Below are 49,067 nucleotides of genomic sequence, written 5' to 3'. Positions count from 1 at the left end.
CAAGCACTTCTGCCACTCATCACCGCCTGCAACGTTGCCCGTTGCCGGCAGCGAGTGCGTACTCTACGGATTCCCACGGGACCGCGCAAGACCCTCGGGAAGAAATATGTCACGGCGACCCGCTGGCCCGGTCGAGCAGCGAGAGAATCGAGCGGTATGGGATGCCGCCGTGCTGGCTCAGGCCGATCTCGCAGGTGCGCGAGTTCGAGTAGCCGGCACTACACTCGGCCACCTGCTCAGCCAGCCCCGCCAGCGCGGAGGCATTGAGCTCCGGGGTCGTGAAGCCCTTCACCAGCGAAGCCACAGCAGGTGATCTCCGCCGGCACCACCACCTCCCGGGCACAGGCCCGCGCCAGCCCGACGAACTTGTCGGCGAGTCCCATGCGGGTGCTCGAGCAGGTCACATGCACGGCGACCCGCTCGTCCAGGGGCGTGACGGCGAGCCGGGGCAGCAGATGGTCATGGGCGAAGGCGACCGGCTCCAGCATCTCGAGTCGCTCGTCCAGGTACTCCCGCACCTGCAGGGTGCAGGGGCTGGTGTCACAGAGCACCGGATAGCGTCCGTTCTGGCTCGCCACCAGCAGTTCGCGGTTGAGTTCGCGCCCCTTGTGGGCCGCCTCCTCGAACTGCCCCTTGGACTGGAAGGCCATGCCGCAGCACAGGTGACCAATCATCTCCGGGAGGACCACCTCGTAGCCGGCCTTGTCGAGCAACGCCAGGGTGATCTCCATCACCGAGCGTGCCTCGGCTTTGTCGTCATGGGCCGTGCCGAAGATGCGGGTAGCACAGGAGGGCAGATAGACCACCTTGTCCCGCGAGGCATCGCCCGACGACACATGCTCCAGCACCCGGATCGGCGCCGACCTGGGCAGGGCCGGGCTCCACTGGGGCAACCGGTCACCGCTCAGGCGGCGCGCCCCAGCGCTGGCCTTGCCCATCAGGCCGGTGCCGAGCAGGGCCCGCGCCACCCCTGCCGCGTTCAATCCACCTCGGGCCAGGCGGGTCGCGCCCGAGAAGTGGCGGCCGATGCGCCGCGCGATTTCGGCCTTGTCCAGGGCCCGCTCGTGACGCATCGCGCGCACCAGGTCACCGGTATTGATGCCCACCGGGCACTGGGTAGCGCAGAGGCCATCGGCGGCGCAGGTCTCGTCGCCCGCGTAGCGATACTCCTCGCGCAGGGCGGTCAGGCGCGTCGCATCCTCCCCAGTGATCGCCTCGCCCAGCGTCTCGAGCCTCGCCAGCTCACGGGCGATGACGATGCGCTGACGCGGGGTGAGCGTCAGCTCCTTCGACGGGCAGACCGCCTCGCAGAAGCCGCACTCGATGCACTTGTCGACGATCTCGTCGGCCGCCGGCAGGGGCTTGAGGTTTTCCAGGTGCAGCGTCGGGTTGCGGCTGAGAATCACCTCGGGGTTGAGCAGGTTCCCGGGGTCGAAGAGCGCCTTGATCGCCCACATCAACGCATAGGCCTCGGGCCCCCACTCCAGCTCCACATAGGGCGCCATGTTGCGTCCGGTGCCATGCTCGGCCTTGAGCGACCCGCCGTACTCCACGCCGACCAGCCGTGCCACCTCGTCCATCAGCGCCTGGTAGCGCTCCACCTCGCCGGGCTTCTCGAAGCCCTGGGGAAAGACGAAGTGCAGGTTCCCCTCCAGGGCGTGGCCGAAGAGGATGGCGTCCCGGTAGCCGTGGCGGTGGAAGGTCTCGGTGAGCGCCAGCACGCCCTCGTCGAGGCGCTCGATGGGGAAGGCCACGTCCTCGATGATCACCGTGGTGCCGGTCTCGCGAACGGCCCCCACCGCCGGGAAGAGCCCCTTGCGGATCTTCCAGTAGAGGGCATAGGTATCGGCGTCACGGGTAAAGGTGACCGGCTCCAGGGTCTGGATGCCCTCGAGGACCCGCTGCACCGCCTGCATGCGCGCCTCGAGCTCGGCGGCATCGTTGCCGCGCACGTCGATCAGCAGCGCCGCCGCCCCCTCGGGCAGCCGTCCGAGCGCGTCGGGCATGCCCGGCTGGTCCTGCACCGAGCACAGCGCGGCGCGGTCCATCAGCTCCACCGCGGAGACCGGGGCCTGCTTGAGCGCGATGGTCGCGCGGCAGGTCGTGCCCATGTCGGGGAAGAAGGCCAGGGCCGCGGCCTTCAGGGGCTCGTCGACCACGCTGTCGTAGGTGATGGCGCTGATGAAACCGAGGGTGCCCTCGGAGCCGATCATCAGGTGCTTGAGGATCTCGATGCCGTCCGTGAAGTCGACCAGGCTGTTGAGGGCGTAGCCGGTGGTGTTCTTGAGCCGGTACTTGTGGCGGATCTTCTCGGCCAGCGCCGCGTTGCCTTGCGTCTGTTCCGCGAGGCGCTCGAGGCCGACCAGAAGCTCGCCGTGGGAGGCCCGGAAGGCGCTGACGCTCTCGGGGTCGGCGGTGTCGAGCAGGCTGCCATCGGCCAGGATCACGCGGATGTCGCGCACCGTGCGGTAGCTGTTCTGGGCGGTGCCGCAGCACATCCCCGAGGCGTTGTTGGCGGCGATGCCGCCGACCATGCAGCTGGCGATCGAGGCCGGGTCGGGCCCGATCTTGCGCCCGTACGGGGCCAGCAGCTGGTTGGCCCGGGCCCCGATAACCCCGGGCTGCAGGCGGATCGCCCGGCCCTCGTCCAGGATTTCATGAGCTCTCCAGCCGCGGCTGAACTGGATCAGTACCGAGTCGGTCACCGCCTGGCCGGAGAGCGAGGTGCCGGCGGCGCGAAAGGTCACCGGCAGCCGGCGCGCCCGGCACTCGGCCAGCGTCCACTGCAGCTCCGCCTCGCTCTCGGGGCGCACCACCAGCCCCGGAATCAACCGGTAGAAGCTGGCATCGGTGCCGTAGGCCAGGGTGCGCAGCGGATCGTCGATCAGCCGCTCGGCGGGAATCGATGCCGAAAGCGCCGCCTTGAGTTCGCACCAGGCGCTCGACGCCGTCATGCCTTGCCTCCCGCCTCTCCCGCCGCGCCGCCGGCATGGCGCACCAGCACCACCAGCTCGCGGGGCCCATGCACGCCGTAGGCCAGGGTCTGCTCGATGTCGGCCGTCTTGCTGGGCCCGGAGATCAGCAGGGCGTTGGTGGGCATGCCGCCGGCCCAGTCGTGGGCCTCGACGACATCGAAGAAGGTGTCCTCGATGGTGTCGGCATCCAGCACGGCGACGTGCAGCGGCGGCACCAGGCTCAGCCGGCGCGGCTCGTCGGGCGTCGGCCAGAGCCACAGGCTGCCGGTCTCGGCGATGGCCCCTCGCGCCGAGGTCAGGCCGGCATCGACCCGGTCGAACTGCTCGCGCTGCCAGGACTCGATGGCACGATCGACGTCGACCAGCTCCACCTCGGCATCGGCCAGGGCGTGGCGCGCCTCGGCGGCCACCGGGTGCTCCTTGCCCAGCGCCAGGCGTCGCACGCCCTTGTCGGCGAGCACCTTCGCCAGGGTGTCGGTCCAGGTATCCCGGGGGGCATGGATCACCTCGCCGTGCACCGAGACGATCCAGCGCTCGAAGCGGGCCAGGCGCTCTTCCTGGCTCCAGCCTCTATGGGTCACCACGGCGAAGTCGCTCTCGGGGGCGCTCAGGGGGCCGTCGGTGCGCTCGCGCAGGCGCTTGAGAATGGCGTCGCGGGCACGCATCAGCGCTCCTCCCCATGGGTCTTGTTCGCCTGATGACGCTTGACCAGCGCATGCAGGGTGGTGCCCGCCGGCCTGGGCGCGGTGCGGTAGTCGGTCCAGGACCCCAGCTTCGCCGGCATCAGCGCCTTCAACTTGCCGGCCACCGCCGTGCCGGCACGCCAGACGGCGGGATGGGTGGCCAGCCACTGGAAACCCTTCCAGGCCGCGGCCTCCTTGCGGGTGCGCTTGACGCCGGCGCCGGGTACGTTGCCGCGCCCCTCGCCCACCGACTCGCGGCGCAGCCGCACCAGCAGGTCGGGGATCGGGATCTTCACCGGGCAGACCTCGCCGCAGGCACCGCACAGGCTCGAGGCGGTGGGCAGGTCCTTGGTCTCGTCCAGGCCCATCAGGTGGGGCGAGAGGATGCTGCCGATCGGCCCGGGGTAGGTGGTGCCGTAGGTATGGCCACCCACCCGCGTATAGACGGGGCAGTGGTTCATGCAGGCGCCGCAACGGATGCAGCGCAGGGTGTCGAGCAGCTCGTCGTCCTGATAGATGCTGGAGCGACCGCTGTCGACCAGCACCAGGTGGACCTCCTTGGGCCCATCATGCTCACCGTCCTTGCGCGGCGAGCTGATCATGTTGAAGTAGGTGGTGACGTGCTGACCGGTGGCCGAGCGGGTCAGCAGGGCATAGAGGGGCGGCACGTCACGCAGCTGCTCGACGACCTTCTCGATACCGGTCACGGCGATGTGGACCGGCGGCACCGTGGTGGTCATGCGGCCGTTGCCCTCGTTCTCCACCAGGCACAGGGTGCCGGTCTCGGCCACCGCGAAGTTCACGCCCGAGATGCCGACGTCCGCCGCCATGAAGCGCTCGCGCAGCTGGGAGCGGGCCGCCGCGGTCATGTAGTCGACGTCGCGGGTGCGCTCGGTGCCGGTCTTGTCATGCAGGATCTCGGAGATCTCGTCGGTATTGAGATGGATCGCCGGCATGATGATATGCGAGGGCGTCTGCTCGTTGAGCTGCACCAGGTACTCGCCGAGGTCGGATTCCAGCGCCTCGATGCCGGCTTCCTCCAGGTGCGCATTGAGGTGCATCTCCTCGGTGACCATCGACTTGCCCTTGACCACCGAGCTGGCGTCGTGGGACTCGCAGATCTCGCGGATGATCCGGCACGCCTGATCACCGTCCTCGGCCCAGTGCACCCGGATGCCGTTGGCCTCGCAGTTGGCCTCCAGCTGCTCGAGCAGGTCGGGCAGCTTGGCGAGCGCCCTGAGGCGAATGTTGGCGCCCAGCTCGCGCAGGGTCTCCAGGTCCCAGTCGCCGAAGCTGTCGCGGCGCTTGGTCATCAGACCATCCATCGCCTTGCGGAAGTTGGCGCGGATCTGCGGATTGCCCAGGGCATCGTGGGCCTGGCGGTGAAACTCCCGAGGACTATACGTTTGAACGCCTTGGGGTTGAACATCGTGGCTCTGTACGCTCATGAGGTCCTCCGCCACAGGTAGCTGGCGATATGCTCGCCCTCGACCGGCGTCTTCTGGTGAGCGAAGCGGCCGCCGATGTTCATCAGGCAGCCGCAGTCGGAGGTCACGAAGCGCTGGGCGCCGGCCTCCTCGATGGCCGCGGTCTTGTCCTCCACCATGGCGGCGGAGACCTCGGGATGACGCACCGCGAAGGTGCCGCCGAAGCCGCAGCACTCGGCGCCGCGCGCCTGCTCCACCAGCTCGACCTTGCCGAGCTGGGCCAGCAGCGCCGGTCCGGTCTCGGCCAGCCCCATCTCGCGCCGGGCACTGCAGGAGGTGTGCATGGCGACCTTCTCCGGCGCGCCGCGATCCTCGAGCTTGAGGTGGCAGACATGGACCAGGAATTCGGTCAGCTCGTGGATCCGTCCTGCCACTTCATTGGCCCGCTCCTCGAGGTCGCTGCCGGCAAAGAGCTGGGGGTAGTGGGTGCGCATCATGCCGCCGCAGGAGCCGGAGGGCACCACGATCGGCCAGGGCTCGGGGAAGAGGTCGAGCTGAGCCGCCGCCACCGCGCGAGCCTCCTGCTGGTAGCCCGAGGTGTAGGCCGGCTGCCCGCAGCAGGTCTGGTCCTCGGGAAAGAGCACCTCGATGCCCTCCCGCTCGAGCAGGCGGATAGCGTCCAGGCCGGCCTCCGGATACAAGAGGTCGACGAGGCAGGTCCCGAAGAAGTAGACCTTCTCCGGCTTCGGCGGATAGAGCTTGACTGGCGTCATGGGCAGGATCCTGGACAGTGCAGGGGCACGGCAGCGTTGCGCTGAAAGCATTGGCTCGGGCTACGGTAAATTGGTAAAGCCAATTGACACGAAGACGTTGCCGCACATTAGGAGGCGGAACCTGCAGTGTCAAACGCACGCTGCCCGCTTCCCAGCCCCGCCCGCCTATACTTTAGTCTATTGCCTTCAACGCTCTTTCCAACACCTTGATGTCAATGGATAAATCAAAGCAATCCGGGGCAGCGGCGGCGAGTCGTTGACGCGGCGTTTGGTAATACCAATTTGATGGCGATACCATGCCGACTTTCGCCACGTGTTCCGGAGCCACCGCCATGGCCTATCAACCCGTCCGACAGCCGCGCCTCGCCGACGTCATCACCGAGCGCCTCGAGGCGCTGATCCTCGAGGGCAGCCTGAAGCCCGGCCAGCGCCTGCCGCCGGAGCGCGAACTGGCCGAGCGTTTCGGCGTCTCGCGCCCCTCGCTGCGCGAGGCCATCCAGAAGCTGTCGGCCCGCGGCCTGCTGACCAGCCGCCAGGGCGGCGGCACCTTCATCAGCGAGGAGCTCAATAGCGGCTACAGCGACCCGCTGCTGGAGATGCTCTCGCGACACGGGGAATTCCACCTCGACCTGCTCGAGTTCCGCGATGCCATGGAGGGCCTCTCCGCCTACTACGCGGCCCTGCGCTCCACGCCTACCGACAAGGCGCTGCTGATCACGCGCTTCGAGGAGCTCGAGGCCTGCTTCAAGGGCCGTGACCCGGCGCTCGAGGCCCGCGCCGACGCGGCCTTCCACATGGCCATTGCCGAATCGGCCCACAACGTGCTGCTGCTGCATTCCATCCGTGGCATCTTCCACCTGCTGGAGATGAGCATCGTCGACAACCTGGCCCACCTGTTCGAGAAACCCGATTCGCGGCCGAAGCTGATGGCCCAGCACCGTGCCCTGCTCGATGCCATCCTCGAGGGCCGGGCCGAGGACGCCCGCACCCGCGCCCACGAGCACCTGGTCTTCGTGGAAGAGGGGCTGCTCGAGGTCGAGCGCGCCGAGACCCGGGCCCAGCGCGCCCTGCGCCGCGCCCAGGTCATGCCCACGACCTCCCGCTGAGGCCGGCCATGCCGATGCCCTCCCGCCGCCGGGTCCGCCAGCTGCTCTGGCTGCTGGTGCCCCTCGGACTGGTGCTCGCCATGTGGCAGGTCGCCCAGCTGGCCCGCGACCAGGCCCTCCAGGGGCTACGCCAGGATGCCGAGAACGAGCTGCGCCTCTCGGCGGCGAGCCTGGTCGGCCACCTCTCTCGCCACGACTACCTGCCCGCCCTGCTCGCCTCGCGGGAGATGGTCAGGCGCTTTTTGGCCTCCCCGGAGAGCCAGGACCCCATGCCGCTCAACCGGCTGCTGGACCGTTTCCGGGCCACCGCCGGGGTCTCCGATATCTACCTCATCGACCGCCACGGCGACACCCTGGCCGCCAGCAACTGGCACCGTCCCGACACCTTCATCGGCCAGAACTACGCCTTCCGCAGCTATTTCCAGGATGCCATTGCCGGCCGCCCCGGGCGCTTCTATGGCCTGGGCGTGCAGTCTCGGGAGCGCGGCTACTACTTCTCGGCCCCGGTGTGGCTCGACGACACCGAACCGGACGCCAGCCCCGATGGCGTCATGGTGGTGAAGGTGCTGCTCGATGCCGTGGAGGCGAGCTGGGGCGAGCAGGATGCCGAGCTGCTGGTCACCGACAAGGACGACATCATCTTCATGGCCAGCCGCCCGGAGCTGCGCATGAGGGCCCTGCAGCCGCTCTCCGACGACGAGCGGGAGGCGCTGCTGGACACCCGCCGCTATGCCGACGAGCCGCTGGCCCCCGCCGGCATCGAGATCACCGAGACCCCGGGCGAGCACAGCCAGCGCGTCGGCTTCCAGCGCGGCCCGCTGGCCGAGGACGACTACCTGGGCCTGTCGCGCCCCATGCCGGCGTTCGGCTGGGAGATGCATATCCTTAGATCGCTGGCCCCGGTGATTCAGGCCCAGTGGCTCGCCGCCTTGCTGGCCGGCGGCCTCTACGGCGTGGTGATCCTGGCCGGCGGCATCGGCTGGCAGCGCCTGCGGCTGCGCCGCGAGCGCGAACAGTTCGCCGAGCGGGAGCGGCGCACCCTGGCCCGGGCCCGCGACGAGCTGGAGCGCAACGTGCAGCGCCGCACCCGCGACCTGGTCGAGACCAACCGGCGCCTCTCCGGCGAGATCGAGGAGCGCCGCCGCGCCGAGGAACGGCTGCGCGAGACCCGCGACGAGCTGGTCCAGGCCGCCAAGCTCGCCGTGCTCGGCCAGCTCGCCGCCGGCATCAATCACGAGCTCAACCAGCCGCTGGCGGCGATTCGCGCCTATGCCGAGAATGCCGCCGAGTTCCTGGCCCGCAGCCGCACCGCGGCGGCGAGCGGCAACCTGGCGCAGATCATCGAACTCACCGACCGCATGGCCGAGATCAGTGCCCAGCTGCGCCAGTTCTCGCGCAAGAGTGGCGACAGGCCCACCAGCGTCTCGGTCCCCGCCTGCTTCGACTACGCCCTGCGGCTCTTCCAGACGCGGCTGCGCGACGCCGGGGTCACCGTCGAGCGCGTCTGGCCCGAGGAGCAGACCTGGGTGCGCGCCGACCTGGTGCGCCTGGAGCAGGTGCTGGTCAACCTGATCGGCAACGCGCTGCAGGCCATGGCCCAGACCGCGGCGCCGCGATTGCAGCTGAGCATCGCGCCCGACGGCGACGAGGTGCGGATCCGGGTCATCGACAACGGCCCCGGCATCACCGAGGCACACCTGGGACGGATCTTCGAGCCCTTCTACACCACCAAGTCGCCGGGCAGCGGCCTGGGGCTGGGGCTGTCGATCTCGGCGCGCATCATCGACGACCTGGGCGGCCGGCTGGCGGCTGACAACGCCCCTGGCGGCGGCGCCCGCTTCACCATTACCCTGCCCCGCGACCCCGGTCCCGAGGCGACCGGCGACACCAGGCCCGAGGAGCACGACACCCATGCATGAGCCGGCGACCCTTCCGGTGATGATCATCGACGACGAGGCGCACCTGCGCATCACCGCCGGCCAGACCCTGGAACTCGCGGGTTACGAGCCCCGCGCCTTCGAGAGCGCCGAGGCCGCCCTGGCGGCCCTGACGCCGGACTTCCCAGGGGTGATCGTCAGCGACATCCGCATGCCCGGCATGGACGGCATGGCCCTGCTGCGCGAGGTGCGCGGCCGCGACCCCGACCTGCCGGTGATCCTGATCACCGGCCATGGCGACATCTCCACTGCCGTGGAGGCGATGCGCGAGGGCGCCTGGGACTTCCTGGAGAAGCCTTTCGCCGGTGAACGCCTGGTGGAGATGGTGCACCGCGGCATCGACAAGCGCCGCCTGAGCCTCGAGAACCGCGAGCTCAAGGCCGAGCTCGAGGCCCAGCAATCGGCACCGGGCCCGCGCCTGGTGGGCCGTGCGCCGGCCATCCATCGCCTCGCCTCCATGGTCCAGCGCATCAGCCAGGTGGAGACCGACGTGCTGCTGTTCGGCGAGACCGGGGCCGGCAAGGACCTGGTGGCACGGGCCATCCACGAGCGCAGCCGCCGCGGCGGCCACCCCTTCGTGGCCATCAATTGCGGCGCCGTCCCCGAGAGCATCATCGAGTCGGAGCTGTTCGGCCACGAGAAGGGCGCCTTCACCGGGGCCGTGGAGCGGCGCATCGGCAAGTTCGAGCATGCCCAGGGGGGCACGGTATTCCTCGACGAGATCGAGTCGATGCCGCTGTCGCTGCAGGTCAAGCTGCTGCGGGTACTCCAGGAACGCTCCATCGAGCGGTTGGGCGCCAACGTGCCGGTGCCCCTGAACCTGCGCGTGATCGCCGCCACCAAGGTCGACCTCAAGGCCGCAGCCGAGGCGGGACGCTTCCGCGAGGATCTCTACTACCGGCTCGAGGTGGTCACCCTGCCGATCCCCCCGCTGCGCGAGCGGCGCGAGGACATCCCGCTGCTGTTCCAGCACTTCGCCGTGGTGGCCGCCAACCGCAGTGGCCTGGAGGCGCCGCCGCTGGATGCCGGCGGCATCTCGGCGCTGCTCGCCCACGACTGGCCGGGCAACGTGCGCGAGCTGCGTAACCTGGCCGAGCGCTACGTGCTGCTCGGCGCCACCTGCGACTACCGCCTGGACGCCCTTCTCGAGGGGGTGGACAGCGACAGCGGCGACCTGGCCCTGCCCCAGCAGGTGGAGCTGTTCGAGAAGAGCCTGATCGACCAGGCCCTGGCCCGCCATCGCGGCCGCGTCAGTGAAGCCTGCGAGCAGCTCGGGCTGCCGCGCAAGACCCTCTACGACAAGCTCAGGAAGTACGGCCTCAAGGCCGAAGACTACCGCCAGAGCGAGGCGCCCTGACGGAGCACCTCGCGCAGCGGCCCCCAGGGGGGAAGCCAGGGGGCCAGGCTCGCCGCCGCCATCAGCATCATCAGGGAGTTGCCCGGCTCGCGCCAGTCGAACGGCTTGAGGGCGGTGCCGAAGGAGCGCTTGAGACGCGCCCCAGTGAGGTCGACGCTGTAGAGCTCGTCAAGCAGCAGGTGGATCCCGAAGCCCAGCGCCAGGCCGGCGCCGTGGGCCCAGGCCATCCAGGCGCCCTGCGAGAGCCATTGATAACTGGCCACCGTGGTCGCCAGCCCGCACAACAGCGCAGCCAGCAGCGAATGCCAGATACCGCGATGCACCGAGAAATGCTTGAACACGGCACTCAGCCCATAGCGAACGCCGATATACAGCCCGCCACAGGCGACGATGAGGGCCCCGGGGCTGAGCCATTCCTGCAACAGCAGGGCGCCCACCACCACCGACAGCACGGCGAGCAAGGTGAAGATCAGGCGGATGGCATGGGAGTTGTCGGCGTCGATATCCGGCAGAATCCCGCCGAAAGCGATCAACACGGCCAGGGAGGCGGCGTCGCTGGCGGATAGCTGGGTAGCCTGCCAGCCACCCAGACCAAGCAATGCGCCACCGGCTACGGCGACGCCAAGATGGGTACGAAAATCGGCCATGTGCAGAGACTCAAAAATACTGGATGAACATCCAGATTATGCGCAACATGGCCAGAAAAAACAACTAGTTGCCAACTGGCGACAGGCTCAGCCGGCCAGGTATTCGTCCTTGAGTCTGACGTAGTTGCCTGCGGTGTAGGGAAAGAAGGCCCGCTCCTGCTCCTTGAGCGGGCGCAGCGCCTTGGCCGGGTTGCCGGCGTAGACGTGGCCGCCCTCCAGGCGCTTGCCCGGCGTCACCACGGCACCGGCGGCGATGATCACCTCGTCCTCGACCACGGCGCCGTCCATGACGATGGCGCCCATGCCCACCAGGATGCGGTTGCCCAGGGTGCACCCGTGGAGGATCGCCTTGTGGCCGATGGTCACCTCCTCGCCGATGGTCAGCGGGAACCCCTCGGGGTTGAAGTCGCTGGCGTGGGTGATGTGCAGCACGCTGCCGTCCTGCACGCTGGTGCGCGCGCCGATGCGGATGCGATGCATGTCGCCGCGGATCACCGCCATGGGCCACACCGAACAATCGTCGCCCAGCACCACGTCGCCCAGCACCATGCAGGCCGGGTCGATATAGACCCGCGCGCCCAGCTGTGGCTCAAGGCCCTTCCAGGGCCGCAGGCTCGTTGCCTCGCTCATTGTTCACCTCTTCTTGTCAGGTCAGGTCTTGCCAGGTCAGGTCAGGCGTCTCAGATCAGTCCGGCCAACAATACTACCAGCGTCAGCGGGATCGACACCCAGCGCAGCAGCGCGCGCCAGGCACGAAAGCCGTTGGGGCCGGCATCCAACGCGCGCAGGGTGGTCGCCTCGGGCATCACCCAGGCGGCGAAGATGGCGATCAAGAGCCCGCCCAGCGGCAGGAAGATCTCCGGCGGAATGGTGCTGACCAGCTCGAAGGGATTCATGCCGAACAACACCCGAGTCTCGGCCAGGCTCGAGAAGGAGAACACCGAGAGCATCCCCAGCCCCCAGACCGCCAGCCCCACCACGGCCGCCGCCGCCCCGCGCCGCAGGCCCCAGCCCTGCAGGGTGGCGACCATGGGCTCGGCCAGGTTGATCGAGGAGGTCCAGGTGGCCAGCAGCAGCAGCAGGAAGAACAGCGACAGCCACAGCGGGCCCCCGGGCAGTTCGGCGAAGGCCACCGGCAGGGTCACGAACATCAACCCCGGCCCCTCGCCGGGATCCATGCCCTGGGCGAACACCACCGAGAAGATGGCGATCCCGGCCAGCAGGGCCACCGTCACGTCGAGCACCGCCACCGAGACGGCGGCCCGGGGCAGGCTCTGGTGGTCGGGCATGTAGGCGCCATAGGCCATCAGCGCACAGGCGCCCACCGCCAGGGTGAAGAAGGCGTGGCCCATGGCCTGCAGCATCACCATGGGCGTCACCGCCGAGAGGTCGGGCAGGAACAGCCAGGCCAGCGCCGGACCGAAGCCGTCGGTGGTGGCCGCGTAGCCCGCCAGCACCAGCAGCAACAGGTAGAGCATCGGCATCAGCAGGTTGTTGAGCTTCTCCAGCCCCTTGGCCACCCCGGCGGCGACCACCAGCATGGTCATCATCAGGAAGAGGGTATGGTTGAAGGTCATGCGCCCGGGGTCGGCGAGGAAGGCATCGAAGTCGGCGCCGATCTCCGTCGCGCTGCGCCCCACGAAGTCACCATTGACCGCGGCCACCAGAAATTCGATGGACCAGCCCGAGACCACCGAGTAGAAGGAGAGGATGCAGAACACCGTGAAGGCGCCGAACAGTCCCAGCCAGCGCCAGTGGGGGCTCGCCCCGGCCTGGCCGGCCAGATGGCCCAGCGACTGCATGGGGCTGCGGCGCCCGGCGCGGCCGATCAGGATCTCGGCCATCATCACCGGCAGCCCCAGCAGCACCACGAAGGCCACGTAGAGCAGCAGGAAGGCGGCACCGCCGTTCTCGCCAGCGATGTAGGGAAAGCGCCAGATGTTGCCGAGCCCCACCGCTGCCCCGGTCACCGCCAGGATGAAGGCGCGCCGCGTGCTCCAGCGCTCCAGCGTCTCGTTCATGGGTCCACTCCGCGAGCCTGAAAAGGGCGCAAGCCTAGCACATTGAAACCCGCCGCGGCCGCCCGCATCTAAGACCCATTCCCCTATTCCGACCCGAGGTATACATGTCCCGCAATCCGCTGCTCGACCCCCACGAACTGCCCCCCTTCGATGCCATCCGGCCCGACCACGTGGTGCCGGCCATCGAAGCGCTGCTGGCGGAAAACCGCACGGCCATCGAGGAACTCGTGGCGCGCGCCGAGACCGCTGCCCCGGGCTGGGACAGCCTGGCCGCCCCGCTGGAGGCCCTCAACGACCGCCTGGCGCGGGCCTGGTCGCCGGTCTCCCACCTCAATGGCACCATGAACAACCCCGAGCTACGCGAGGCCTACCAGGCCTGCCTGGGCCGGCTCTCCGACTACAGCACCTGGATCGGCCAGCACGAGGGGCTGTTCCAGGCCTGGCAGGCGCTGCGCAACGGTCCCGCCTGGGAGACCCTCGACGAGGGCCAGCGTCGCACCGTGGAGAATGCGCTGCGCGACTTCCGCCTGGCCGGCGTGGACCTGCCCGCCGAGAAGAAGCAGCGCTATGGCGAGATCAAGTCGCGCCTCTCCGAGCTCTCCAACACCTTCTCCAACCAGTTGCTGGACGCCACCCAGGCCTGGCACCTGGACCTCGCCGACGAGACCCGCCTCGCCGGCCTGCCCGAGAGCGCGCTGGCCAGCCTGCGGGCCAATGCCGAGGCCAAGGGCCTGGCCGGCTACCGCATCACCCTGGACTTTCCCAGCTTCTTCCCGGTGATGACCTACGCCGAGGACCGCGAGTTGCGTCGCGAGATCTACACCGCCTTCGTCACCCGCGCCTCCGACCAGGGCCCCAACGCCGGCGAGTACGACAACGCCCCGGTGATGGAGGAAATCCTCGCGCTGCGCTACGAGCTGGCCGAACTGCTGGGCTTCAGCGACTACGCCGACTACTCCCTGTCGACCAAGATGGCCGAATCGCCCGACCAGGTAGTCACCTTCCTCGAGGACCTGGCCGCGCGCGCCGTGCCCCAGGCCCAGGAGGAGTATGCGGAACTCGCGGCCTATGCCCGCGACGAGCTGGGCATGGAGGTGCTCGCGCCCTGGGACGTGGGCTTCGCCAGCGAGAAGCTGCGCGAGGCGCGCCATGCCATCTCCGACGAGCAGCTGCGCCCCTATTTTCCCGCCCCGCAGGTGGTCGACGGCCTGTTCCGGGTGGTCGAGCGTCTCTACGGCGTCACCTTCGCGGAGGACGCGACGGCCCCGCACTACCACCCCGACGTGCGCTACTTCCGGATCCTCGAGCACGGCGCCCCCATCGCCGGCTTCTACCTCGACCTCTATGCCCGCGAGGGCAAGCGCGGCGGCGCCTGGATGGACGAGTGCCGGGTCCGCCGCCTGGAAGGCGACGCGGTGCAGCTACCGGTGGCCTACCTGACCTGCAACTTCACCCGCCCGGTGGGGGACGCCCCGGCGCTGCTGACCCACGACGAGGTCACCACCCTCTTCCACGAGTTTGGCCACGGCCTGCACCACATGCTGACCCGCCAGACCGTCGCCGACATCTCCGGCATCAACGGCGTGGCCTGGGACGCGGTGGAGCTGCCCAGCCAGTTCATGGAGAACTTCTGCTGGGAACGCGAGGGGCTCGACCTGATCGCCGGCCACGTGGAGACCGGCGAGCCGCTGCCCGAGGCGCTCTTCGAGAGGCTGCTGGCGGCCAAGAATTTCCAGTCCGCCATGGGCATGGTGCGCCAGCTGGAGTTCTCGCTGTTCGACTTCCGCCTGCACCGCGAGCTCGCCGCCCCGAGGGCCGCCGACATCCAGGCGCTGCTCGAGGCGGTGCGCGATGCCGTCGCCGTGGTCCCGCGGGCCGACTTCAACCGCTTCCAAAACGGCTTCGGCCACGTCTTCGCCGGCGGCTATGCGGCAGGCTACTACAGCTACAAGTGGGCCGAGGTGCTCTCCGCGGATGCCTGGAGTGCCTTCGAGGAAGCCGGCATCTTCGACCCCGAGACCGGCCGGCGCTTCCGCACCGAGATCCTCGAGCGCGGCGGCTCCCGCGACGCCGCCGAGCTGTTCCGCGCCTTCCGCGGCCGCGAGCCCAGCGTCGAGCCGCTGCTGCGCCACAGTGGCATCCGTGCCGCCTGAGAAGGTTTTGCCGCCGGGTCCCTCGGCGGCCCATCGTGGAATCGTGGAGATGACATGACCGTAACCAAACGCTTTATCGCCGGGGCCATCTGCCCGCGCTGCGCCGAGATGGACCGTATCCGCGCCTGGGAGCAGAACGGCATCCGCTACCGCGACTGCGTCAGCTGTGACTTCTTCGAGCAGTTGCCCATCGAGGACGAGGCCCTGCCGGAGCTCGAGACCCGGGTCAATCGCGAACGCGAGGAGCAGGCTCGCAGCGACCTGCAGACCGTGAAGATCCTCGACCCGAAAGGGCACTGACGCCCATGGGCCAGGGAACGGCCGTCACCCTGCTGCCGCAGCGCCGCCTGCTCGAGCTGCTGGGGCTCGCGGCGGCGGCGGCGCTGCTGGTCGCCCGGCTGGACCTCGCCACCCTGGCCGCCGGGCTGGGACTCTTCCTGTGGGGCATGACCCACCTGGAGGAGGCCATCAAGCGCCTCTCCGGCGGTACCCTGGACCGCTGGCTGCACGCCGCCACCCGCCGCACCTCGCGGGCCATCGCTGTGGGCGCCCTGGCGACCGCGCTGGTCCAGTCCAGCTCGCTGGTGACCCTGCTGGCCATGTCCTTCGTGGGCGCCGGCCTGGTGGCCCTGCCCGCCGGCATCGCGCTGCTGTTCGGGGCCAACCTCGGCACCACCACCGGCGCCTGGCTGATCGCCGGGTTCGGCCTCAAGGCCGACCTCGCCCAGTATGCGATGCCGCTGCTGGCGCTAGGGTTGCTGGGCTCGCGGCTGCTGCAGGGCAGTCGCGCCGGCATCGCCGGTCTGCTGCTCGGCGTGGGCCTGCTGTTGCTGGGCATCGACTTCATGAAGCTGGGCTTCGAGACCTGGCAGGATGACCTCTCCCTGGACGGCCTGGCTGGCGAGCGCCTCTGGCACTGGCCGCTGCTGGTGCTGTTCGGCGTCATGGCCACCGTGGTCATGCAGTCCAGCCACGCCACCCTGCTGATCATCCTCACGGCGCTGGCCTCCGGCCAGCTGCCCTACCTGCCGGCCCTGGCCATCGCCATCGGCGCCAACATCGGCACCACCGTGACCGCGGTGATCGGTGCCTTCGGCGCCAGCACGGCCGGCCGGCGGCTGGCCGGGGCCCACGTGATCTTCAACCTGGTCACGGCGGCCGTGGCCCTGGCCCTGCTGCTGCCGCTGGCCGCGCTGGTGGACCGGCTCGCCGCACTGGTGGACCTGGCGGCCACCGCCTGGCCGCTCAAGCTGGCGCTCTTCCATACTCTCTTCAACGGCCTGGGCATCCTGCTGATGCTGCCCTGGATCCCGCGGCTGGCCGGCGGCCTGGAGCGGCTCTTCCCCGAGCCGGCGAGAGTCTCCCCGGCCCAGGCGCGCTACCTGGAGACCAACGCCCTGCAGCACGCCGACACGGCCCTCGCGGCCATCGAGCAGGAGTGCCGACGGCTCGACCGGCGCACCTACCACCTGCTCGCCTCGGCCATCCTGGTGCCCAGCGCCGAGGCGATCGGCCACCCGCCCAGCCGGGCCGTGATCGAGGCGCCCATCGTCCCCGAGGAGTGGCCGCTGGTGAACGTGCGCTACCACGAGCAGATCAAGCCGCTGATGGCGGAGATCCTCGACTTCTACTCGCGCATCGACACGCCCCTCACCGCGGCCCAGGAGGCACGCCTGGAGACCCTCTATGCCCGCACCCTGCGCCTGGTCGAGGCGGTGCGCTTCGGCGAGGTGCTGCAGCGCAGCCTGCTGCGCCACGCCGCACCGGGGAGCCCCCTTCGCGAGGCCCACGATGACCTGCGCATGGCCCTCGCCGAGGGCCTCAACCGCCTGGCCAACGCCCCGGGAGCCCGCGACATCGAGGCGCCCCTGGAAGAGGTCCGTCGCCACTGGCAGCACGAGCTGGCCGAACGGTTGCGCCAGCATCGCCTCGATCCCTGGCTGGCCTCCTCGCTGATGAACGACCTCCACCAGGCCAGCCGACTGACGGCCGCCCTGACCTCGCCGCACGACGCCGACGCCTGACGGCGCGCCTGGCGCGAGGCGCCGTGCGGGAATCCGCACACCACCAGCCCCGTCCCGTGCGGGATCCCGGCCCCACCCCGCCATCCCCACCTCGACCAAGGTCGAATGAACTTCTTGCAACCATATGAAATACCGGATATTTCAATAAGCAGGCATGGCCATTGCTTTGTGATAGGCGTTGATGCCACCCCGCCCTGGCTCACGGCAGGTCCCACAGCCGATGACCACACTGGGGGGAGATGGCATGCAGCCCCGGGGCAAGACGGCCCGGGCAAATGACAAGAGCACAACCGCATACAGGAGATACGCCATGCGCAACGCAACCTCACGGATCCTCGCCGGCACTCTGGCCGGCTCCCTGCTGGTCGCCGCCTCGGCCTCGGCCCAGACGGACCGCAGCGACTGGCCCGAAAGCTTCACCGTGGGCACCGCCAGCCAGGGCGGCACCTACTTCGTCTACGGCTCCGGCTGGGCCAACCTGATCGCCGACGAGCTGGGCCTCTCCGGCGGCGGCGAGGTCACCGGCGGCCCGACCCAGAACATGGCACTGGTGCATGGCGGCGACGTCGCCCTCGGCCTGACCACCATGGGACCGGCCGCCGAGGCCCTGGCCGGCGAGAGCCCGCTCGCCCCGGGCTTGCCCATGGACAACGTCTGTGCGCTGTTCCCGATGTACGAGACCCCCTTCTCGATCACGGCGCTGGAGGGCAGCGGCATCGAGTCGATCTCCGACATCCCGGACGGCGCCCGCATCGGCTTCGGCCCGGCGGCCTCCACCTCCGACACCTACTTCCCGGCCATGCTCGAGACCCTGGGCGTGGACTTCGACCGCCGCAACGGTGGCTGGTCCGACCTGGGCGGCCAGCTGCAGGACGGCCTGATCGACGTCATCGCCTTCGCCGCCGGCATCCCGATCCCCGCCGTCAGCCAGCTCGAGGTGCAGACCGACGTCAACATCATCGAGTTCACCGAGGAGGAGCAGCAGACGGTGCTCGAGAGCTTCCCGGTCTCCGAGTTCCAGATCCCGGCCAGCACCTACCAGACCCTCGAGGAGGATGCCCGCGCCGTTTCCATGTGGAACTTCACCATCGCCGGCTGTGACCTGCCAGAGGACTTCGTCTATGATGTCACCAAGCTGAGCATGGAAAACAACGACCGCATGCGCAACGTCCACCGCAGCGCCGCCACCAGCATCCCGGAGAACATCAAGTACAACAAGGTACTGCCGTTCCACCCGGGTGCCGTGCGCTGGTACGAGGAGAACGGCTACGAGATCCCGGACGACCTGAAGCTCTGATCCGTTGACCCGACCGCCTCCCGCCACGGCCACAGTGGGCCCGGCGGGGGGCCGTTTCCGTGCCCCTCCGACAACCCCTCTAGGGTGCTTTCCATGTCCCATACCCCCGAATCCCGTGACGACACGCCGCATGACGACGTCGTCGAGACGGTCAACGCCGAGGGCGTCGACGACGCCGCCGTGGAGTCCAACCGGCGACTCTATACCGGCGGGCAGTGGCTGCTCTTCGGTGCCCTGGCCATCGTCTATTCCAGCTTTCACCTGATCTCGCTGAACGTCTATCCGCTGGAGACCTGGTCGTTTCGCATCGTGCACATCGCCGGTGCCCTGGTTCTCGGCTTCGGCCTCTACGCCGGCACCCGCTTCGCCGACGAGACCCATCGTCGCTCCCCCGTCTGGTTCGCCTGGGTGAGCTACGCCATGCTCATCCCCGCCCTCTACGCCCTGGTGCGGGTGGTGATGATGTACCAGGCGATGAGTGGTGGCGCCATGCGCATCGCCCCGCAGATCGAGGCCTGGCACTTCGGTTATCCGCTGATACTGGCCACCGCGGCCGGCATCCTGCTCTCCTGGAGCTATCGTCAGTTCCGCGACCGCCTCTCACCGGCCGACCTGGTGCTGATGGTCTGCGCCCTGGCCGTGGCCGGCTACCTGCTGGTGATGTTCAACAGCCCGCTGCGCGCCTCCACCGGCACCTCCTTCGCGCCCATGGGCATCTCCTACGCGGCCATCGCCGGCTCGCTGCTGATCCTCGAGCTGACCCGCCGCGTCGCCGGCCTGGCGCTGGTGGTGATCTCCGCCATCTTCCTGCTCTACGTCTTCGCTGGCCCCTACCTGCCGGGCTTCCTGGGCTATCCCGGGCTCTCGGTGGGCCGCTTCTTCAGCCAGGTCTACACCGACGCCGGCATCCTCGGGCCGACCACCGCCGTCTCCTCGACCTACATCATCCTGTTCATCATCTTCGCCGCCTTCCTGCAGGCCTCGAAGGTGGGCGACTACTTCGTCAACTTCGCCTTCGCCGCCGCCGGCCGGGCCCGCGGCGGCCCCGCCAAGGTATCGATCTTCGCCTCCGGCCTGATGGGCATGATCAACGGCACCAGCGCCGGCAACGTGGTCTCCACCGGCTCGCTGACCATCCCGCTGATGAAGAAGGTGGGCTATCCGGCCCGCAGTGCCGGCGCCATCGAGGCTGCAGCCTCCACCGGCGGGCAGATCATGCCGCCGATCATGGGCGCGGGCGCCTTCATCATGGCCGAGATCACCGGCATCCCCTACACCGATATCGCCGTGGCGGCGCTGATTCCCGCCATCCTCTACTTCGCCTCGATCTACTTCATGGTGGACTTCGAGGCGGCCCGCACGGGCATGCGCGGCATGCGCAAGGACGAGATCCCGCTGTTCTCGAAGCTGGTCAAGCAAGTCTACCTGTTCGCACCGATCATCATCCTGATCGCCGCGCTGTTCATGGGCTACTCGGTGATCCGCGCCGGCACCCTGGCCACCGCCTCGGCGGCCGTGGTGAGCTGGTTCTCGCCCCACAAGATGGGCATCCCCGCCATCCTCAGGGCCCTGCAGCTGGCCGGCACCATGGCCATTCAGATCATCGCCGTGTGCGCCTGCGCCGGTCTGATCGTCGGCGTGATCTCGCTGACCGGGGTCGGCGCGCGCTTCTCCTCGCTGCTGCTCGGCCTGGCCGGGGTCAGCCAGCTGCTGGCGCTGTTCTTCGCCATGTGCATCTCGATCCTGCTGGGCATGGGCATGCCGACGACCGCCGCCTACGCGGTGGCCGCCTCGGTGGTCGCCCCGGGCCTGATCAACATCGGTATCCAGCCGCTGGTGGCGCACTTCTTCGTGTTCTACTTTGCGGTGGTCTCGGCGATCACCCCGCCGGTGGCCCTGGCCTCCTATGCGGCGGCGGGTATCTCGGGCGACAACGCCATGGGCACCTCGGTGGCCTCGTTCAAGATCGGCCTGGCGGCCTTCATCGTGCCCTTCATGTTCTTCTACAGCCCCGCCATGCTGATGGAGGGCAGCTGGATGCAGATCCTGCGCGTGGGCGTGACCGCCACCCTGGGCATCGTGCTGCTGTCGGCCACCGTCCAGGCCTGGTTCTTCGGGCCGGTCAAGACCTGGCAGCGCCTGGTGATGCTGCTCGGGGCGCTGTTCATGATCTACGGCGGCATCTATTCCGACATCGCGGGCCTCGCCATCGGCGCGCTGATGTTCATGATGCAGCGCGGCCGCCATGGCGGAAGGGGCAAGGCCGTTCCCGCCGGCTGAGCGCGACGCCTCCCCTGGAACGCAACGGGCCCCGTCATTGGCGGGGCCCGTTGCGTTGCGGCGAAGGCCGCGTCAACCGGTGATGTTGTCGAGGATACGCAGGCAGGGGGTCGACTGATTCAGCGTATAGAAATGCAGGCCCGGGGCGCCGCCATCGAGCAACCGCTGGCAGAGCCGCGAGATCACCTCCTCGCCGAAGGCACCGATGGCCTCGCTGTCGTCGCCATAGCTCTCGAGCTGCTTGCGGATCCAGCGCGGGATCTCGGCCCCGCAGGCATCCGAGAAGCGCGCCAGCTTGGTGTAGTTGGTGATCGGCATGATGCCCGGCACGATGGGCGCCTCGACACCCAGGGCACGAGCCCGCTCGACGAAGTGGAAGTAGGCCTCGGCGCTGAAGAAGTACTGGGTGATGGCGATGTCGGCCCCGGCCTTCATCTTGCGGGCGAAGTTCGACAGGTCCTGCTCGAGGTTCGACGCCTGGGGATGGGACTCCGGGTAGGCGGCCACGGCGATCTCGAAGTGGTCGCCGGTCTCCTCGCGGATGAACTCGACCAGCTCGTTGGCGTAGCGCAGCTGGCCGATGCCGCCCCCGCCCATGCCGGAGGGCAGGTCGCCGCGCAGGGCCACCAGGCTGTCGATCCCCTCCTCCCGGTAGCGCGAGAGCAGCTCGCGCAGCGCGCCCTTGTCGCTGCCGATGCAGGAAAGGTGTGGCGCGGTGGTGAAACCGGACTCGCGCACCATCCGCACGGTGTTCAGGGTGCGGTCCTGGGTGGAGCCCCCGGCACCGTAGGTGACCGAGAAGAAGCGCGGCGCGCGGCTGGCCAGGGCATCGCGAACGCCGACCAGCTTCTCGCGCCCGGCGTCGGTGTTGGGCGGAAAGAACTCGAAGCTGATCCCCAGCGGGTGTTCCTGCGTGCTCATCGGCTTACCTCATGAAAATGATGCATATTGCGGCTATTCTGACGGCTGGCTGTGCTGCCGACCAATGAAAGATACGCGACGCCACATCAATCCTGTTCATGCAGAAGCGGTCCCACGGCCGCCAGGACCCAAGGAAGGACATGACCCCGATCGACCCCGGCACCCTGATGGGCCCGCTCTGGACCCTGCTCGCCTATATCGGCCTGGGCTGGCTGGCCGCCCGCCGGCTGTCGGTGGACCCGCGTCCCGTCGCCACTCTGCTGATCTACCTGGTCGCCCCGCTGACCTTCTTCCGCGGGCTGGTCCAGGGCGGCCCCACGCCCGGCTACCTGCTGCTCACCGCGGCGCTCTTCACGGTGGCCAGCCTGATCGCCGTGGTCGTCCACCGGCTGGCAAGGCGGGGCTTCGCCCCACCGGAGAGCGCCCTGCTGGCCTTCTCCTCCGGCACCGGCAACACCGGCTACTTCGGCCTGCCGGTGGCCCTGGTGCTGCTGCCGCCCCAGGGGGTGACGCTGTATCTCTTCGGCGTGCTGGGGGTGACCCTCTACGAGTTCACGGTGGGCTTCTACTTGAGCGCCCGGGGGCAGTTTTCGGTGCGCCAGAGCCTGGTCAAGATCGCCCGGCTGCCGCTGATCTACGCCTTCCTCGCCGCCCTGCTGGTAAGCGGCTTAGGGCTCGGGGTGCCAGACGCGGTGATGCAGGGGCTGGCCGCCTTCCCGGCGACCTACACCCTGCTCGGCATGATGATCATCGGCATGACCCTGGGACGGGTCAGCGTACGGGAGTTCGATCTGCGTTTCATTGGCGCCTGCGTGGCGATCCGCTATGGCCTCTGGCCACTGCTGTCGCTGGCCGGGGTGCTGGGCCTGCAGGCACTCATCCCGCTCTCGGGCGAACTCGCCCTGGCGCTGCTGCTGATCGGCGTGGTGCCCATGGCCGCCAACGTGGTGGTGGTGGCCATGGAGCTCGGCATCGCCCCGGAGAAGGGCGCCCTGGCGGTGCTGATCACCACCCTGGCCGCGCCGCTGCTGATCCCGCTCTACCTGACGCTGATGATGCAACTGGCCGGGCTGTGACTGAGCTCTCCTGATCACGCACAGCGAGAGGCGCCGGGGGCAGGCCGAAGAGGAGGTCCTACGCCAGGGGTGAGGAGGATCCCTCCGAACGGGCTGGCCATGGATGGCCAGCACTGGCCCTGCAAGCGGAGCAGGATGCGAGAGCGAAGCAGGGCGTCGGTAGCTTACAGGGAGGTATTCACAGCGCCTCCTCGATGGTCCGGCACCCCGGGGCTTACCGCCGGATCAGCCTTGAGCGATCGATCTATTTGCGATAGCCCTGCCCAGCAACATAGCGTTAGTAACGATAGGCATCCGGCTTGTAGGGGCCGTCGACGGCGACGCCGGTGTAGTCGGCCTGCTCCTCGGTCAGGCGCGTGACCACCCCGCCGAAGCCCTGCACCATGTAGCGGGCCACCTCCTCGTCGAGGTGGCGCGGCAGCACCGTCACGCCGAGGGCGTCACGCCGATCGCCCTCGGGCAGCTCGGCGAAGCGGCCATCGAAGAGGTGGATCTGCGCCAGCACCTGGTTGGCGAAGGAGCCATCCATCACCCGGGAGGGGTGGCCGGTGGCGTTACCCAGATTCACCAAGCGACCCTCGGAGAGCAGGATCAGGTAGTCGCGACTGTCGGGGTCGAAGCTTCCCGGTTTGCTGTCCCGGTAGATCTGGTGCACCTGGGGCTTCACCTCCTCCCAGTGCCAGTGACGACGCATGTAGGCGGTATCGATCTCGCTGTCGAAGTGGCCGATGTTGCAGACCACCGCACCCGGCTTGAGCGCCTGGAGCATGGCGGCATCGCAGGCATGGATGTTACCGGTGGCGGTCACCACCAGGTCGACCCGCGCGAGCAGCTCACCGTCGAGGCTCTCCAGGCCGCGGTTGAGGCCCGCCCGGTAGGGCGAGACCACCTCGAAGCCGTCCATGCAGGCCTGCATGGCGCAGATCGGGTCGATCTCCACGATGCGCACGATCATGCCTTCCTGGCGCAGCGAGGCGGCCGAACCCTTGCCCACGTCGCCATAGCCCACCACCAGTGCCTGCTTGCCGGCCAGCAGATGGTCGGTGGCACGCTTGATGGCATCGTTGAGCGAGTGGCGGCAGCCGTACTTGTTGTCGTTCTTCGACTTGGTAACGGCATCGTTGACGTTGATCGCCGGCACCTTGAGCAGGCCGTCGCGCAGCATCTCCTGCAGGCGATGCACCCCGGTGGTGGTCTCCTCGCTGATGCCGTGGATGGCGTCCAGCAGCTCGGGGCGCTTCTCGTGGAGCAGCGCCGTCAGGTCACCGCCGTCATCCAGCACCAGGTTGGGGGTCCAGCCGTCGGGGCCCGCCACCGTCTGCTCGATGCACCACCAGAACGCCTCCTCGCTCTCGCCCTTCCAGGCGAACACCGGGATGCCCGCGGCGGCGATGGCGGCCGCCGCATGGTCCTGGGTGGAGAAGATGTTGCAGGACGACCAGCGCACGCTGGCCCCCAGATCGATCAGCGTCTCGATCAGCACCGCCGTCTGGATGGTCATGTGGATGCAGCCAGCGATACGCGCGCCGGCCAGCGGCTGCGCGGCGCGGTACTTGTCGCGGATCGTCATCAGGGCCGGCATCTCGGTCTCGGCGATGCGGATCTCGCGACGTCCCCAGGCGGCGAGGGAGAGATCGGCGACCTTGCAGTCGGTGGCCACGGGCGCGGAAACGGCGGGGTGGTTCATCGTGCAGCACCTCTTGTTCAGGACGAAAAGCATGTGTTCAGGACGAAAAGCTTGATCCTCACTATAGGCAGTGAGCCCAACCCCGGACAACCAACGCAGGCGCGTGCCTAGAAGCCGTCGATGCCGGCCTCGCCCAGCCGCCGCGCCAGGGCCCGCACCTCGGGATGGGCGAAGAAGTCGACCAGCGCCGTGGCGCGACCGGCGCCCACCCCGGGCAACGCCGACCAGGCGCTGCGGTCGTAGCCGATCAGGGTCACCCAATCTGCCGGCAGAGCGGCCTCGACGCCAGGCGGCGCCCCCAGCGCCTGCAGCCAGCGGGGAAACGCTGCCGCCCGCGTGGTCTCGAAGGCAGCCCTCAGGGCCCCGGCACGAACCTCGCCGATGCCGTGGGCGCGGCGCAACGCCCGTTCGTCCAGGGCCAGCCAGTCGAGCAGGCCGGTGACCAGCCCCGCCTCGACCAGCGACTGCCAGGTGCCCGGCCCCACGCCGGGCAGGTCGAGCCCCTGCGGGCCGCCCAGCCAGGCCAGGCGCTCGAGGAACTGCGCCTCGCAGTCCGGCAGCGGCCGGAAGCAGCTCAAGGCGTGGTAGTCAGCCGCCGCGGGTGGGACGATCGCCGGGCGCTCGGCGGCTCGCCAGGCCACCGCCTCCAGCCGGGGAATCGTCAGGCCGGCCAGGGCGATCACCACCTGGTCGCCGGGACGGATGTCGAGCTCGCGCCAGCGCGCCAGCGACCCCAGGCCGACCCGGCGGATCGTGCGGCCCGCCAGCGCGACGGGATGCAGGTGCAGCAAGGGCGTGATGCGCCCGGTACGGCCGATGCGGAACTCGACGCCGCGCACCTCGGCGAGCGCCTCCCGAGGCGGATGCTTCCAGGCCGCGGCCCAGCCCGGCGGCTCGGCCCGCCACGCCTGCCCGGGCGGGCGGCTCCCCTGGCGCAGCACCACGCCATCCGTGGCGAAGGGCAGCGGGCCGCGATACCAGCGCTCCCGCCACCCGGCCACCTCTTCCAGGGTCTCGACCCGGCGGGTCAGCGCAACGGCCTCGCCGAAGCCCAAACGCCTCAGCCCCTCGAGCCGCTCGCCCATGTCTCGAGGACCATCCGGCCAGTCCCAGACGAACAGGCCGATGCGGCGCGCCGCGTCGGCCTCCAGGGCATCGCGCGCCATCAGCCCGGCCACCGCGCTGCGTGCCCCGGCCGTGCCCGCCTCGGCCTGGACGTGATCCGCCAGGCGCAGATGGAGCTCGCCCTGCAGGACCACATCGATGGCCTCCGGCAGCCGCGCGGGGATCGCCGGGAGGCGGCGGGCCGCCGCCGTCCAGTCCTGGCCATGCTGACCGTCCCCACGGCTGACCGCCCGCGCCAGACGCCCCTGCTCATAGGCCAGGGTCACCGCCACGCCGTCCACCTTGGGCTGCACCCAGACGTCGTCGCGGCGCGCCAGCCAGCGGCGCACCGCGGCCTCGTCGGCGAGCTTGGCGAGCCCGGTCTGGGCAACGGGATGGCGCACCGGGCCGGCCGGCCGCGAGTCGTCGCGCGAGGCGTCTACGTCCAGCCCGGGAAAGCAGCGCTGCCAGGCCGCGAGCCGCTCCCGGGCCTGCTCATAGACATCATCGGAGACCGGCGACTCGCCCCGCCGGTAATAGGCGTCGTCCCACCCGGCCAGCCGCTCGGCCATGGCGGCAAGCTCGCGCTCGGCCCGCTCGCCGGACCAGTCGGGACAGGCCATGGCCAGGGACGGGATAAACGCGATGGCAAGGGCCAGCAGCCAGCTGGCCAGGTAACGGGGCATCACAGCAGCTCCCACGCAATGTCTGCCCTGACCATAGCAGCAGGCCCCGCATGGCGCTGCCAGCGGGACCTGTCATCGCCTGTAGGCGATATCCTACAGGCCGGCGGCCTGGCGCAGGGCGTGGGCGCGGTCGATCTTCTCCCAGGGGAAGGCCGTGAAGGTCTCGGTATGCGCCTGGCCCTGGGTGTCGGTCCAGCGGTAGCGGGTCTCGAAGGGCTCGCGACCGAAGTGGCCGTAGGCCGCGGTCAGCTGGTACATGGGATGCAGCAGGTCGAGCATGCGGGTGATGGCGTTGGGCCGCAGGTCGAAGTGCTCGCGCACCAGCGCGATGATGCGTGCGTCGTCCACCCGGCCGGTACCGAAGGTGTTGACGGAGACCGAGGTGGGCTCGGCCACACCGATGGCGTAGGAGACCTGGATCTCGCACTTGTCGGCCAGGCCGGCAGCGACCAGGTTCTTGGCCACGTAGCGGCCCGCATAGGCGGCGCTGCGGTCGACCTTGGAGGGGTCCTTGCCGGAGAAGGCGCCGCCACCGTGGCGGGCGGTGCCGCCGTAGGTGTCGACGATGATCTTGCGCCCGGTCAGGCCGCAGTCACCCACCGGGCCGCCGATCACGAACTTGCCGGTGGGGTTGATGTGGTACTGGGTGGTCGCGGTCAGCCACTCGGCGGGGATCACCTGCTCGATGATCTCGCGGCGCACCATCTTGCGCAGCTCCTCCTGGTCGATCTCCGGGTCGTGCTGGGTGGAGAGCACCACGGCATCCACGGCGCAGGGCTTGCCCGCCGCGTCGTAACGGAAGGTCAGCTGGCTCTTGGCGTCGGGGCGCAGCCAGGGCAGCAGGCCATGTTTGCGCAGCTCGGCCTGACGCTCCACCAGCCGGTGCGCATAGTGGATCGGCGCCGGCATGTAGGCGTCGGTCTCGTTGGTGGCGTAGCCGAACATCAGGCCCTGGTCGCCGGCGCCCTGGTCCTCGGGCTTGGTGCGGTCGACGCCCTGGGCGATGTCCACGCTCTGCTTGCCGATCAGGTTGAGCACGCCACAGGTCTCGCCGTCGAAGCCGACGTCCGAGGAGGTGTAGCCGATGCCGGTGATCACCTCGCGCACCAGCGCCTCCAGATCGACCCAGGCCGAGGTGGTAATCTCGCCAGCGACGATGGCCACGCCGGTCTTGACCAGGGTCTCGCAGGCCACCCGGGCGTTCTTGTCGCGGGCGATGATGGCGTCGAGCACCGCATCGGAGATCTGGTCGGCAATCTTGTCCGGATGCCCTTCGGACACGGACTCGGAGGTGAACAGAGAGTATTCGCTCATGGCGTCCTCGGCCCTCTTCGTATCGGCAATAGGCAGTCGCGAAGTCTACACGCTGCGACTCCCCCGGGCATCCACGATTTGATGCAGGGCGGCAAGTCGGCGACAATAGACGCCCAAATTCGACCGCGACGCCCCGTCTCGCGGCGTCACCCAGCCAGAAGTCACGTCCGGCCAAGTCCCCCCTGGCCCGTCCGTGTCGTTGCCTACTTTCTGCCGCAGGCGAGGAGCTTCCCATGCCGTCCCGTTTCGAACTGGCCAATGCCATACGCGCCCTGTCCATGGATGCCGTCCAGAAGGCCAAGTCCGGCCACCCCGGCGCCCCCATGGGCATGGCCGACATCGCCGAGGTGCTGTGGAACGACTACCTCGTCCACAACCCGGCCGACCCGCACTGGCCCGATCGCGACCGCTTCGTGCTCTCCAACGGCCACGGCTCCATGCTGCTCTACTCCCTGCTGCACCTGACCGGCTACGAGCTCGGCCTCGAGGAGCTGCAGAACTTCCGCCAGCTGCACGCCAAGACCGCCGGTCACCCGGAGTACGGCTATGCGCCGGGCGTCGAGACCACCACTGGCCCGCTGGGCCAGGGCCTGGCCAACGCCGTGGGCATGGCGCTGGCCGAGCGCACCCTGGCGGCCCAGTTCAACCGCCCCGGCCACACCATCATCGACCACCACACCTACTGCTTCGTCGGCGACGGCTGCCTGATGGAGGGCATCTCCCACGAGGTCGGCTCGCTGGCCGGCACCCAGGGCCTGGGCAAGCTGATCACCTTCTACGACGACAACGGCATCTCCATCGATGGCGAGGTCGAGGGCTGGTTCACTGACGACACCGCCAAGCGCTTCGAGGCTTACGGCTGGCACGTGGTGCCCAACGTCGACGGGCACCAGCCCGAGGAGGTCAAGGCCGCCATCGAGCTGGCGCGCAGCCACGATGACCGGCCGAGCCTGATCATCTGCAAGACCATCATCGGCTTCGGCGCCCCCAACAAGCAGGGCAAGGAGGAGTGCCACGGCGCCGCGCTCGGCGACGAGGAAGTGGCCGCTGCCCGCAAGCAGCTCGGCTGGCCGCATGCTCCCTTCCACGTGCCCGAGGAGATCTACCAGGGCTGGGATGCCGCCGAGGCCGGACAGGCCCGCCAGGACGCCTGGCAGGAGCGCTTCGCGTGCTACGCCGAGGCCTTCCCGGAGCTGGCCCGGGAATTCCAGCGCCGCCTCAAGGGCGACCTGCCGACCAGCATCACCAGCGAGGCGATGATCGAGGCCGCCCAGGCCAAGGGCGACAGCGTGGCCAGTCGCAAGGCCTCGCTGGCCTGCCTCGACGAACTCGGCCCCCAGATGCCCGAGCTGCTCGGCGGCAGTGCCGACCTGGCCCCCTCCAACCTGACCTTCTGGAAGGGCGCCCAGGCGATCAGCGTCACCGAGCCGGGGGGCAACTACCTGCACTACGGGGTGCGCGAGTTCGGCATGGGCGCCATCATGAACGGCATCGCCGTCCACGGCGGCTTCGTGCCCTATGGCGCCACCTTCCTGATCTTCATGGAATACATGCGCAACAGCCTGCGCATGGCGGCGTTGATGGGCCAACAGACGATCTACGTCTTCACCCACGACTCCATCGGCCTGGGCGAGGACGGCCCCACCCACCAGCCCATCGAGCAGCTGACCACCCTGCGCTCCACCCCCAACCTCGCCACCTGGCGCCCCTGCGACAGCGTGGAGACCGCCGCCGCCTGGGACGTTGCCATCAAGCGTCGCTCCGGCCCCACCGCCCTGGTCTTCTCCCGCCAGAGCCTGCCGCACCAGGCGCGCAGCCGGCAGCAACTGGCCGACATCCAGCGCGGTGGGTACGTATTGAAAGAGAGTATCCTCAAGGACAAGGTGGTGACGCCTGACCTTATCCTGATCGCCACCGGCTCCGAGGTCGGCCTGGCCATGGACGCCGCGGCCCGGCTCGAGGAACAGGGCCGCGCGGTACGCGTGGTCTCCATGCCCTCCACCGACCTCTTCGACCGCCAGGACGCCGAGTATCGCGAGGCCGTGCTGCCCGCCGCCGTCACCGCGCGCCTGGCCGTCGAGGCCGGCCATCGCGACTTCTGGTACAAGTACGTGGGGCTGAACGGTGCGATCGTCGGCATGACCACCTTCGGCGAGTCCGCCCCGGCCGGCGACCTGTTCAAGCACTTCGGCTTCACCGTGGACCACGTGGTTGCCGAGGCCTCAATCCTGCTGGACTGAGCCCGTCAGGCGATAGCCGCTCCCCCTGTCCCGAACGCAAGCGGGCCCGGCAGATGCCGGGCCCGCGCTTGCGTTGGTGGCCACCATCGCGTTAGGCGAGGGTCACTTCCGGTGACAGGTAGACGTCCTGGATGGCGTTGAGCAGCGCGACGCCCTCGGCCATGGGCTTCTGGAACGCCTTGCGCCCGGAGATCAGCCCCATGCCCCCGGCACGCTTGTTGATCACCGCGGTGCGCACCGCCTCGCCGAGGTCGGAGGCGCCCTTGGAGCCACCGCCGGAGTTGATCAGCCCGGCACGGCCCAGGTAGCAGTTGGCCACCTGGTAGCGCGTCAGGTCGATGGGGTGGTCCGAGGTCAGCTCGTCGTAGACCTTGGCATGGGTGTGGCCGAAACCGATGTCGCGGTAGCCGCCATTGGTCTCGGGCAGCTTCTGCTTGACGATATCGGCCTTGAGGGTGGCCGCCAGGTAGTTGGCCTGGCCGGTCAGGTCGGCGGCCACGTGGTAGTCGGTGCCGTCCTTCTTGAAGTCCGGGTTACGCAGGTAGGCCCAGAGCACCGTGACCATGCCCAGCTTGTGGGCGCGCTCGAAGGCCTCGCTGATCTCCATGATCTGGCGACGGCTCTCGTGGGAGCCGAAGTAGATGGTCGCCCCCACGGCCACGCAGCCCATCTCGAAGGCCTGCTCGACCTGGGCGAACAGCGTCTGGTCATAGATCGCCGGGTAGCTCAGCGTCTCGTTGTGGTTGAGCTTGAGGATCATCGGTATCCGGTGGGCGTAGCGGCGCGCCACGGCGGCCAGCCCGCCGAGGGTCGAGGCCACGGCGTTGCAACCGCCCTCGATGGCCAGCTCGACGATGTTGGCCGGGTCGAAGTAGCGCGGGTTCGGCGCGAAGGAGGCCCCCGCCGAGTGCTCGATGCCCTGGTCCACCGGCAGGATGCTGAGATAGCCGGTGCCAGCCAGGCGGCCATGATCGAAGAGCGCCTGCATGTTGCGCAGCACGTTGGGACGACGGTCGCTCGGGGCCATCACCCGGTCAACGAAGTCCGGGCCGGGCGGGTGTATCGTCTCGGCGGGCACGCCACGGCAGACGTGTCCCAGCAGGGTGTCGGCCTCGCTGCCCAGCAGCTTGGTGATATCGCTCATCTCACTCCTCTCCTTGGTACCGGTGAATGCGCACTTCCCAGCGTAGGGGAAAATCGTACCCAGCGGGCGCCCTGCTGGCAAAACCGGCGAGTTCGCCAGAGCAGACGTCGATGGCGCAAATGCGCTAGAATCGCCTCTTCGTGTTTCCCGGCTCCGGAGTCCCTGTCACCCCCCATGGCCCTTCGCATCGCCATCAACGGATACGGCCGCATCGGCCAGTGCGTACTGCGCGCCCTCGTCGAGAGCGAGGCGTCACGCCACCCCGCACACGACGAACCGCAGCTGGAGATCGTGGCGATCAACGAGCTCTCGGACCTCGCCACCATCGCCTACCTGACCCGCTACGACACCACCCATGGCCGCTTCCCCGGCAGCGTGGCGGTGGAGGGCGAGCGTCTGGTGGTGAACGGCCGGGCCATCCGGGTGCTATGCGAGCCCGACCCGGCGAGACTGCCCTGGGCCGAGCTCGGCATCGACTTGGTGCTGGAGTGCTCCGGCAGCTTTCGCGACCGCACCACCGCCGAACGCCATCTCGCCTCCGGCGCCGGCCGGCTGCTGTTCTCCCAGCCCGCGGAGAGCGACGTCGATGCCACCATCGTCAGCGGCATCAACGACCATACCCTGGCCGCGCACCACCGCATCATCTCCGCGGCCTCCTGTACCACCCACTGCCTGGTGCCGGTGCTCACCGTGCTCGACGAGGCGCTCGAGATCGAACACGGCGTGACCACCACCATCCATTCGGCGATGAACGACCAGCCGGTGATCGACGCCTACCACCAGACCGACCTGCGCCTGACCCGCTCGGCGATGCACTCCATCGTGCCGGTGGACACCGGGCTGGCGCGCGGCATCAACCGCCTGATGCCCCACCTGGCCGGCCGCTTCGAGTGCCTGCACATGCGGGTGCCGACCATCAACGTCTCGGCCATGGACCTGTCGATCTGCGTGCGCCGCGACACCACGGCCGAGGCGGTCAATGCCCTGCTGCGCGAGGCGAGCCGTGACCGCCTCGCCGGGCGGCTCGGCTACACCGAGGAGCCGGTGGCCTCGGTCGACTTCAACCACGATCCGCGCTCGGGTATCGTGGACGCCACCCAGACCCGGGTGGCCGGTGGCCGCCTGATCAAGCTGCTGTGCTGGTTCGACAACGAATGGGGCTTCGCCAACCGGATGCTCGATGTCGCCCGGCGCCTGGCCGCCCTGCCCCCGGCACCGCCCGATACCCCCGACAGATGACGTCCCTTCGGCTTTCCCCAGACGAGGAACCTGCTCCCATGAACGTGCGCAAGATGACCGACCTCGACCTCAACGGCCAGCGCGTGCTGATCCGCGAAGACCTGAACGTGCCCGTCAAGCACGGCAAGGTGACCAGCGACGCCCGCCTGCGGGCCAGCCTGCCAACCATCCAGGCCGCCCTGGACGGCGGCGCCCGGGTGATGCTGATGAGCCACCTGGGCCGTCCCACCGAGGGCGAGCCGGCCGAGGCGTTCTCGCTGGCCCCGGTGGCCGAACACCTGAGCGAGCTGTTGGGCCGCCCGGTACGCCTGGTCGCCGATTACCTGGGCAGTGACGTCACGGTCGCCGACGGCGAGGTGGTGCTGCTGGAGAACGTGCGCTTCAACTCGGGCGAGAAGAAGGACGACGAGGCGCTCGCCCGGCAGTACGCCGCGCTCTGCGACGTCTTCGTGATGGATGCCTTCGGCACCGCTCACCGCGCCCAGGCCTCCACCCATGGCGTGGCGCGCTTCGCCCCCACCGCCTGTGCCGGCCCGCTGCTGGCCGCCGAGCTCGACGCCCTGGAGAAGGCGCTCGCCACCCCGGCACGCCCCATGGTCGCCATCGTCGGCGGCTCCAAGGTCTCCACCAAGCTCGAGGTCCTCAATGCGCTTTCGGAGCGTTGCGATCAGCTGATCGTCGGCGGCGGCATCGCCAACACCTTCATCGCCGCGGCCGGCTACAACGTCGGCAAGTCGCTGCACGAGGCCGACCTGGTCGACCAGGCCAAGGCGCTGATGGCGAGGGTCGAGATTCCGCTGCCCTCTGATGTGGTGGTGGCCACCGAGGTTTCCGAGTCGGCCGAGGCCGTGGTCAAGCCGGTCGACCAGGTGACCGACGACGAGATGATCCTCGACATCGGCCCGGAGACCGCCGGCCGCCTGGGCGGCCTGCTCAAGGATGCCGGCACCATCCTGTGGAACGGCCCGGTGGGCGTGTTCGAGATCGACCAGTTCGGCAAGGGGACCGAGGCGCTGTCGCGGGCCATCGCCGAGAGCAACGGCTTCTCCATCGCCGGCGGCGGCGACACCCTGGCGGCCATCGACAAGTACGCCATCGAGGCCCAGGTCTCCTACATTTCCACCGGCGGCGGCGCCTTCCTCGAATACGTGGAAGGCAAGACCCTGCCGGCGGTGAAGGCCCTGGAAGACGCCGCCGCACACTGAGCCACCCGCTCCCTCGAACTCCACTATCCGGCGCGGCCGCAACGGCCGCGCCGTCATGACGTCCTATCTATACAGAACAGGTGAATCCATGGCTCTGATCAGCATGCGCCAGCTGCTGGACCACGCCGCCGAGCATGGCTACGGCGTGCCGGCCTTCAACGTCAACAACCTCGAGCAGATGCGCGCCATCATGGAGGCCGCCGACGAGACCGACTCGCCGGTGATCGTCCAGGCCTCCGCCGGCGCCCGCAAGTATGCCGGCGCCCCCTTCCTGCGCCACCTGATCCTGGCCGCCGTGGAGGAGTTCCCGCACATCCCCGTGGTCATGCACCAGGACCACGGCACCAGCCCCGCCGTCTGCCAGCGTTCCATCCAGCTCGGTTTCTCCTCGGTGATGATGGACGGCTCCCTGGGCGAGGACGGCAAGACCCCGATGGACTACACCTACAACGTCGACGTCACCCGCCGCACCGTGGAGATGGCCCACGCCTGTGGCGTCTCGGTGGAGGGCGAGCTGGGCTGCCTGGGCAGCCTGGAGACCGGCATGGCCGGCGAGGAGGACGGCATCGGCGCCGCGGGCAAGCTGGACCACGACCAGCTGCTCACCGACCCGGAAGAGGCCGCCGACTTCGTCAAGGCCACCGGGGTCGACGCCCTGGCCATCGCCATCGGCACCAGCCACGGCGCCTACAAGTTCACCAAGCCGCCCACCGGTGACACCCTCTCCATCCAGCGCATCAAGCAGATCCACGAGCGCATCCCGGAGACCCACCTGGTGATGCATGGCTCCTCGTCGGTGCCCCAGGAGTGGCTGGAGATCATCAACGAGTTCGGCGGCAAGATGCCCGAGACCTACGGCGTGCCGGTCGAAGAGATCGTCGAGGGCATCCGCCACGGCGTGCGCAAGGTCAACGTCGACACCGACCTGCGCCTGGCCTCCACCGGGGCGGTGCGCCGCTTCCTGGCCGAGAACCCCGCCGAGTTCGATCCGCGCAAGTTCCTCAAGGCCTCCACGGCGGCCATGAAGGCGATCTGCAAGGCGCGCTACGAGGCCTTCGGCACCGCCGGCCAGGCCAGCAAGATCACGCCGATCGACCTCGAAGCCATGTACCTGCGCTACGAGCGCGGCGAGCTCGACCCCAAGGTATCGTGATCCCGTCAGCCTGAACCGTCAGGGCGGCCCCAAGGGGCCGCCCTTGTCGTTGCGCGCCAGGCATCGCCGATGCCGCATCGCACCATTCAAGAACACTGTTCACAAAAAAGGGAAACTGGGCTTTAATATTGGGCAGGAAGACCCGACATCTGTAACAATGAGCATATAACGTTCTGATTCTTCGTGAGGCCCGGTGATGGCACGCCCCCTCTGCCTGCTCTTCGATTGCGACGGCACCCTGGTCGACAGCGAGCCACTGCTCGCCGACGAGATGTCGTCGAGCCTGACCGACGCCGGCCTGCCCTTCCAGGCCAGCGACTACATGGGAGAGTTCCGCGGGGCCCGCTTTCGCCACATCGTCGCCGAACTGGAGCGCCGCCACGGCCACGTGGACCCGGCGCGACTCGACACCCTCGAGTGTCGCATGCGCGCCAACCTCAACCGACGCCTGGCCAGCGAGCTGATCGCCATCAATGGCGCCACCGAGGCGCTGGCCGCTCTCGCCGGCCATCCCATGGGGGTGGTCTCCAATGGCCCGGAGAACAAGATCCGTACCTCGCTCGAGGCCACCGGGCTTGCCGAGGTATTCGGCAAGCGCCTGTTCAGCGCCTATACGGCCAACTGCTGGAAGCCCGACCCCTGCCTGTTCCGCCATGCCGCCAGCCTGATGGGCTTCGCGCCGGAGGAGTGCGTGGTCATCGACGATGCCCTGGTGGGCGTCAGGGGCGCGCTGGCGGCCGGTATGACGGTGATCCACCTCAATCGCTTCCCCGACGTCGAGGAAACGCCGGAGGGGGCCATCATGATCAGCAACATGTTCCAGCTGCCCACGGTGATCGGCCACCTGGAGAGTGGCCGCGCCCTGGCTGCCCACGCCTGATATCCACCGCTCCTCCTGCCACACCGCCTGTGGACAGCGGCCGCGGATGCAGAGCGCCCGCCGCAGGATTATCATCGGCCGAATATTCTCCAACACGAGGAGGCCGACATGGCATCCCTGAAGGATCAGCTCGGCGGCCTGGTCTACTCCACCGAACATGGCGATACCTGCCCGGAGTGCCGCCGGCCCCTGGCCGAGTGCGAGTGTGCCGAGCTGGCCGAACGGGCCCGTCTGGCCGAGCTCGACGGCATCGTGCGCATCCGCCGCGAGACCAGCGGCCGCAAGGGCAAGGGCGTGACCACCCTCGAGGGCATCTCGCTGCCCGAAGGCGAGCTCAAGGCTCTGGCCAAGCAACTGAAGAAGCGCTGCGGCACCGGCGGGGCGGTCAAGGAGGGCGTCGTCGAGATCCAGGGCGACCACCGCGAGCTGCTCAAGGGCGAACTCGAGAAGCGCGGCTACCGGGTCAGGCTGGCCGGCGGTTGATGCCTCGGGGCGCGCCGCCCGCCAGCAGCTCGCACAGCGAGGCCAGGGCCTCGGCCGGGGCGTTTACCTTCAGCGCATAGAGCGCATCGGCCCGGGTGCGGCCGAGGTTGAGACAGGCGATGGGCCGGCCCTCCCGGGCCGACGCCCGGGCGAAGCGGAAGCCGGAAAAGACCATCAGCGAGGAACCCACCACCAGCAGCGCATCGCTCTCGCCCTGCAGGGTGAAGGCGACCTCCACGGTGGTGCGCGGCACGCTGTCGCCGAAGAACACCACGTCGGGCTTGTAGATGCCGTCGCCGCAGCGCGTGCAGTCGGGCACCCGGAACCCCGAGAAGTCGGCCTCCAGGTCGGCGTCGCCGTCCGGGCCCGCCCGGGCGCCGGCCTCCAGCCAGTGCGGGTTGCGCTCGGCCAGCTCGGCATGCAGGTCATGGCGCATGCGCCGGGCACCGCAGCCCATGCAGCGCACCATGTCGGCACGGCCGTGCAGGTCGATCACCCGCCGCGAGCCGGCCCGCTGGTGCAGGCCATCAACGTTCTGGGTGATCACCCCGCTGACATGGCCCAGCGCCTCGAGCCGCGCCAGGGCCGCGTGGGCCGCATTGGGCCTGGCCTCCTGCAGGGTACGAAAGCCCACCAGGGCCCGTGCCCAGTAGCGCTGGCGCGCCGCATGGCTGGCCATGAACACCTGGTGCTGCATGGGCGGCGGGCGCTTCCAATCGCCATGGTCGTCGCGATAGTCGGGAATGCCGCTGGCGGTGCTGATGCCGGCGCCGGTAAGTACCGCCAGGCGCGGGTGCCGCGCGACGAAGTCGGCAAGCGCCTCAAGATCACCGGAGGTGCCACTCAGAACCTGATTCACACTCGCCCCCTCACCAATCACACCGAAAGAGCATGGCCCCGCGAGGGGGAGGTTGTCTAGAATGGACCCTCCCCCCCCTCAGGGCAAGGAATCCCGATGGCCTGGCTGGAATACCTGCTCCCGCTGATCTTCCTGTTCCCGCTGGCGGCCACCGCGGTGATCGTGATGGCGCTGCGCAACCTGCACGATGCCCGGGTGCGCTCGCCCTTCGACGCCCACCCGCTGCGCGAGCCCGGACAGGCCCTGCGCGACCGCCTCGACCGCGCCTTCGCCGGCCTCTTCCTCGACGGCGCCCTGGGCCCCATCGTCACCCTGGCGCCGCTGGTCTACGGCATGGGCCGCATGCTCTTTTCCAGCGAGCAGAACTGGATCGAGTGGGCGCTCTACGGCGCGCTCTGCACCCTGCTGGCACTGGTGTTCTGCTTCCTGCTGATCCGCGACTTCCAGCGCATCCGCCGGCTCAAGCTGGGACTGGCCTGCGAACTCGCCGTGGGCCAGGAGCTCGAGCGGATGATCCGCCCCGAGGCGCACCCCTACTACGTCTTCCACGACGTGCCCGGCGATGGCTATACCATCGACCATGTGGCGGTCACCCCCCACGGCATCTTCGTGGTCGAGACCCGCGCCCGCACCCCCGCCATCACGCCCGGCGGCCGCGAGGTCAGCCTGGTCGCCGTGGAGCCGGATCGCCTGCGCTTCCCGGGCTGGAACGAGCGTCGCCCACTGCGCAAGACCCGCCAGGCCACGCGCTGGCTGACCGGCTGGCTCGAACGCCAGGTCGGCGGTCCGGTACCGGTCAAGGGCGTGCTGGCCCTGCCCGGTTGGGAGATCGACACCAGCCAGGCAGCGGACGACCTGCTGGTGGTCGGTGGCGGCGACCTGGCCAGGCAGCTCACCGCGACCCGGCTGGGCGAGGTCGACGATGCCACCCACGACGCGGTGATCACGGTCCTGCGCCATCGCGCCAGCCTGCTGGACCTGCCGACCCTGGCGGGCCCCTCGGTCTGATCAGTCGAAGGTGGTGATCCGCACCCGGGTCGCGCAGCGGCCACGGTCCTGGCGCACCAGGCTCTCGGCCGCCGGGAAGTCCGCCAGGCGAGCGGCCGCGATCCCGATGCGCACCTCGGTGAGCAGGCGATTGCCGCGCCCACCGCACTCCAGCCGCAGCGCACGCCCCGTGTCCTGACCGAAGGCCGCCTCGAAGGCATTGATCAGGTCATTGCGCGCCACCTCGCCGCCCTGGTTGAGGGTCACGAAGGCACCAAAGGCACTCGCGTTGACCCGCTCGACCAGGGCCACCGAGGCCGAAAAGTACGCCGCCTCGGGCAACGCCAGGCAGGCGGCGTGCTTGGCATACTGGTAGCGGCCCAGGCAGCTGGCACGCCCCGGCATGGCGGCGTCCAGGGCGTCGCCCAGCGCTTCCGGCAGGTCGAGAGGCGGATGAGCGCGGCAGAAGCTGCCGTCGGGTCGCGGCGTCTCGAGGAAGCAGCCCTCGCGCCACCAGCGGCGCCGGTCGATGCCACGCTCGGCGAAGCGCGCGGGCAGCGAGGGCCACAGGCCGTGCAGCACGAAGCCCCGCTCGGCCCACTCGCGCAGGTCCGGTTCACGGCACTCCCGGGGTGGGCGCGAGCGGCTCTCGCAGAAGCCGGGGTGCCAGGTCAGCGCCAGGGTGTAGTGGTCGAAGCCCTCGGCCGGAAGCCCCTCGAGGGGTGCCTCGGCCAGGGACGGCAAGGCCGCCAGCAGCAGCACCAGCCCGAGCAGCGCACTTCGCCAACCAGCCGCTGCGGCCCGCAGCATCGCCATCTCAATCCCCCCGCAGCCGGCCGCCCATCTCCTGGGCCAGGTCCACGGCGTAGTGGTCGGTCATGCCGCCGATGAAGTCGAGCATGCGCCGGTAGCTGTCGTAGAGGCTCCAGGAAGGGCGCGGGGTGTTCTCGCCGATCAGCGCCAGCACGCGCTGGTGCTTGAAGGTGGACCGGCCGGTATGGTGCAGCTCATGGGCGGCACCGATAAAGGCCTCCAGAAGTATTCCCAGCGTCGTATAAGCACCGATCTCCAGCTTGGCCTTGCGCTCGTTCTGGAAGATCCGCTCGCGGGCCAGCTGCTTGGCCGCCTTCACCCCCCAGCCCAGGTCCGGGTGACAGAGCTCCAGCAGGTCGTCCTTGAGGCGCCCGCCCAGCAGTTCGGCCTCGTGCAGCACGAACACCGCCCCCACGTCGTTCACCGCCCGCTCCATGGCCGCGCCGCGCAGGGCGGCGATGCGCCGCCGCTGGGAGACCCCATGGCGCTGCATGGTGGCGTAGTCGGCGGGTTCGCCGCCAGCGATCTGGATCAGGATCTCGGTGACCTCTTCAAAGCGCAGGATGCCCATCTCCAGGCCATCCTCCAGGTCGAGCAGCGCATAGCAGATGTCGTCGGCGGCCTCCACCAGCCAGGCCAGCGGGTGGCGGCACCAGCGCCCCTCGCCGCGGGGCAGCAGGCCCAACCGCTCGGCCACCTCGGCCAGCAGCTCGCGCTCGCTCTGGTAGCAGCCGAACTTGCCGGCCGCCCCGCCGTGCTCCACGGTCCAGGGGTACTTGAGCAGGGTGCCGAGCGTCGCCGTGGTCAGGCGCATGCCGCCACGGAACTGGTTGTACTCCACCTGAGTGACGATGCGAAAGCCCTGGGCATTGCCCTCGTAGGTGAGCAGGTCCTGGCGCTCGGGCGCCGAGAGCCCCTCCAGCAGGCCACTGCCATCGGCCGCGGCGCGGGCGAACCAGTCGCGGATGGCGTACTCGCCGGCATGGCCGAAGGGCGGGTTGCCGATGTCGTGGCCCAGGCAGGCGGCCTGGACGATCACCCCCAGGTCCGCCGGGGTGATCCAGTCGGGCAGGCGGCCACTCAGCCGCTCGCCGACGATCATGCCCAGCGAGCGCCCCACGCAGCCCACTTCCAGGGAGTGAGTCAGCCGGGTGTGAATATGGTCGTTGTCGGTCAGCGGGTGGACCTGGGTCTTGCGCCCCAGGCGCCGGAAGGAGCCGGCGAAGACGATGCGGTCGTGGTCCTTGTGGAAGGGGCTGCGGCCGATCTCGTCGCGGGCCCCGCCGGGGCGCTCGCCGCGCCGGTCGTGCAGGCGACCCGGGTCGAGCAGCCGCTCCCAGCTCATCTGCGTCATGGGTGTTCTCTCCTTGGATGGCCCATTCTGGCAGCCCCGAGCGCCGGCGCCCAGTCCAGTCGGCCTAGGCGAGGCGCGCCCTGACCATCCAGGAGTAGACCAGGCCGGCAACGATCAGGGTGACGGCGAAGAGGTAGATGCCCACCGAGATGCCGCTGTTCCACAGGATGTTCCACTCCCCACCCGAGATCGACATGGCGCGGCGCAGGTTGAACTCCATCTGCCCGCCCAGCAGCAGGCCCAGCACCACCGGCACCGTGGGGATCTCCAGCTTGCGCAGTGCATAGCCCAACACCCCGAAACCCAGCATCATGTAGAGGTCGAAGGCGCTGTTGTTGAGCGAGTAGACGCCGACGAAGGCCACCATCACCACCATGGGCATCAGGAACCAGCCCGGCGCCTGCAGCACCTTGGCGAACAGACCCACCAGCGGCACGTTGAGCACCAGCAGCACGAAGTTACCGATCACCAGTGCCGCCACCAGCCCCCACACCATCTCCGGCTGCTGCTCGAAGAGCAGCGGCCCCGGGGTGATGTTCATCGACAGCAGCAGCGCCAGCAGGATCGCCGTGGTACCACTGCCGGGGATGCCCAGCGACAGCATGGGAATCAGTGCACCGCCGGCGGCGGCGTTGTTGCCCGCTTCGGGCGCCGCCACGCCACGCGGATCACCCTGGCCGAAGTGACCGTCGCGCCCCACCCAGCGCTTCTCGAACATGTAGGCGAGGAAGCTGCCCAGCGCCGCGCCGGCGCCGGGCAGCACCCCGGCCACGAAGCCGATCAGCGAGCCGCGGGCGATGGTCGGCGCACAGCGTCCGGCGGAACGCACACCGGGCATCGCCGAGCCGAGTGTCAAGGTCGGGCGGCTGGTGCCGCGAATGTCCTCCAGGTAGATCAGGCACTCCGAGATGGCGAACAGCCCCACCAGAGCGACGATGAAGTCGATGCCGTCGTAGAGCTCGTAGAACCCGAAGGTGTAGCGCGGCACCCCGCTGACCGCATCGATGCCGACGCTGCCCAACAACAGCCCCAGGAAGGCGGCGATGAAGCTCTTGACCAGGCTGCCGCCAGTCACCCCGCCGATGGTGGCGAAGGCCAGCACGAAGAGCGCGAAGTACTCCGCCGGGCCGAAGCGGATGGCGAACTGGACCAACAGCGGCGCGAACAGTGCCAGCCCCAGGGTGGCCACCCCGGCGCCGACGAAGGAAGCCACCGCAGAGAGCCCCAGCGCCTCGCCGCCACGCCCCTGCAGTGCCATCGGGTAGCCGTCCAGGGTGGTCATCATGGCCGGCTCGTCGCCGGGGATGTTGAGCACGACGGAACTGATGCGTCCGCCATACATGCAGCCGTAGTAGACGCTGACCAGCAGGATCAGCGCCCCCGTGGCCGGCAGGCTGAAGTTGAAGGAGAGTGGGATCATCAGCGCCACGCCGTTGACCGGCCCCAGGCCGGGCAGCGCGCCGATCAGGGTGCCGATGACACAGCCGATGAACGCCAGGAAGAGATTCTGGGGCTCCAGGGCCACGGCAAAGCCCTGGACGAGGAAGGCGAGGATATCCATATCGCGGCGTTACCAGTCCAGGCCCGGCATGTCGGGAAGCGGAATACCGAGGGCGAATTCGAATAGCGCATAGAGGGCCAGGGCGAGCACGGCGCCACTGACCAGGGCGGGCTTCCAGGAGGCCCCGAACAGGCGGACCAGCAGCACCACCGCCACCAGGGAGGCCGGCAGGAAGCCGAGCGGCTTGACCAGGCCGGCGAAACTTGCCAGCACCAGCAGGGTCAGCGCCTGGCGTAGCAGGACGGCGCGACCCGGCCAGCGCTGGTTGACGCCGGGACGCAGGATCAGCAGCAGTGACAGCGCCGCCAGGGGCAGGCTGATCAGACGCGGGTATTCGCCCGGCCCGATGGGCTGCATGAAGCCCGACTCCAGGTCGTGGGAGAGCCACCAGGCACCCACCGCCAGCGCCAGCAACAGGGCCCCGGCGATGCGATCGCCGATGACGCCGGGCACCCGCCCGGCGTCGTCCTGCAGGAGATCACTCACTGGATGACACCGATCTCCCGGGAAATGGCCTCGACCTCGTCGATGGACTCGCGGACGAAGGCGTCGAACGCCTCACCACCGCGCCACAGCGGGACCAGGCCGTTCTGCTGGGCGACGTCCTTCCACTCGTCGCTGTCGTAGAGCGCCTGGAGATCCTCCACCATGGCGGCATAGTCCGCGTCGGAGACCTCGCCACCGGTGTAGAAGCCGCGCCAGTTATAGCCGGCAACGTCATAGCCCTGGGAGGCGGCGGTGGGCAGGTCGGCGAAGGGCTCGGGCAACGGCTCCTCGGAGAGCACCGCCAGCACGCGCACGTCGCCCGACTCGATGAAACCGGCGATCTCCCCCAGGTCTGTCGAGACCACATCCACGTGGCCGCCCATCATCTGGGTCACGGCCGGGCCGCCCCCGTCGAACTGCACCCAGCGCAGGCTGCCGATCTGGTTATCCGGCATGCCGGCCGCCTTGGCCAGCATCAGCGCACGGATGTGGTCCCAGCCGCCGGCACCGCTGGAGCCGGCAACGGCCAAGGCGCCCGGATCCTCGACGATGGTGTCCAGCAGCTGCTCGAGGGTCTGGTACTCGCTGTCGTCATCGACCAGGATGACGCCCACATCGGTGCCGAGCATGGCCAGCCAGCGCATGGTGTCGGCGCCGCCGGGGTACTTGCCCTGGGCGATCTGGGTGACCCCCACGGTGCTGGTGGCGACGATCAGGTCGCTGTCGTCGGCGCGGTTGCTCTCGACGTTGGCGAAGGCCACCGCACCCACCCCGCCCGGCATATTGGTGACCTGCACCGGGCCGTCTGTCAGCTCCAGGTCGAGCAGCAGCTTGCCTACCGAGCGGCAGGTGAAGTCCCAGCCGCCGCCGGGATCCGCCGGGGCGATGCACTCGCTGATGGGCAGGGCATGGCCGGGCATGCTGGTGACCAGGCCGAGCCCCAGCAGGGCCGAGGCGGCAATCCCCCGGGTGGCGTGCTTCATGGTTGGCATCTCGTTGATCCTCCTGTTGTTTTTATCGCAACTGTTTTATAGCGACTGTTTTTATAACGACTGTTGCTATAGCGACTGTTGTTATGGCCACGCGCCCCGCCGGGCCCGGGACCCTCTGCAGCGTAGGTTCAAATGACGCCCTGTGCCTCCAGGGCCTTCAACTCATCTTCATCAAGGCCGAGCTCTGCCAGGATCTCGCGGGTGTGCTCGCCGAGTCGCGGCACTGGGTGATACAAGGTGGCGGGAGCCTCACGCATCTTGACCGGAAAGCCGGTAACGGGAACTCGGCCGGAGGCCTGATCCAGCGACAGACACATCTCTTGGGCCTGCACCTGCGGGTCGGCAAACGTTTCACGCAGGTCGTGCACCCGCCCGCACGGGACCCCCGCCCGGTTGAAGTGCTCGATCCACTCATCCACCAGGCGCGTTTCGGTGACGTCGTTGAGGATCTCACGCAGCGCATCGCGATTGGCCATGCGTTGGCGGTTATCCGCGAAGCGCGCTTCATCGAGTAGGTGCAGCATGTCCAAGGCGCCGAGAAAGCGCTCCACCATGGTGTCGTTGCTGGGTGCGATGGCTACCTCACCGTCGCTGGCCCTGAACAGGCCATACGGATAGAGCATGGGATGGTCGTTGCCGGTGCGCGCCGGGACTCGGTCAGTGGCGAAGAACTCCGCGGCCAGGTATCCCATCATGGCGATCAGGCCGTTGGTCAGGGCCGTCTCGACGATGTCCCCTTGGCCACTGCGCTCGCGGCGGACCAGGGCGGCACAGATGCCGAATGCCAGGTTCTGGCTGGCCACCATGTCGCTGATGGGCGGGGCGGCCCGCATCGGCTCGCCGTCGGCCGGGCCATTCACGCCCATGAAGCCGCTCATGGCTTGGGCGACGAAGTCGTAGGCGGGACGGTCGCGATAGGGGCCGCTGGAGCCGAAGCCGTTGATGCGCCCCACCACCAGGTGCGGAAAGCGCTCACGCAAGGTGTCGTCGTCGAGGGCCATCTTGGCGAGCACGCCGGGGCGAAAGTTCTCCACCAAGACGTCGGCATCTTCCAGCAGGCGATAGAGAATCTGCTTACCCTCGGCGCTGCGCAGGTCGAGGGTAAGCGAGCGCTTGTTGCGATTGAACTGCGCAAAATACCAGCTCTCGCCGTTGACCATGTTGCCCTGGCTGCGCACGACGTCGCCCTTGCCTGGAGGCTCGACCTTGATCACGTCGGCGCCATGATCGCCGAGGATCTGGGTACAGAAGGGGCCGGAAATGACTCGCGTCAGGTCGATAACGCGAATGCCGGTCAAGGAGCCCGATGCCTGGGAAGCGAAGGATGTCATGTACCTATCACCCCTGCGCCGTGGGCACGGCATCGCATGCGCTCAGCGCCAGGCGCGGCCCGGCCTTGGAGACCTGGGCCGGCAAGGGGCGCCCCATCATCTCGCTGGCCAACCTTGCCGCGTGGATCAGCCCCCCGAGCTCGAGGCCGGTGTCGATGCCCATCTCCTCGAGCAGGTAGGCCAGGTCCTCGCTGGCGATATTGCCTGAAGCACCCGGCGCGAAGGGACAACCACCCAGGCCACCGATGGAGCTCTCGTAGCGGTCCACGCCCAGCGCCAGCCCCTGCATGACGTTGGCCAGGCCGATACCGCGGGTGTTGTGGAAGTGCAGGGTCAGCGGCAGGCCGGATACCGCCGTGCGCAGATGGTGGACGCGCTCGGCGACCAGCGGCGGCGTGGCCATGCCGGTGGTATCGCCCAGCGACAAGCGGGAGGCCCCCAGATCGGCGAAGCGGCGGGCAATGTCGGTGACCGCCCGTACCGGAACATTGCCCTCGAAGGGGCAGCCGAAAGCGGTGGCGATGGCCCCACGCAGCGCGACTCCAGTGCCCTCAAGCAGGCGCGCCACCTGTTCGAAGCCCGCCAGGGACTCCTCGACGCGGCGATTCACGTTCTTGGCGTTGTGGCTCTCCGAGGCGGAGACGAACAGCACCACCGAGTCCACGCCCGCCTCCAGGGCGCGCTCGGCACCACGCAGGTTGGGCACCAGAGCCGAAAGGTGCAGGCCGGAAGTCTCTCGCAGCGCCGCCACCAACTCCGCCGCATCGGCCAGTGCCGGCACCGCCCGCGGGCTGACGAAGGAAGTGACCTCGAACTCACGCACCCCGGCCGCGATCAGCGCGCGGGCCAGCGCCAGCTTCTGCTCGGTGGTGAGAACCACGCGCTCGTTCTGCAGGCCGTCGCGCAGGCCTACCTCGGTGACCTGGACACGCGTCGGAAGCGCTTCTGGTGCGGCAGACATGAGGCGTCCTATTGAATGGTAGGTTGCTTATGCATCGACGCTACGGCAGCGGCGTCACACTCAACAATGCGCCTTTCGTCCTAGGCCGACGCGGGTCACTCCCCCACCGCCCGCGGCGGCTTGGCGGCTTGGCGGCTTGGCGGCTTGGCGGCTTGGCGGCTTGGCGGCTTGGCGGCTTGGCGGCTTGGCGGCCCAAGGCTACTCCCCCTCCGCCAGCGCCGGCAGCAGCGTCTTGAGCTTGCGGGTGAGCGTGTTGCGCCCCCAGCCCAGCAGCTCGGCGGCCTCGCCCTTGCGTCCCCCGGTGTGCTTGAGCGCCGTCTCGATCAGGATGCGCTCGACGTCCGGCACCGCCTCCTCGAGCAGGTGGGTGTGGCCCGCGGCCAGGGCCCGGTCGGCCCAGTCGCGGATGGCGGTGCGCCAGTCGCCGGCGTTGCCCTCGGTGGCGCCGGGCTCACGCAGCTCCTGCGGCAGGTCCTCGACGAGGACCTCGCGACCGGAGGCCATCACCGTCAGCCAGCGGCAGGTATTCTCCAGCTGGCGGACGTTGCCCGGCCAGGGCAGCCGGGTGAAGTGAGTCTCGGCCTCGGGGGTCAGCACCTTGACGTCGGTGGTGAGCTCCTTGGCCGCCTCGGCCAGGAAGTGGCGCGCCAGCCGCGGGATGTCCTCGCGACGCTCGGCCAGCTTCGGCAGATGCACGCGGATCACGTTGAGGCGGTGGAAGAGGTCCTCGCGGAAGCGCCCGTCTTCCACCAGGGTCTCCAGGTTCTGGTGGGTGGCGGCGATGATCCTCACGTCCACCTTCACCGAGGTGTGCCCTCCCACCCGGTAGAACTCGCCGTCGGCCAGCACCCGCAGCAGGCGGGTCTGGGTCTCGGCGGGCATGTCGCCGATCTCGTCGAGGAACAGGGTCCCACCGTCGGCCTGCTCGAAGCGTCCCTGGCGCTGGGCGGTCGCGCCAGTGAAGGCGCCCTTCTCGTGGCCGAACAGCTCCGACTCGATCAGGTCCTTGGGGATCGCCGCCATGTTCAGGGCGATGAACGGCTTGCCAGCCCGCGGGCTGTGCTGGTGCAGTGCCCGGGCCACCCGCTCCTTGCCGGTCCCCGACTCGCCGTTGATCAGCACGGTGATGTGCGAGTGCGACAGTCGGCCGATGGCGCGGAACACCTCCTGCATGGCCGGGGCCTCGCCGATGATCTCGGCATCCAGCCCCTCGGGCACGCTGACCGGACGACGCCGCTCGCGGGCATGGGCCACGGCCCGTCGCACCAGGGCCAGGGCCTCGTCCACGTCGAAGGGCTTGGGCAGGTACTCGAAGGCGCCGCCTTGATAGGAGGCCACAGCGCTGTCGAGGTCGGAATGCGCCGTCATCACGATCACCGGCAGCTCCGGATGGACCTCGCGCACCTTGGCCATCAGGTCCAGACCGTCGATGCCCGGCATGCGGATATCGGTGACCAGCACGTCCGGCGGCGCCTCGAGCAGGCGCTCCAGGGCACGATCGGCCCGATCGACGGTCTCGACCTCGAGGTCGGGCTGGGCCAGGGCACGCTCCAGCACCCAGCGAATGGCGCGATCGTCGTCGATGACCACCACGCGTGCGACATCAGTCATGGCGCTTCTCCAGCGGAATCAGCAATCGGAATTGGGTATGGCCGGGCTCGGAGTCGCACTCGATCAGCCCATGGTGCTGGTGCAGGATCGACTGCGCGATGGAGAGCCCCAGGCCGCTGCCCTCGGCGCGGCCGGAGACCATGGGATAGAAGAGAGTCTCGCGCAGCGACGCGGGGATGCCCGGCCCGTTGTCGATGATCGCCACCTCGCAGACCAGCCGGTGGCGCTCGGCGCCCAGGGTGAACTGGCGGCGAGCGCGGGTGCGCAGCGTGAGCCGCGGCGCGGCGATGCCGGCCTCGGTCATGGCCTCCACGGCATTGCGCGCCACGTTGAGCACGGCCTGGATCAGCTGGGACTCGTCCCCGGCGAGGTCCGGCAGGCTGGGGTCGTAGTCGCGCTCGACCCACACCCCCGGCTGCTCGACGATCAGCAGCGAGCGCACCCGCTCCAGCACCTTGTGGATATTGAGCGGCTCGTGGCGAATCATCCGGTTGGGTCCCAGCATGGAGTCGACCAGGTCGCGCAGCCGGTCGACCTCCTCGATGATGATGCGGGTGAACTCCTTAAGGCCGGGGTCGTCGAGGTCGCGCTCCAGCAGCTGGGCCGCGCCGCGGATACCGCCCAGGGGGTTCTTGACCTCGTGGGCCAGCCCCCGGGCGAGCACCTTGATGGTCTCCTGACGGGTCTGCAGCGCCTCCTCCCGAGAGATGCGCAGCAGCCGGTCGCGAGGCTCCACCTCCAACAGCAGCTCGTCGGCGGAGAGCGGCGAGACGGTGTAGTCGACGGTCAGCACCTCGCCGGTGACCAGGGTCAGGCGCGCCTCGCGCTGGGTGAAGGGGTGAAACTCGTCGCGCGCCTTGGCCAGCAGCTCGCCGACCTCCGATCCGCCGTCCACCAGGGAGGGCAGGGGCAACCCCTTGAGGCGACTCAGGCTGATCGCCAGCAGCGCCTCGGCGGCCGGATTCATCCAGCGCAGCCGCAGCTCGCCATCGAGCAGCAGCACCGCCGTGGTGAGGTGTTCCATCAAGCGTTGGTACATGGAGAGGTCCTGCCCGGTCCGATGGTGGCCTCCCTCGAGAGGCGCTCTCACGACTTGTCTTTCAAGACTTGTCTTTCAAAACATTTGCAAGAAGCGCGCCACTCCATGGCGCACGGCATGGCGCCGTATCGGGGCAGGGGCGCACCGGCTTTGTGCACCACTTTAGTGCAGGGAAGTGCCGAACGCCCAATGTCGTGCAGCGGGAGAACGTCGAGCAGGAAGGTCAGCGCCCCTCCGGAAACGGGAAGGCACGAGGTGGGTGGCGATGGTGCGGGGTTGCCGGCCACTCCCGTTCGTCATCGGGGTGGCGTGAGGTAGCGTCGTCGCGCAATCGCTCCAGGTGCTCGAAGGCGCTGCCCTCGCTCACCCGGTCGGCATGTTCGAAGGCATCGAGGCGCCCCTCGTCGCGTGGCAGGGGCTCGCGACAGGGCCTGTGGGTGCCGTCCGGACACAGCGGCCGATGTGGCCGGCGAAGGGGAAGCTAATTGCTGGCTGGATTGTTGGGGTTCTGGGGCAGGTTGACGCTGGCCCGCTGCACGTAGAGTGTCACCGGCGACGTGCGATGGCGCACCGCGCCACTGGCATCCAGCAGTTCGGCCTGCAGCACATGCTCGCCGCGATTCAAGTTGTTGAGCACGAAGGTATCGGTGTGCATGGCCGTCTGGCTGATCCGGCCGTCCACCAGCAGGCGCACCCGATGGTCCTCGCGCAGGTCCGGCTGGATGCCCAGGGTCACCTGGACGTTGCCGGCGGCCCCGGTGGGCAGCGTCTCCTCCTGGCGGGGCGAGAGGATGCCGAAGCTATCGTAGGGCATGAAGGGCTGCCCCGGCCCGGCGGCTGTCCCGCCGCCACTGCCGCTGCCACTACCGCCGACCACGGCCGGCGCCCCGGCCTCGCGGGTCTCGTCGCGGCCGGGCACCACGGTCAGCGGCTTGAGGTCGACCTCCTCGCCGCCGCGCTCCGGGTTGTCGGTGAACACCACGTTGCCCTGGGCGTCGGTGGTACGATAGATGGTCTGGGCCTGGGCCGCGAGGCTGACCGAGAGCCCCAGCGCCAGAATCACGAGTGCCTTGTTCATGCCTACCCCCTGCGTCGTCGCCGCCGCCCGACGGCAACGGCCATGCGAGATTGCATCATCCCCTTCTTGGATAGTGTATGAAAGAAAGGGGTTCCGCCATGGCGGAACCCCTTTCTTTCATACACTATCCAAGAAGGGGATGATGGAAGCGCGCCTGGGCGTTGCCGTCGGGCGGCGGGGCCG

The 49,067-nt window shown here is 69.0% G+C and carries 40 protein-coding genes; 16 read left to right on the top strand and 24 right to left on the bottom strand.

The window, feature by feature from the left end:
- Positions 1-109: 109 nt before the first annotated feature.
- Genes OP497_RS17540 through OP497_RS14935 form a run of 5 tightly spaced genes read right to left on the bottom strand, consistent with a single transcriptional unit; the run spans position 110 to position 5,858 of the window.
- Positions 110-292: an FAD-linked oxidase gene (locus tag OP497_RS17540; RefSeq protein WP_348533128.1), complete on the bottom strand. Its 183-nt coding sequence runs from the start codon at positions 290-292 to the stop codon at positions 110-112.
- The gene (locus tag OP497_RS14950; protein WP_348533127.1) at positions 237-2,954 is read right to left on the bottom strand and encodes an FAD-binding and (Fe-S)-binding domain-containing protein; all 2,718 of its coding nucleotides are present in this window, start codon (positions 2,952-2,954) and stop codon (positions 237-239) included. Before OP497_RS14950 ends, OP497_RS17540 begins: the two co-directional genes overlap by 56 nt.
- Entirely contained in the window at positions 2,951-3,640 is a 690-nt protein-coding gene (locus tag OP497_RS14945) for a lactate utilization protein C (protein ID WP_280549803.1), read from the bottom strand. The genes OP497_RS14950 and OP497_RS14945 overlap by 4 nt, the downstream gene beginning before the upstream one ends.
- Complete coding sequence (locus tag OP497_RS14940; RefSeq protein ID WP_280549801.1) at positions 3,640-5,106, bottom strand: LutB/LldF family L-lactate oxidation iron-sulfur protein; 1,467 nt, start codon at positions 5,104-5,106, stop codon at positions 3,640-3,642. Before OP497_RS14940 ends, OP497_RS14945 begins: the two co-directional genes overlap by 1 nt.
- Positions 5,103-5,858, bottom strand: coding sequence for a (Fe-S)-binding protein (locus OP497_RS14935; protein WP_280549799.1), 756 nt, complete (start codon positions 5,856-5,858; stop codon positions 5,103-5,105). The genes OP497_RS14940 and OP497_RS14935 overlap by 4 nt, the downstream gene beginning before the upstream one ends.
- 332 nt (positions 5,859-6,190) lie before the next feature.
- On the opposite strand from OP497_RS14935, the gene OP497_RS14930 reads away from it, so the two are divergent.
- The 3 genes from OP497_RS14930 to OP497_RS14920 are packed head-to-tail and all read left to right on the top strand — an operon-like array spanning position 6,191 to position 10,258.
- Positions 6,191-6,964: a GntR family transcriptional regulator gene (locus tag OP497_RS14930; protein ID WP_280549797.1), complete on the top strand. Its 774-nt coding sequence runs from the start codon at positions 6,191-6,193 to the stop codon at positions 6,962-6,964.
- 8 nt (positions 6,965-6,972) lie between these two features.
- Entirely contained in the window at positions 6,973-8,883 is a 1,911-nt protein-coding gene (locus OP497_RS14925) for an ATP-binding protein (protein WP_280549795.1), read from the top strand.
- On the top strand, positions 8,876-10,258 hold the full coding sequence (locus tag OP497_RS14920) for a sigma-54 dependent transcriptional regulator (RefSeq protein ID WP_280549793.1): 1,383 nt from the start codon (positions 8,876-8,878) through the stop codon (positions 10,256-10,258). Before OP497_RS14925 ends, OP497_RS14920 begins: the two co-directional genes overlap by 8 nt.
- Here OP497_RS14920 and OP497_RS14915 read toward each other — a convergent pair.
- The 3 genes from OP497_RS14915 to OP497_RS14905 form a co-directional block, all read right to left on the bottom strand.
- Positions 10,234-10,905 (bottom strand): metal-dependent hydrolase, encoded by a 672-nt coding sequence (locus tag OP497_RS14915; protein WP_280549790.1) that lies wholly within the window; start codon positions 10,903-10,905, stop codon positions 10,234-10,236. The genes OP497_RS14920 and OP497_RS14915 overlap by 25 nt on opposite strands.
- 87 nt (positions 10,906-10,992) lie before the next feature.
- Positions 10,993-11,535, bottom strand: a complete 543-nt coding sequence (locus OP497_RS14910; RefSeq protein WP_280549788.1) for a gamma carbonic anhydrase family protein — start codon at positions 11,533-11,535, stop codon at positions 10,993-10,995.
- A 50-nt stretch (positions 11,536-11,585) separates the two neighbouring features.
- On the bottom strand, positions 11,586-12,926 hold the full coding sequence (locus OP497_RS14905; RefSeq protein ID WP_280549786.1) for a sodium-dependent transporter: 1,341 nt from the start codon (positions 12,924-12,926) through the stop codon (positions 11,586-11,588).
- 104 nt (positions 12,927-13,030) lie between these two features.
- Between OP497_RS14905 and prlC the strand changes: the two genes are divergently transcribed.
- The 5 genes from prlC to OP497_RS14880 all read left to right on the top strand — a co-directional run bounded on the left by prlC (position 13,031) and on the right by OP497_RS14880 (position 20,680).
- The gene (prlC, locus tag OP497_RS14900; protein WP_280549784.1) at positions 13,031-15,079 is read left to right on the top strand and encodes an oligopeptidase A; all 2,049 of its coding nucleotides are present in this window, start codon (positions 13,031-13,033) and stop codon (positions 15,077-15,079) included.
- A gap of 54 nt (positions 15,080-15,133) precedes the next feature.
- Complete coding sequence (locus OP497_RS14895; protein ID WP_280549782.1) at positions 15,134-15,379, top strand: YheV family putative zinc ribbon protein; 246 nt, start codon at positions 15,134-15,136, stop codon at positions 15,377-15,379.
- A 5-nt stretch (positions 15,380-15,384) separates the two neighbouring features.
- Positions 15,385-17,103: a Na/Pi symporter gene (locus tag OP497_RS14890; RefSeq protein ID WP_280549780.1), complete on the top strand. Its 1,719-nt coding sequence runs from the start codon at positions 15,385-15,387 to the stop codon at positions 17,101-17,103.
- Between the two features lie 310 nt (positions 17,104-17,413).
- Positions 17,414-18,400: a TAXI family TRAP transporter solute-binding subunit gene (locus tag OP497_RS14885; protein ID WP_280549778.1), complete on the top strand. Its 987-nt coding sequence runs from the start codon at positions 17,414-17,416 to the stop codon at positions 18,398-18,400.
- A 93-nt stretch (positions 18,401-18,493) separates the two neighbouring features.
- Complete coding sequence (locus tag OP497_RS14880) at positions 18,494-20,680, top strand: TRAP transporter permease (protein ID WP_280549775.1); 2,187 nt, start codon at positions 18,494-18,496, stop codon at positions 20,678-20,680.
- A 72-nt stretch (positions 20,681-20,752) separates the two neighbouring features.
- Here OP497_RS14880 and metF read toward each other — a convergent pair whose 3' ends face one another.
- Positions 20,753-21,601: a methylenetetrahydrofolate reductase [NAD(P)H] gene (metF, locus tag OP497_RS14875; protein ID WP_280549773.1), complete on the bottom strand. Its 849-nt coding sequence runs from the start codon at positions 21,599-21,601 to the stop codon at positions 20,753-20,755.
- Positions 21,602-21,741: 140 nt separating this feature from the next.
- Here metF and OP497_RS14870 point away from each other — a divergent pair, with 140 nt between their 5' ends.
- Positions 21,742-22,677, top strand: coding sequence for an AEC family transporter (locus tag OP497_RS14870; protein ID WP_280549771.1), 936 nt, complete (start codon positions 21,742-21,744; stop codon positions 22,675-22,677).
- Positions 22,678-22,954: 277 nt separating this feature from the next.
- On the opposite strand, the gene ahcY is transcribed toward OP497_RS14870, so the two are convergent.
- The 3 genes from ahcY to metK form a co-directional block, all read right to left on the bottom strand.
- Entirely contained in the window at positions 22,955-24,364 is a 1,410-nt protein-coding gene (gene ahcY, locus OP497_RS14865) for an adenosylhomocysteinase (protein ID WP_280549769.1), read from the bottom strand.
- A 107-nt stretch (positions 24,365-24,471) separates the two neighbouring features.
- Positions 24,472-26,154, bottom strand: coding sequence for an NAD-dependent DNA ligase LigB (gene ligB / locus OP497_RS14860; RefSeq protein WP_280549767.1), 1,683 nt, complete (start codon positions 26,152-26,154; stop codon positions 24,472-24,474).
- Between the two features lie 93 nt (positions 26,155-26,247).
- Positions 26,248-27,468, bottom strand: coding sequence for a methionine adenosyltransferase (gene metK, locus OP497_RS14855; protein WP_280549765.1), 1,221 nt, complete (start codon positions 27,466-27,468; stop codon positions 26,248-26,250).
- A gap of 233 nt (positions 27,469-27,701) precedes the next feature.
- On the opposite strand from metK, the gene tkt reads away from it, so the two are divergent.
- A complete protein-coding gene (tkt, locus tag OP497_RS14850; RefSeq protein ID WP_280549763.1) occupies positions 27,702-29,708 on the top strand; it encodes a transketolase in 2,007 nt (668 codons plus the stop codon).
- A 91-nt stretch (positions 29,709-29,799) separates the two neighbouring features.
- Here the strand turns inward: tkt and OP497_RS14845 are convergent, their stop codons facing one another.
- The gene (locus OP497_RS14845; protein ID WP_280549760.1) at positions 29,800-30,852 is read right to left on the bottom strand and encodes a class I fructose-bisphosphate aldolase; all 1,053 of its coding nucleotides are present in this window, start codon (positions 30,850-30,852) and stop codon (positions 29,800-29,802) included.
- A 174-nt stretch (positions 30,853-31,026) separates the two neighbouring features.
- Between OP497_RS14845 and OP497_RS14840 the strand changes: the two genes are divergently transcribed.
- From OP497_RS14840 to OP497_RS14820, 5 genes are all read left to right on the top strand, one after another.
- A complete protein-coding gene (locus OP497_RS14840; protein WP_280549758.1) occupies positions 31,027-32,091 on the top strand; it encodes a glyceraldehyde 3-phosphate dehydrogenase NAD-binding domain-containing protein in 1,065 nt (354 codons plus the stop codon).
- 38 nt (positions 32,092-32,129) lie between these two features.
- Positions 32,130-33,296 carry a phosphoglycerate kinase gene (locus OP497_RS14835; protein WP_280549757.1) on the top strand — a complete coding sequence of 389 codons (1,167 nt, stop codon included), beginning with the start codon at positions 32,130-32,132 and terminating at the stop codon, positions 33,294-33,296.
- 88 nt (positions 33,297-33,384) lie between these two features.
- Positions 33,385-34,449 carry a class II fructose-bisphosphate aldolase gene (gene fba / locus OP497_RS14830; protein ID WP_280549756.1) on the top strand — a complete coding sequence of 355 codons (1,065 nt, stop codon included), beginning with the start codon at positions 33,385-33,387 and terminating at the stop codon, positions 34,447-34,449.
- A gap of 196 nt (positions 34,450-34,645) precedes the next feature.
- A complete protein-coding gene (locus OP497_RS14825; RefSeq protein ID WP_280549755.1) occupies positions 34,646-35,329 on the top strand; it encodes an HAD-IA family hydrolase in 684 nt (227 codons plus the stop codon).
- A 108-nt stretch (positions 35,330-35,437) separates the two neighbouring features.
- On the top strand, positions 35,438-35,812 hold the full coding sequence (locus OP497_RS14820) for a translation initiation factor Sui1 (RefSeq protein ID WP_280549749.1): 375 nt from the start codon (positions 35,438-35,440) through the stop codon (positions 35,810-35,812).
- Here the strand turns inward: OP497_RS14820 and OP497_RS14815 are convergent.
- Positions 35,793-36,671, bottom strand: coding sequence for an NAD-dependent protein deacetylase (locus OP497_RS14815; protein WP_280549747.1), 879 nt, complete (start codon positions 36,669-36,671; stop codon positions 35,793-35,795). The two genes, OP497_RS14820 and OP497_RS14815, sit on opposite strands and share 20 nt — an antisense overlap.
- A 96-nt stretch (positions 36,672-36,767) precedes the next feature.
- On the opposite strand from OP497_RS14815, the gene OP497_RS14810 reads away from it, so the two are divergent.
- Positions 36,768-37,679, top strand: coding sequence for a nuclease-related domain-containing protein (locus tag OP497_RS14810; RefSeq protein WP_280549743.1), 912 nt, complete (start codon positions 36,768-36,770; stop codon positions 37,677-37,679).
- Here the strand turns inward: OP497_RS14810 and OP497_RS14805 are convergent, their stop codons facing one another.
- The 10 genes from OP497_RS14805 to OP497_RS14760 form a co-directional block, all read right to left on the bottom strand.
- A complete protein-coding gene (locus OP497_RS14805) occupies positions 37,680-38,474 on the bottom strand; it encodes a ribonuclease I (protein ID WP_280549741.1) in 795 nt (264 codons plus the stop codon).
- Between the two features lies 1 nt (position 38,475).
- On the bottom strand, positions 38,476-39,825 hold the full coding sequence (locus tag OP497_RS14800) for a deoxyguanosinetriphosphate triphosphohydrolase (RefSeq protein ID WP_280549740.1): 1,350 nt from the start codon (positions 39,823-39,825) through the stop codon (positions 38,476-38,478).
- A gap of 64 nt (positions 39,826-39,889) precedes the next feature.
- Complete coding sequence (locus OP497_RS14795; RefSeq protein WP_280549738.1) at positions 39,890-41,386, bottom strand: tripartite tricarboxylate transporter permease; 1,497 nt, start codon at positions 41,384-41,386, stop codon at positions 39,890-39,892.
- A gap of 9 nt (positions 41,387-41,395) precedes the next feature.
- Positions 41,396-41,872 carry a tripartite tricarboxylate transporter TctB family protein gene (locus tag OP497_RS14790; RefSeq protein WP_280549736.1) on the bottom strand — a complete coding sequence of 159 codons (477 nt, stop codon included), beginning with the start codon at positions 41,870-41,872 and terminating at the stop codon, positions 41,396-41,398.
- Positions 41,869-42,864 (bottom strand): tripartite tricarboxylate transporter substrate-binding protein, encoded by a 996-nt coding sequence (locus tag OP497_RS14785; protein WP_280549734.1) that lies wholly within the window; start codon positions 42,862-42,864, stop codon positions 41,869-41,871. Before OP497_RS14785 ends, OP497_RS14790 begins: the two co-directional genes overlap by 4 nt.
- A 128-nt stretch (positions 42,865-42,992) precedes the next feature.
- A complete protein-coding gene (locus tag OP497_RS14780; RefSeq protein WP_280549731.1) occupies positions 42,993-44,195 on the bottom strand; it encodes a CoA transferase in 1,203 nt (400 codons plus the stop codon).
- 7 nt (positions 44,196-44,202) lie between these two features.
- Complete coding sequence (locus OP497_RS14775; protein WP_280549729.1) at positions 44,203-45,156, bottom strand: hydroxymethylglutaryl-CoA lyase; 954 nt, start codon at positions 45,154-45,156, stop codon at positions 44,203-44,205.
- A 198-nt stretch (positions 45,157-45,354) separates the two neighbouring features.
- Positions 45,355-46,767 (bottom strand): nitrogen regulation protein NR(I), encoded by a 1,413-nt coding sequence (gene glnG, locus OP497_RS14770; RefSeq protein ID WP_280549726.1) that lies wholly within the window; start codon positions 46,765-46,767, stop codon positions 45,355-45,357.
- Positions 46,760-47,806, bottom strand: coding sequence for a nitrogen regulation protein NR(II) (gene glnL, locus OP497_RS14765; RefSeq protein ID WP_280549724.1), 1,047 nt, complete (start codon positions 47,804-47,806; stop codon positions 46,760-46,762). The genes glnG and glnL overlap by 8 nt, the downstream gene beginning before the upstream one ends.
- A 481-nt stretch (positions 47,807-48,287) precedes the next feature.
- A complete protein-coding gene (locus OP497_RS14760) occupies positions 48,288-48,884 on the bottom strand; it encodes a DUF4124 domain-containing protein (RefSeq protein ID WP_280549722.1) in 597 nt (198 codons plus the stop codon).
- Positions 48,885-49,067 lie beyond the last annotated feature (183 nt).

Source organism: Halomonas sp. 11-S5 (genome assembly GCF_029889825.1).
Lineage (GTDB): Bacteria > Pseudomonadota > Gammaproteobacteria > Pseudomonadales > Halomonadaceae > Halomonas.
Note: the sequence above shows the minus strand (reverse complement) of the source record. Positions and strands in the feature narration are given on the sequence as shown.

What these genes read in the sequence shown, in the direction of transcription:
- OP497_RS14905 (WP_280549786.1), bottom strand. Translation starts at nt 12,926, where the DNA reads ATGAACGAGACGCTGGAGCGCTGGAGCACGCGGCGCGCCTTCATCCTG.
- tkt (WP_280549763.1), top strand. Translation starts at nt 27,702, where the DNA reads ATGCCGTCCCGTTTCGAACTGGCCAATGCCATACGCGCCCTGTCCATG.
- prlC (WP_280549784.1), top strand. Translation starts at nt 13,031, where the DNA reads ATGTCCCGCAATCCGCTGCTCGACCCCCACGAACTGCCCCCCTTCGAT.
- glnG (WP_280549726.1), bottom strand. Translation starts at nt 46,767, where the DNA reads ATGACTGATGTCGCACGCGTGGTGGTCATCGACGACGATCGCGCCATT.
- OP497_RS14775 (WP_280549729.1), bottom strand. Translation starts at nt 45,156, where the DNA reads ATGTCTGCCGCACCAGAAGCGCTTCCGACGCGTGTCCAGGTCACCGAG.
- OP497_RS14780 (WP_280549731.1), bottom strand. Translation starts at nt 44,195, where the DNA reads ATGACATCCTTCGCTTCCCAGGCATCGGGCTCCTTGACCGGCATTCGC.
- OP497_RS14930 (WP_280549797.1), top strand. Translation starts at nt 6,191, where the DNA reads ATGGCCTATCAACCCGTCCGACAGCCGCGCCTCGCCGACGTCATCACC.
- glnL (WP_280549724.1), bottom strand. Translation starts at nt 47,806, where the DNA reads ATGTACCAACGCTTGATGGAACACCTCACCACGGCGGTGCTGCTGCTC.
- OP497_RS14870 (WP_280549771.1), top strand. Translation starts at nt 21,742, where the DNA reads ATGACCCCGATCGACCCCGGCACCCTGATGGGCCCGCTCTGGACCCTG.
- OP497_RS14840 (WP_280549758.1), top strand. Translation starts at nt 31,027, where the DNA reads ATGGCCCTTCGCATCGCCATCAACGGATACGGCCGCATCGGCCAGTGC.
- OP497_RS14895 (WP_280549782.1), top strand. Translation starts at nt 15,134, where the DNA reads ATGACCGTAACCAAACGCTTTATCGCCGGGGCCATCTGCCCGCGCTGC.
- OP497_RS14920 (WP_280549793.1), top strand. Translation starts at nt 8,876, where the DNA reads ATGCATGAGCCGGCGACCCTTCCGGTGATGATCATCGACGACGAGGCG.
- OP497_RS14945 (WP_280549803.1), bottom strand. Translation starts at nt 3,640, where the DNA reads ATGCGTGCCCGCGACGCCATTCTCAAGCGCCTGCGCGAGCGCACCGAC.
- OP497_RS14950 (WP_348533127.1), bottom strand. Translation starts at nt 2,954, where the DNA reads ATGACGGCGTCGAGCGCCTGGTGCGAACTCAAGGCGGCGCTTTCGGCA.
- ahcY (WP_280549769.1), bottom strand. Translation starts at nt 24,364, where the DNA reads ATGAACCACCCCGCCGTTTCCGCGCCCGTGGCCACCGACTGCAAGGTC.
- OP497_RS14795 (WP_280549738.1), bottom strand. Translation starts at nt 41,386, where the DNA reads ATGGATATCCTCGCCTTCCTCGTCCAGGGCTTTGCCGTGGCCCTGGAG.
- OP497_RS14800 (WP_280549740.1), bottom strand. Translation starts at nt 39,825, where the DNA reads ATGACGCAGATGAGCTGGGAGCGGCTGCTCGACCCGGGTCGCCTGCAC.
- fba (WP_280549756.1), top strand. Translation starts at nt 33,385, where the DNA reads ATGGCTCTGATCAGCATGCGCCAGCTGCTGGACCACGCCGCCGAGCAT.
- OP497_RS14785 (WP_280549734.1), bottom strand. Translation starts at nt 42,864, where the DNA reads ATGCCAACCATGAAGCACGCCACCCGGGGGATTGCCGCCTCGGCCCTG.
- OP497_RS14810 (WP_280549743.1), top strand. Translation starts at nt 36,768, where the DNA reads ATGGCCTGGCTGGAATACCTGCTCCCGCTGATCTTCCTGTTCCCGCTG.
- OP497_RS14925 (WP_280549795.1), top strand. Translation starts at nt 6,973, where the DNA reads ATGCCGATGCCCTCCCGCCGCCGGGTCCGCCAGCTGCTCTGGCTGCTG.
- OP497_RS14825 (WP_280549755.1), top strand. Translation starts at nt 34,646, where the DNA reads ATGGCACGCCCCCTCTGCCTGCTCTTCGATTGCGACGGCACCCTGGTC.
- OP497_RS14845 (WP_280549760.1), bottom strand. Translation starts at nt 30,852, where the DNA reads ATGAGCGATATCACCAAGCTGCTGGGCAGCGAGGCCGACACCCTGCTG.
- OP497_RS14940 (WP_280549801.1), bottom strand. Translation starts at nt 5,106, where the DNA reads ATGAGCGTACAGAGCCACGATGTTCAACCCCAAGGCGTTCAAACGTAT.
- OP497_RS14835 (WP_280549757.1), top strand. Translation starts at nt 32,130, where the DNA reads ATGAACGTGCGCAAGATGACCGACCTCGACCTCAACGGCCAGCGCGTG.
- OP497_RS14935 (WP_280549799.1), bottom strand. Translation starts at nt 5,858, where the DNA reads ATGACGCCAGTCAAGCTCTATCCGCCGAAGCCGGAGAAGGTCTACTTC.
- OP497_RS14890 (WP_280549780.1), top strand. Translation starts at nt 15,385, where the DNA reads ATGGGCCAGGGAACGGCCGTCACCCTGCTGCCGCAGCGCCGCCTGCTC.
- OP497_RS14820 (WP_280549749.1), top strand. Translation starts at nt 35,438, where the DNA reads ATGGCATCCCTGAAGGATCAGCTCGGCGGCCTGGTCTACTCCACCGAA.
- OP497_RS14915 (WP_280549790.1), bottom strand. Translation starts at nt 10,905, where the DNA reads ATGGCCGATTTTCGTACCCATCTTGGCGTCGCCGTAGCCGGTGGCGCA.
- OP497_RS14805 (WP_280549741.1), bottom strand. Translation starts at nt 38,474, where the DNA reads ATGGCGATGCTGCGGGCCGCAGCGGCTGGTTGGCGAAGTGCGCTGCTC.
- metF (WP_280549773.1), bottom strand. Translation starts at nt 21,601, where the DNA reads ATGAGCACGCAGGAACACCCGCTGGGGATCAGCTTCGAGTTCTTTCCG.
- OP497_RS14885 (WP_280549778.1), top strand. Translation starts at nt 17,414, where the DNA reads ATGCGCAACGCAACCTCACGGATCCTCGCCGGCACTCTGGCCGGCTCC.
- OP497_RS14760 (WP_280549722.1), bottom strand. Translation starts at nt 48,884, where the DNA reads ATGAACAAGGCACTCGTGATTCTGGCGCTGGGGCTCTCGGTCAGCCTC.
- metK (WP_280549765.1), bottom strand. Translation starts at nt 27,468, where the DNA reads ATGAGCGAATACTCTCTGTTCACCTCCGAGTCCGTGTCCGAAGGGCAT.
- ligB (WP_280549767.1), bottom strand. Translation starts at nt 26,154, where the DNA reads ATGCCCCGTTACCTGGCCAGCTGGCTGCTGGCCCTTGCCATCGCGTTT.
- OP497_RS14910 (WP_280549788.1), bottom strand. Translation starts at nt 11,535, where the DNA reads ATGAGCGAGGCAACGAGCCTGCGGCCCTGGAAGGGCCTTGAGCCACAG.
- OP497_RS14880 (WP_280549775.1), top strand. Translation starts at nt 18,494, where the DNA reads ATGTCCCATACCCCCGAATCCCGTGACGACACGCCGCATGACGACGTC.